Here is a 48,371-nt window from a genome sequence, read left to right as displayed (position 1 = left end):
CAGGGGGTCGACGCGGCTGTCCCCGTCGAACACCTGGAACATCACCGCCGGGTACCGGGTGCCCTCGCGCACCCGGTGGTACGGCGAGTACGCGTGTGCCACCACCGCGGCGGGGGAGCCCGCCGTCGGTCACGGGGGCGGCGCTGTCGTCGGCGGGTGCCTTCGGCGCCTCCGGCGCGGTGGGGGCGGGCGGGGTCGCCGGGGAGCCGGCGCGGGCCGCGGCGGTGTCGGGCAGGGAGATCTGCGGGCTGTCGCCGCTCTCGACCGCCGGGGCGTCGGCGGGACCCTCGAGCACGGTGCCGGCGACGAACAGGGCCGGGGGCAGCTCGATCGTGATGACCGTGCCGCGGCTGCGGCCGGCCTTGAGCGTGACCTTGGCGTCGAGCTTGCGGGCCAGGCGGCCGACGACGAAGAAGCCGAGGCGCTGGGCGCCGACGACCTCGCTGGCGGGCGGGTCGGAGATGCGGGTGTTGGCCTGCGAGATCTCCTCCGGGGACATCCCCAGGCCGTCGTCGGTGACGGTGACGACGACCCCGCGGTCGGTGCTGCCGGTGCTGACCACGACACGGGTGTCGGGGTCGGAGAAGCGGGTCGCGTTCTCCAGCAGCTCGGCGAGCAGGTGCGCGGTCGACAGGGCCATGTGGCCGACCATCGGCGGGTCCACGCGCAGCGCCAGGTCGACGCGCTCGTAGTTCTCGATCTCCGAGGACGCCGTGCGGATCACGTCGGACAGCGGCATCGGGCGGCGCAGGCGGCGACCGGTGTCGATGCCCGCCAGGACGAGCAGCGACTCGGCGTTGCGGCGCATCCGGGTGGCGAGGTGGTCGAGCTTGAAGAGGTTCTCCAGCGTCGCCGGGTTCTCCTCGGAGCGCTCGAGCTGGTCGATGAAGGACAGCTGGCGGGACAGCAGGACCTGGTCGCGGCGGGCGACGTTGACGAACATCGCGGCGATCGAGCCGCGCAGCGCGGCCTGCTCCTGGGCGACGGAGACCGTCGTCCGGTTGACGTCGTTGAACGCGGCGGCCAGGCGGCCGACCTCGTCCTCGGACTGCACGGGGATCTCGGGCAGCTCCAGGCCCGGGCCCTCGCCCGGGGTCTGCATCCGCTCGACCATCTCCGGAAGCGCGCTGCGGATCTCGCCGGCGGCGCGGGTCAGGCCGCGCAGCGGCCGAGTGATGCCGCGGGCGATGTAGAGGGCGAGCAGGACGGGCAGGAGGACGGCGAGCAGCGCGCCGATCGCGACCTGCCAGGCCCGGGTCGTCGCGTCGGACGCGATCGAGCCGGCCTCGGAGTTGGTCATCTCGTTGACCGTGTTCAGGACGCTGTCGAGCTGTGCCTGCTCGGCGTCGGTCGCGGCGCGCCACTGCGCCACGTCGATGTTGTCGATGATGCCGTCGGCGTCCTCGACGGTGCGCTGGCGGGCGAGCTGCAGCGGGTAGGCGGTCGCGGGCAGCCGGACGTCCTGGGTCGCCAGCTGCGGCGCCACGGCGTCGCGCAGCGCGGTCTGCGCAGCGATGAGGGCGGCGTGCCGGTCGCGCATGTCCGGGGTGTAGCCACCGGCGGAGACGCCGGCCAGGCCGAGGTCGGACTCGAGGGCGATGGCCTCGCTGAGCCGCTGGATCTGCGCGTACGAGCGGTTCTGGATCGCGACGTCGCGGTCCTCGGTGAGGTTGGCGATCGCGTCGCCGAGGTACACGTCGGCGGCGATGACCTCGGAGTACGCCTCGGACGCGGAGGTCGGCGTGAGCACGCCGCCGTCGACCTGGCGACGGATGTTGTCGATGCTGTCGTGCGCGGCGACGGCGGCGAGGATGGCGTCGCGGGCGGCCACGTCCAACGTGTCCAGGTTCAGCGAGCTCGAGCCGCCACGGACCTGGGACATCCCCGCGCTGATCTTCGCGCGGACCTCCTCGAGCACCGGGCGCTGCGACTCGTCACCGGCGAGGACGGCCACGGTCAGCGTGCGCTCGGCCTGCAGGCCCTTGACGAGCTCGCGCACCCCCGGGGAGATGTCGGTCATCTGCTCGACCTGGCGAGCGCGAGTGGCGTCCTGCACGGCGCTGTTGGCGATGAACCCCGCCATCAGCACCATGACCAGCACGGGCAGCGTCAGGACGACGAGGATCTTCCCCCTGATGCCCAGCTTGCGCAGCATCCGTGCACCGAGATTGCGCATGGCGACCTTCCACTCGTAGCCGGTGTCCGTACGGACCCCAGGCACCCCGGACACGGGGTACCAGTCCGTACTGCTTCGGCCGGGCCCGGCGGGGCATTGACGACCTGCGGCCGTCACGGGGCCGGTTTCACCCGTTCGGAGTGCCCGCGCACGGGCGCGTCGGCTTGCGCCGCTCACCCGGCGCGTCGTACGGGCGCGCCCCGGCGGGCAGACTGGTCGTCGTGAGGTACCCGGGTCAGGCGGTCGGGACGGCGCGCTGGGCGGCGGTGGTGCTGGCCGGCGGCCGGTCCCGGCGTTTCGGCGCGGACAAGCTGGCTGCCCCGTTCGGGGGGCGGTCGCTGCTGCGGGTGGCGCTGGACGGGGTCCTGGCGGTCGACCCCCCGCCGCTCGCCCCGGTGGTCGTGGTGGGCCCGGCCCGGCCCGACCTGCCCTCCGGGGCGCGGTTCACCCGGGAGGACCCGGTGGGGGCCGGACCGGCGGCGGCCGCCGTCGCCGGCGCGCGGTGCGCCCCGCCGGCCGACGTGGTGGTGCTGCTGCCCGGTGACGCGCCGTTCGCCGCGGAGGCGGTCCCGGCCCTGCTGGCGGCGCTGGCGCCGGTCGCCCACCCGCCGGCGGACGCCGCGGTCGCCGTGGACGGCGCCGGGTTCCGCCAGCACCTGCTGGTCGCCGTCCGCGGTGCCCTGCTCGCCGAGTGCACCGCGGCCCCCGGCGCACCCGCGCGGCGGCTGCTGGACGGCCTGGACGTGGTCGAGGTGCCGGTGACCGGTCGGGGGGTGCTGGACGTCGACGACCCGGCCGCCCTGGAGCGCGCGCTGGCCGCGGACGACGTCCCGCGCTGACCGGCGCCTCCCCGGTCGGCACCGTGGGCGGCCCGCCGACGGGCCGACGCGCTGCGGCGTGCCTACCGTGACGGGATGGGACGACGGGGCGCGCAGGCGGGGCAGTCGGGGCGGTCGCGACAGGGCGCGGCCGGGGGCCAACCCCCGGTCGCGGTGGTCGCCGGTGCCTCCCGGGGGCTGGGGCTGCTCATCGCCCGGGAGCTGGCGGACCGCGGGTACCGGCTGGCCATCTGCTCCCGCGACCCGGTGACCCTCGAACGGGCCCGGGCCGAGATCGCGGGTCGCGGGGCCGACGTCCTGTCGGTCCCGTGCGACGTCACGGACCCCGATGCCGTCGACGGGTTCGTCCGGGCCGTGGAGCGCCGGTTCGGGCGGGTGGACGTGCTGGTGGCGGTCGCCGGGATCATCCAGGTCGGGCCGGTGGCGTCGATGACGCGCGAGCACTTCGCCCGGGCGGTGGACACCATGCTGTGGGGGCCCGTGCACCTGTCCCAGGCGGTGCTGCCGGGGATGCGGCGGCGGGGCAGCGGGCGGATCGCGACCATCACCTCGATCGGCGGCCGGGTCAGCGTGCCGCACCTGCTGCCGTACTCGACCGCGAAGTTCGCCGCCGTCGGGTACAGCGAGGGCCTGCGCGGGGAGCTGGCGGGCACCGGCGTGAAGGTGACGACCGTCGTGCCGGGGCTGATGCGCACCGGGTCGCACCTGCGCGCGCACTTCACCGGCGCCCAGGAGAAGGAGTACGCCTGGTTCGCGCTCGGCGCCTCCCTCCCGCTGGTGTCGATGGACGCCGAGCGCGCTGCACGGCGCATCGTGGACGGCGTCCTGGCGGGCCGCCGCGAGGTCGTGCTCACGCCGATGACGCACGTGGCGATGCGCCTGCACGGGCTGGCGCCGGCGACGACGACGGCGCTGATGGAGCTGATGGGGCGGCTGCTGCCGTCCGCGCCGCAGGCGGGCCGGGGCGGGACGGTCGACGCCCAGGTGCCCGGGGAGCCGCCGGGGACGGTCGAGGGCAGGGACGCCGACCGGTCCCTCGGCTCCCGGACGCTGCGGGCCGTGACCGTCCTGGGCCGGCGCGCCGCACGCCGCAACAACGAGTCCTGACCCGCCCGTCGCGGTGCCCGCCCACCGCGACGGGGCCACGCCCGCCTCGTAGGCTCGCGGCCATGCGCGCCGTGACGATCCGTGAGCCCGGGGACCCCGACGTCCTGACCGTGTCCGACGTGGACGACGTGACCGCCGGGCCGGGCGAGGTCGTCGTGGACGTCGTCGCGACGGCCGTGAACCGCGCCGACGTCATGCAGCGCCGCGGCTTCTACGACCCGCCCCCGGGTACGTCCCCGTACCCGGGGCTGGAGTGCTCGGGCCGGGTCGCGGAGGTGGGCGAGGGCGTCGAGGGCTGGTCGGTCGGCGACGAGGTGTGCGCGCTGCTCACCGGCGGCGGGTACGCCGAGCGGGTCGCCGTCCCGGCCGGGCAGCTGCTGCCCGCCCCGGCGGGGGTCGACCTGGTGGACGCAGCGGGCCTGCCGGAGGTCGTGTGCACGGTGTGGTCGAACGTGTTCATGACGGCGAACCTGCGCGAGGGCGAGCTGCTGCTCGTGCACGGCGGGTCCAGCGGCATCGGGACGATGGCGACCCAGCTCGCCACGGCGTTCGGCGCCCGGGTCGCGGTGACGGCCGGGTCGGCCGAGAAGCTGCAGCGGTGCGCGGCGCTGGGCGCCGACGTCCTCGTCGACTACCGCGAGCAGGACTTCGTCGAGGAGGTGCGGGCCGCCACCGGCGGCCGCGGCGCCGACGTCGTCCTGGACAACATGGGCGCCAAGTACCTGGCCCGGAACGTCGACGTGCTCGCGCCGAACGGCCGGCTGGTGATCATCGGCATGCAGGGCGGCCGCAGGGCCGAGCTCGACATCGCCGCGCTCATGGGCAAGCGCGCCGCGGTGATCGGCACGACCCTGCGGGCCCGGCCCGCGCCGGAGAAGGCCGCGATCGTCGCCGCCGTCCGCGAGCACGTCTGGCCGCTGGTCGAGTCGGGCCGGGTGCGGCCCGTCGTGGACAGCCGCTACCGGCTGGACGACGTCGTCGCCGCGCACGAGCACCTGGAGTCGTCCCGGCACGTCGGCAAGGTGCTGCTCACCGTCCGGGACTGACCCCAGGCGCCCGCCGGGTCAGCCCGCCTGCGGGTACTCCTCCTGGACCGCCAGGTCGGTGTGCCACGACTGCGTCGTCGTGTACGTGACCCAGCCCAGGCCGGTGTAGAGGCGGTCCGCGCCCGTCGGGGAGTCGGCGTCGACCTCCAGGCCCACGGCCTTGCGGCCGCGGCGGGCGGCGTCGGCGATGACGGTGTGCAGCAGCGCCTTGGCGACGCCGCGCCCCCGGGCGTTCTGCAGCACCCCGATGTAGGAGACGTAGCTGCTGTCGGGCTCGCCGTCCTCCCCGCGGCTGACGGTCGCGACGAGCGCGCCGGCGGGTTCGAGGTCGCCCCGCTCGTCGGTGACCTCGGCGAGCCACCAGTGGTCCCAGCGGTGGCCGGCGTCGGCGCGCAGCCGGGTGAGGAACTCGTCGAACGTCTCGGGCTTGGAGTTGAAGTGGTCGGCGAACGCGCCCTCGAGGACGTCGTGGACGGCCCTCAGGTCGTCCTCCTGCGGCATCCCGTCGGCGCCGCGGGCGACGCGGCGGATGACCACGCCGTCGGCGAGCGGCGGGAAGGCGCCGGGCTCGGCCTCGGAGGGGTCGACCGGCCGCTTCATCTGCCACCAGGACCGCACCTGGACCAGTCCCGCGTCCTCGAGCCAGCGCTGCTGGCGGGGGTCGGAGGCGAAGGCCCCGCAGTCGAGCTGCGTGGTGTCGAGGCCGCGCTCGCGGCCGATCCGGACGGCGACCTGCTCGGCCCACTCGTACAGGGCGCCGCCGAGCGCGTCGGCGACGGCGTCGTCCAGGTCGGGGTCGACGGTGACGTCGGCCATCACCCGACCGGCGGCCCGGTCCTGGACGGCGCCCCAGGCGCGCGCCCGGCCGTCGGGGTCGCGCACGAGCACGTGCTCGCGCATCTCGGCGCCGTCGCCGACGACGTCGGCGTGGACGACGTCGGTCGACGCGCCGCTGCCCCCGCGGGCGGCGAGCTCGTGCCGGCGCAGCAGGTCCACGAGGTCGGGGACGTCGGCCTCCCCGGGACGTGACACCACCCACCCGGGGGGTACGGGCACGGGCGACGTGACCTGCGGTGCGGCGGCTGCCGGGTGCTGCGTGTCGGTGGCGGACGAAGACGGCTGGGGTTCCTTCTCGTCGTGGTGCACCGGCCGATTCTCCCAGAGGTGCGTCTGCGGCGTCCCGGGGCGGAGGGCAGGATGGGTGACATGCAGCTTCCCGACGACGAGCAGACCGGCGGTCCCGGACCCGGTGGGTCCCCCGCCCACGACGGTGAGGCCCGCGCCTCCCAGGCCGGCGCAGACCAGACGGTGGTGGTGGTCAGCCCCCAGGGGATGGGCGTGGCCGGCGGGGACGACGACCGCCCGCACCCGGCCGAGATGGTCGAGCAGCCCGCGAAGGTGATGCGGATCGGCAGCATGATCAAGCAGCTGCTCGAGGAGGTGCGCAACGCGCCGCTCGACGAGGCGGGCCGGGCGCGGCTGGCGGAGGTGCACCGGCGCTCGCTGAGCGAGCTGGAGCAGGGCCTGGCGCCGGAGCTCGTGGAGGAGCTGGAGCGGATCACGCTGCCGTTCACCGAGGGCGACGCGCCGTCCGACGCGGAGCTGCGGATCGCGCAGGCCCAGCTCGTGGGCTGGCTGGAGGGGTTGTTCCACGGCATCCAGACGGCGCTGTTCGCCCAGCAGATGGCGGCGCAGGCGCAGCTTCAGTCGATGCGGCGGGGGTTGCCACCGGGAGCGACGCAGGGTCAGCCCGGTCAGCCGGGGCGGCCGGGCGCACCCGGGCAGCAGGACGGCCCGGAGCCGCCGGTCCACCCCACCGGCCAGTACCTCTGACGCGCCGCCGGACGGACCCGGGTAGGGCGGCCGCGCGTGCGCTGGCCCTGGCAGCAGGGCCCCGACCCCCTCGGTGAGGGGGTGTGGCGGCGTGCCCGGGACCGGTTCGACCGGGCCGTCGACCGGTTCCACCAGATGATGGAGCGGGTCCCGCCCGGGGCGGTGCGGGACGACCTGGAGAACACCGGCGCGGCCCTCGCGACCCTGCTGGACGACGTCCAGGCGCTGTGCCTGCGCGCGCAGGAGTCGGCACCCAGCGCGACGACGGACGTCCCGGGCGGGCACTGGGCCGCGGTCCACCGGGCGGTCAGCTCCGCGGCGACGCACGTCGCGCAGGCGGCGGAGGCCGCGGCGATGGCGAGCGTGGCGGCGCGGTCCGGTGACGTGGCCCGCGCCGACGAGGCGGCGCGGGCGGCGCGACGGGCGGCCGACCGCGCCGCCCACGTCGTCGGGGAGGCGGACGGGTGACGCGACGGTCAGTCGTCGGCAGCGGTGCCGTCGGGCATCGACAGCAAGCCCTTCTCCTCTGCCTCGACCCGCCTGGCGTTCGCGATCTTCAAGACGCTCGCGGGTACGGGTCGGCCGGCCTTGGTGAAGCGCCGGACCTTCAACTTCGCGGCGTTCACCTGCGCCGGCGTGACGTTCACCGTCTTCGACACGTCAGTTCCTCTCTCCACCCAGGACCCCGCCAGGGACGGCCCAGCCGCCACTCCCAGTGTCGGTCTCGACGACGTCCACGTCGAGCCCCGCGCGGTTGATCTCATCGGTCGGCTCCTCGAGCAGCGAGTCGAGGACCGCGTCGACCAGGTCCTGGTCGGGCTCCTGCAGAAGGTCCGAGCCGCTCAGCGCCGCGAGCGCCGCGACCCCCAGCCTCGACGTGGCGTCATCGGACGAGGCGGCCTGCTCCGACGCCCACCTGAGCATCCGCATGGTCTCCTCACGGCGACGCCAGACGTCGAGTTCCCGGGCGCCTTAGCGCAGCAGCAGGTGACCCACGAGGCTGCCAGCGAAGGCCAGGAGCGGTGTTGCGAGGCCCACCGCGAAGAGGGCCCAGGTGGGCAAGGTCGTCACCGGGTCAACGTAGCGACGGGCCCCGCGACGTGGTCGGGACTCTCCACAGCCGCTGCCGTCAGAGGTAGCGCATCGGGTCGAAGTCGGCGATCGGGATGACGCGGACGCGCGGCAGGGTGCTGGTGAACGCGCCGACCTCGTCCTCGAGGTCGAACATCCGCAGCCCCTGCGCGGTCATCGCGGTGAACCCGGAGTTGAAGAACTCGCGGAACCCCAGCATCCCGACGCGGCGGTCGCCGCCGAGCAGGCGGGTGACCTGGGGCAGGAAGTCGCCGTCGTGGCTGGCGAGGAGGACGTCACCCGCGCGGTGCTGCAGCGCGTCCATCGTGCGCTGGATGCCGATGTCGACGACCTTCTCGTCGGAGGACCCGGCCAGCGGGATCGGCGTGTAGTCCAGGGCGATGAGCGCCTGCACGAACGCCATGGGCAGGTGCCCGGACGAGGCGTTGAGGAAGAACAGGGCCTTGACGGGCTGATCCCACACCTCGGCGGCGAAGGTCCGCACCCGCTCCCAGCGCGGCCGCTCGTCGGGGTTGGGCCGGCGTCCGAGCACGGAGGAGCCGAGGGTGGCGTCGATGTTCTCGCCGTCCACGAGCAGGTACGTCGTGCCTGCCGTGGGGACCGTCACGGGCTCGTCCATGCTGCGAACCCTAGCCCCGCGGGGCGGTCGCGGGGTCGCCGGCCCGCGGGGTCCACTCGGTGCCGCCACGGCGCTGCTTCGCCCGCTCCATGGCGTGGTCGGCCTCCCGGACGAGCTCCTCGGGGGTGCACCCGTCGACGGCCAGCGCGACGCCGATGCTGACGGTCACCGGGTGGGGGCGGACGGCGGCCTCGACCGCGCGGTGCAGCCGCTCGGCGAGCGTCTCGGTGGCGCTCTCGGCGTCCCCGGTGACGGTGGCGACGACGACGAACTCGTCGCCGCCGTGGCGGAACACGGTGTCGTGGGGCCGGACGGCGCCGGCGAGCCCGGCGGCGACGGAGCGCAGCAGCTGGTCGCCGACCTGGTGGCCGTGCTCCTCGTTGACGGTCCGGAAGTCGTCGAGGTCGCAGAACAGGACGGCGACCCGGCCCCGCCCGGGGACGGTGGCGACGTGCCGCAGGGCGTCGCCGATGACGGACAGGCCGGTGGTGCGGTTGGTCAGGCCGGTGAGGTCGTCCGTGCGGGCGTAGCGCTCGGCGTCCCGTTCGGCGACGACCCGGGACGTGACGTCGTGCTGGATGCCGATGACGTGGGTGAGGACGCCGGCGGCGTCGGTGACCGGGGACAGGTGCACCTCGTTCCACCAGGTGCTGCCGTCGGGTCGCTCGTTGAGCAGGGTGACGGCGCCGGGCTGGCCGCTGGTGACGAGCTCGCGCAGGCGCCGGACGGCGTCGGGGTCGGTGTCCTCGTTCTGCAGGAACCGGCAGTTGCGGCCGAGGATCTCGTGCGCGGCGTACCCGGTGAGCCGCTCGAAGGCGGCGTTGACGTAGACGAGCGGCAGGTCGGGCGCCTGCGCGTCGGCGATGGTGATGCCGTTGGTGGTGGCGGCGACGGCGTGGCTCATCAGGTCCCAGCGGCTCGGGCCGCCGCTGCGGTGCGCCGTGGGCAGGGCACCGCCGGACAGCCGGCGCAGGACGAGGGACGCGGCGCGCAGGACGACGTCCCGGTCGTAGGTGACGACGTAGTCGAAGCGGCGGTCGGCCTCGGCGGTGTCGTCGCCGCAGTCGCGGGCGATGAGGGCGCCGGCGAAGTGGGGGCTGACGACGGCGACGGTCCACTCGTGCACGAACGGGTCGTCCTCGGCGAGGGCCTGCCCGCGGACGCCGGGTGCGGGTTCGTCGTCCATGTCGACGCCGAGGACGGCGACGAGGGTGCTGGCCATCGCGAGCTCGGCGTAGCGGCGGGCGGTGCTGGGCGTGAAGTACCGGGCGCGCTGGAAGCCGCCGACGACGACGGTCGGGCCGTCGCCGGTGAGCGCCTGGCGTTCGAGGTGAAGGCTCATCGCGCCGAGCAGCGGCTTGCGGGCGCGACGGACGGCGGGGGTGCCGGCGACGAGGTCCCACGGGACGGTGGGGCGCTGCGGTCGGGGTGCGGCCCCCCGGGCCCCGGGACCGTCGGGTCCGGTGGTGGCGACGGTGACGACCGGAGCGGTGGGGCGGGGGACGACGACGCTCGGCGGTGAGGGCAGGTCGGCGGGGCGCCCGTAGAGCCACCCCTGGGCGAGGTGGGCGCCCATGGCGCGGGCGAGCTCCTCGTGCTCGGCGGTCTCGATGCCCTCGGCGAGGACGAGCGCGCCGGTGCGGGCGGCCTGGGCGTTGACGGCGTTGACGATCTGGGCGACGTCGACGGTGGTGCGGGCCTGGATGAGCCGCAGGTCGAGCTTGACGACCTCGGGGGCGAGGAACGGCATCATCGCCAGGGACGCGGGGACGGCGCCGACGTCGTCCACGGCGATCCACCAGCCGAGGTCGCGGACGCGCTCGGCGAAGCGCAGCAGCGCGGCGGGGTCCGCGGTCAGCGCGCGCTCGGTGATCTCCAGCACGACGGGGACCTGGGCCCGTTGGAGGCCGCGGACGACCTCGGTGACGCCGGCGGGCGGCCGCATCGACAGGGCGGCGGGTTCGACGTTGATGAACAGGCGGGTGCCGGGGGTGACGCCCGCGTCGATGACCCCGCGCCCGGCGGCGAGGCGGCACGCCCAGTCGAGGTCCTCGAGGCGGCCCTGCTCGGCGGCCCACCCGAACAGGGCGGCGGGCGACTCCATCGGCGTCCCGGCCGCCCCGCGGGCGAGCGCCTCGTACCCGACGACCACACGGTCGTCGAGGTCGACGATCGGCTGGTACACCGAGCGGACGACGGGGAGCCCGTCGAGGCTGGGGGCACGCGTCGCGTCGGGGCTCACGTGGACCTTGTCGGCAGTCAGGGGCGCCGTCGACAGGGACGGGGGCCGGGTGCACCCGTCTGGGTGCGTCGTCCGCTCCGGGATGTCGGGTATCCGTGCTCGCGCGCGCGGGTCCCGGCGCCGACGGGCGAGGTCCGGGCAGCGGGGCGAGACTCGACGGTGACCGGGATCGGGCCGGGTCGGGAGGAGTCGGACCAGTGGGCATCTTCAGCAGGAGCAAGGACGACGACGGGGAGCGCGAGGCGGACGACCGCCCGCACTCGCCGTCCGACGGCGACCGCGGGCGCCGCGGCGCGACCGCGACGGCGGGTGACCGCGACGGCAGCGACGAGGCAGGGGTCGGTGGCGCGCAGCAGCGGTCCGACGCCCGCCGGGAGCAGGCGCCGGACCCGGAGGACGACGGGAAGCCGGACACGCCGAAGGACCTGCGCAAGCCGACCTGGAAGTTCGCGCTCAAGCGGGCCGGCAAGGAGTTCGTCGACGACCAGTGCACCGACCTGGCCGCAGCGCTGACCTACTACGCGGTGCTGTCGATGTTCCCGGCGGTGATCGCGCTGGTGTCGCTGCTCGGGGTGGTCGGCCAGGCCGACCGGACGACGGACTTCGTGCTGGGCATCGTGCGGGACCTGGCGCCGGGTGACGTGGCGGAGACCATCTCCGGCCCGCTGGAGGAGCTGGCCTCCTCGCAGGCCGCGGGCTTCGGGCTGGTCACCGGTCTCGCGGTCGCGCTGTGGTCGGCGTCCAACTACGTCAACGCGTTCAGCCGGGCGATGAACCGGATCTACGAGATCGGCGAGGGGCGGCCGATCTGGAAGCTGCGGCCGCTGATGATCCTGGTGACGCTCGTCGCGCTGGTGCTGGTGGCCGCGGTGGCGCTGTCCCTGGTCCTCAGCGGGCCGCTGGCGGAGTCGGTGGGCAGTGCCGTCGGCCTGTCCTCCGCCGCCGTGACGGTGTGGCAGTGGGCGAAGTGGCCGGTGATGGTCCTCGCGGTCGTCGTGGTCATCGCGCTGCTGTACTGGGCGACGCCGAACATCAAGCAGCCGAAGTTCCGGTGGGTGAGCCCGGGCGCCGTGGTCGCCCTGGTGGTGTGGGCGGTCGCGTCTGCGCTCTTCGCCGTCTACATCGCCAACTTCGGCAACTACAACGCCACGTACGGGGCGCTCGCGGGCGTCATCGTCTTCCTGCTGTGGCTGTGGATCACGAACCTGGCCCTGCTGTTCGGCGCCGAGTTCGACTCCGAGATGGAGCGCGGCCGCGAGCTGCAGGCGGGCCTGGAGGCCGAGGACGAGCTCCAGCTGCCGCCGCGGGACACCCGCAACCTGGAGAAGAAGGCCGAGAAGGAGGAGAAGGACCGCGAGCAGGCCCGGCAGATCCGGCTGGACGCCGTCGAGGCGGAGCAGCACGCGGACGCCGGGCGCCGACGGGACTGACGACTCCGCCCGTCCGGGCCCGTCAGGTGAGGCTGCCCTCACCTGACGGGCCCGGATCGCGTTGCGACGCAGCCGGTTTCGCGTCGGTAAGGGTTGCCTCTCCTTTCTTGATACATTCCAGAAAAGGTGCTTCCATGGGTGCATGAGCACCGCTGACCTCCTGGGCACCCTGGCTCCGAGCCGCCGCCGCACCACCGCCACGGTGCCGCCGCAGCCGGCCGGGACGGCGCCCCGTGAGGAGCGGCCGGCCACCGACCCGCTCACCTCCACCACCGCGACCGCCTCGCGGCTCAACTGGCTGCGCGCCGCCGTCCTCGGCGCCAACGACGGCATCGTGTCCGTCGCCGGCGTCGTCGTCGCGGTCGCGGGCGCCACCACGGCCAGCGGCCCGCTGCTGACGGCGGGTGTGGCCGCACTGCTCGCCGGCGCCGTGTCGATGGCCCTCGGCGAGTACGTCTCCGTCAACAGCCAGCGCGACGCGCAGCGCACCCAGCTCGGCCGGCTGCGCCGCGCGCTGGGCGCCGACCACCGCAGCGAGGTCGAGCACCTGGCGGCCGCCTACCGCGCGAAGGGCCTGAGCAACGAGACCGCCCACCGCGTCGCCGTCGAGCTCACCGAGGCCGACCCGGTCACCGCGCACGCGGAGGCCCGCCTCGGGCTGGACCCCGACGAGCTGGCCAACGCGTGGCACGCCGCCTGGGCGTCCGCCGCCGCGTTCACCCTCGGCGGCCTGCTGCCGCTGCTCGCGATCCTGCTGCCCGCACCCTCCGCCCGGGTCCCCGTCGCGTTCGTCGCCGTCCTGTCCGCCCTCGCCCTCACCGGAGCGGTCAGCGCCCGCCTCGGCGAGGCGCCCGTCGGCCGCGCCGTCCTGCGGGTCGTCGTCGGTGGGGCGCTCGGGCTCGGCGTCACCTACGCGGTGGGGTGGCTGTTCGGCGTGGCGGTCGGCTGACCGTCGGCGTCCACCCGCTGACCTTGCTCAGCGCACGACGAGGGCCGTTACCGGGTTCAACAGGGTGCCGGGGCGCCTGGGGTTGGTGCCGACGCACCGCACCCGCGTCCACCGTCCCTCCTCGACGCTGACATCGGTCCAGGCTCAGCCGAGCTCCTGCAGACCGCCCGGCACGTCGACGTCCACCCAGTACTGGCGCACCTCGAGGCGGTGCTCACCCACCGGCAGGCGCCTGAACCGGGTGCGCGTGAACCCCGTAGTGATCGGCGGCTCGTAGATCCTCTCGCCGACGGATATCCGCAGCATGACGAAGGCCGAGTCCGGAGCGTCGTTGAAGCCCTGCCGACGCAGGCGCGTGTCGAGCACGACACCCTGCCCCGGCCTGAGTCCCGCCCACAGGTGGCTCATCTTCCCTCCCGGTCCTTGCGGCTCTGGGCGGCCTACGGTTCACCGGGCATCCGGTTCCGGCGGGGCACCGACTCGGACGTGACCACCGGCTCGTCGCAGGACGGGAAGCGGCGTCTCCTCCTCGCTGCCACGCGGTACATCGCCTTCACGTGAGGTCCTTCCCGTCATCGAGGCCGGGGGCTTCCCGACGCCGCCTGGCCCACTGCTGCAACGCGTCTGCAGCGAACAGCAGGACCACGATCCCCGCCGTGATCCTGGAGCCGGCCGGCTTCCCCGGCCACACCACAACGCTTGCCGAGAACACGACCGCGACAACGTGGAGCGACGACCACCGCGTCATGTCCATCGTGTCACCAGCAACCAGAACAAGCCGATCGCACCGGCTGCCTGCCACACCAGGTCGAGGTCGCGCGGGAGTGCCCACCGGCTCGTCGGCGTCACCTCAGCGCCGAGGACCCGGACGAGGCACCAGAAGACACCCAACGCGCACCCGCCCTGGATGGCGATGGCGATCTCGTCGAGGGGCGTGCCCCAGGAGTCCAGCAGGAAGAGCCAGTCCAGCAGGAGGAGGACGGCGAGGACGATGCCAGACATGCCCCCCACTGCACCGCGCAGGGCCGCCGCGCCGTAGTTCAGGGCGATGACCCCGTCCCGCGTCGGGTCGACGATCTCCTCCTCGACGACGTCCCGGACCACGGGCATCAACCGGCCGATGAGCCGCAGCTCGACGTACCTCACAGGTCACCACCGGTGGGCGGGACGCCCCTGGACCGGGTCACCTCAGTCCCCTTCGCGCGGGACCGCCGAAGAGCCGCGTCACGCTTTTCGAGCATGGCCGCAACGACCCGGTCGGCTCGCGTCTCGACCCCGATCGCCGCGTTCGCTTTCTGTACGGCGATGGCCAGCGCCGTCCACCCGCCGACCAGCCGGATGGAGATGCCGAAGTACGTGGCCTCGACGTCCGCGACGTCGTGCCACGTCCAGCGACGCCACCCACCCAGGTTCCTGACGCCGACGCCGTCGTCGTCCCACGTGAGCTTCGCCCGCCACAGGGCGACGGTGATCGCCGAGAACACCGCTCCGAAGAAGACGACGGCGGCGTACGCGCCCGCCAGGTCCTCACGACTCGAGGGGGCCTCCCAGTACGCCGGCGCAACGGCCAGACCCACGATCGGCACCATGAGCGCCCCGTAGACGGCCGGGGCGAGGAGCCGCCACAGCAGGTAGGGCCGGGCGACCTGCATCACCAGCCGCCGCAGGGCTGGTCCGACAGCAGCGCCGGGATGGGGGAGGCGCCGGACTCAGCGGGGATTCGCGTCATCGGGCGGTGCCCTGTCGGCGGACGGTCACGGTTCCCTGCGCTTCGCACGCGAGCGTCGTCGCGCGGCCACAGCGACCCCAGCGCCGACAGCGGCAAGAGCCCAGCACGGCACCTCCAGCAGCACCACCTCCGTGACGGTGACCTCATCCACGGCAGAGCCTCCTCGGACAGCACCTGTCGGGGTGCGCACGTGACCGCGCCTAGCGCTCGGCCCGCATCGTCCCAGCCGAGGCCGTCGCCACCGACCATTTCGTCACGGCAGTACCCGGTTGCGCGCGCGAGGCGACCTCCGATGGCGGACCCGGAGGCCAGCTTCGCGAGGAGAGCGTTCAACTCGTCAGGCGACGGATCGCGGCCTTGGCGACTCGGCGGATATCCGCGTCGGGGTCGTGGGCGTACGCCTGCACCAATGCCCGGTGCTCGCGCGACCGCGACAGCCCCAGTCCCTCCAGGGCGACCCACCGGAGCGCCGGCGTGCTCACCAGCAGCTCGGCGATGACTGGTGGGGCTTCCGGTGCCCCGGACCTGGCGGCGACCGTGACCCAGAATGCCCGCAGGTCCTCGGGATGGTGAGCGCTGCTCAGCCCCTCGTCCTCCAACCACGGTCGCACCGCGGCCCAGTGCTCCGGTCGCGGACGACGTTCCACGAGCTGCGGGAGGAAGGTGCCGAAGCCCAGCGCCACCGGGTCCCCGTACGACCGCCCGACGCCCGACGACGTCAGGCGGTCGTACAGCTCGCTCGCCTCAGCCAGGAAGTCGTCGTACAGCACGGCCGGACCCACCGGTCTGATGCCCGCGTACCAGGCGACCCACAGGCGGTGCTCCAGAGGAGTGATCGCCCGCCACCACTGGCGGACGAGCTGGTGGGCGGCGGCGCAGCCGGGGAACACGGCGGGCGTCACACCCCAGTCGGGCACCACGCACCCCTGCCGCTCCAAGCGCTGCGACAGCTCGTCGAGGTCCATGCGCCCCATGCTGTCACTGCGGCAGGTCGCCACGGGCTCGACACCAGGCGCTGACGAACCGTCCGCGGCGCAGGGGGTTTCGGCCACCCGTCCGGTCTGACTAGGGTGGTGCGCGTCACCGCGGGAGCCCGGACGACCGGGCTGAGAGGTCGGCTGTGACGGCCGGCGACCGCTCGAACCTGATCCGGATCATTCCGGCGTAGGGAGGGACCGTCGATGACGGCTGCGCGTACCCAGGACCTGCTCACCACCCCCGGCACCGACGGCACGGACGTACCGCGTCCCGTCGGCAGCCACAAGACCTACCTCGCACCGCCTCCGGGCAGCGCCCGGCCCGACCTGCGGGTCCCCGCCCGCGAGGTCGTCCTCACCACCGGCGACAGCGTCGTCCTGTACGACACCAGCGGCCCGTGGACCGACCCGAACGCGTCCCCGAACGCGCGCACCGGCCTGCCGGCGCTGCGCGCGACGTGGGTCCGCGACCGGGGCGACGTCGAGGTGACCGGCCAGACCGACGGTCGGGACCTGCTGCGCGGCAACGGGTCCGGCGCCGTCACGCAGCTCGCGTACGCCCGCCGGGGCGAGGTCACCGCGGAGATGGAGTTCGTCGCCGTCCGCGAGGGCTGCAGCCCCGAGCACGTGCGCGACCAGGTCGCCCGCGGCCGCGCCGTGATCCCCGCGAACGTCAACCACCCCGAGTCCGAGCCGATGGTCATCGGCCGCGAGTTCCTCGTGAAGGTCAACGCCAACATCGGCAACTCCGCCGTCACCTCCTCCATCGAGGAGGAGGTCGAGAAGATGGTGTGGGCCACCCGCTGGGGCGCCGACACCGTGATGGACCTGTCCACCGGCAAGGACATCCACACCACCCGCGAGTGGGTCATCCGCAACAGCCCCGTGCCCGTCGGCACCGTCCCGATCTACCAGGCGCTCGAGAAGGTCGGCGGCAAGGCCGAGGAGCTGTCCTGGGAGGTGTACCGCGACACCGTGGTCGAGCAGTGCGAGCAGGGCGTCGACTACATGACGGTGCACGCCGGCGTCCTGCAGGCGTACGTGCCGCTGACCGCCCGGCGCCGCACCGGGATCGTGTCCCGCGGCGGCTCGATCATGGCCGCGTGGATGCTCGCGCACGGGCAGGAGAGCTTCCTCTACACGCGGTTCGCCGAGCTGTGCGAGATCCTGCGCGCCTACGACGTGACGTTCTCCCTCGGCGACGGCCTGCGGCCCGGGTCCATCGCCGACGCCAACGACGACGCCCAGCTCTCCGAGCTGCGCACCCTCGGCGAGCTGACCCGCGTCGCCCGCGAGCACGACGTCCAGGTGATGGTCGAGGGCCCCGGCCACGTGCCCATGCACCTGGTCAAGGAGAACGTCGACCTGCAGCAGGACCTGTGCGACGGCGCGCCGTTCTACACGCTCGGCCCGCTCACCACGGACGTCGCACCCGCCTACGACCACATCACCTCGGCGATCGGCGCCGCGATGATCGCCTGGCACGGGACGGCGATGCTCTGCTACGTCACGCCGAAGGAGCACCTCGGCCTGCCGAACCGGGACGACGTCAAGGCCGGCGTCATCGCCTACAAGATCGCCGCGCACGCCGCGGACCTCGCCAAGGGTCACCCCGGAGCGCAGGCGTGGGACGACGCCCTGTCCGACGCGCGGTTCGACTTCCGCTGGACCGACCAGTTCAACCTGTCGCTCGACCCGGTGACCGCACAGGAGTACCACGACGAGACGCTGCCCGCCGAGCCGGCGAAGTCCGCGCACTTCTGCTCCATGTGCGGGCCGCACTTCTGCTCCATGCGGATCTCCCGCGACCTGCGGGCCCAGCACGCCGAGGCGCGCGGCGACGGCGACCGCACCGACGCCACGACGGGCGCCACGGCAGCCGTCGGGCTGCCGACCCCGGCGCTGCGCTCAGACGCCGGCCGGTGAGGTGACGACCACCTCGTCACGGTGCGCCGCGGTGACCGTGACGAGGTGGTCGACCGGGCCGTGCCCCGCACCCAGCCGCCACCCGGCCGCCGACGTCACCGCCGCGTGCAGGTACGTGCGGGCCCGGACCACCGCCTCCAGCAGCGGCGCCCCGCGGGCCAGCCACGCCGCGACCGACGCGCTGAACGTGCACCCCGTCCCGTGGTCGTTGCGGGTCGGCACCCGCGGGCCGTCGAGCAGGTGCACCGACCGCCCGTCCCACAGCACGTCCACGGCCCGCAGCGCCGCCAGCCCCCCGTCACGGCCCGCCGGGTGGCCGCCGGTCACGACGACCGCGCCACCGCCGAGCCGGCCCAGCTCGCGGGCGGCGTCCGCGACGTCGGTGACGTCACCGACGTCCACGCCGAGCAGGACGGCGGCCTCGTGCAGGTTCGGCGTGACCAGGTCCGCGTGCGGCAGGAGCCCCGTGCGGTAGAGCGACTCGGCCCGCCGCTCCAGCAACCGGTCACCGGACGTCGCCACCATCACCGGGTCGACCACCAGGTGCGGCAACCGCCCCCGGGCGGCCAGGTCCGCGACCGCCTCGACGACCTCGGCGGTGGCCAGCATCCCGGTCTTCACCGCCGCGACCGGCAGGTCCGCGAGCACCGACTCGACCTGCTGCACGACGACGTCCACCGGGACCACGTGCACGCCGTCCACCCCGAGGGTGTTCTGCGCGGTCACGGCCGTCAGCGCCGTCGTCCCCAGCACCCCCGCGGCGGCGAACGCGCGCAGGTCCGCCTGGATGCCCGCCCCGCCGCCGGAGTCCGACCCGGCGATGCTCATCGCGACCGGCGGCTCCGGCGCGCCTGCCGCCCTCGTCGTCGACCCGCTCCCCGACCTCGCCACCGACCCGTTCACGGTGCCACCTCGTCCAGCTCACGCAGCAGCGCCCGGACCACCCGGCCCGGGTCGTCCGCACCCATCACCGCACCCATCACCGCGACCCCCGCCGCACCAGCGGCCACCCACCGGGCCGCGTCCGTCACCGTCACCCCACCGAGCGCCAGCACCGGCACCCCCTCCGCCGCGTCGACCAGCGCACGCAGCCCGTCCTCCCCGAGCGGGGGCCCGTACCCGGGTTTGGACGACGAGGCGGCCACCGGGGACGCCGTCACGTAGTCGACGCGCTCCTCCACGGCCCGCCGCACCTCACCCTCGTCGTGGCAGGACCGGCCCAGCACTCGCGGTCGGTTCCGCGGGACCGGGTCATCCGCTGCGAGGTGGCAACCAGTGGCGCCGGGTGCGGTGACCGCCCCACCGACGACCAGCAAGCCCCCGACCGGAGCGAGCACCTGCGCGAGGGACGCCGCGAGCACGCGCCGCTCGCCGTCCGGCAGGTCCTTCTCCCGCAGCAGCACCGCCCGGGCACCGGCCTCCACGGACTGCGTGACGGTCCGCAGGAGTGGTCGGGTGTGTGCCCTGCGGTCCGTGACCACGAGCAGCGGCGGCACCGGCACGCTCGACCAGGCGCCACCGGGCAGGTGCCGGTCACCGTCGTCGTCGGAAGGAACGACCGTCGCGCTCACAGGTCCGCCAGCCCGCTCGTCGGCGAGGACGCCAGCGCGTGCGTGCGCCGTGGCACCCGCCCCGCCAGCAGCGCGGAGCGACCGGCGCGGACGGCGTCCCGCATCGCCGTGGCCATCAGCACCGGGTCCTGCGCCCGGGTCACCGCCGTCGCCAGCAGGACGGCGTCGCACCCGAGCTCCATCGCCAGGGCGGCGTCCGACGCGGTGCCGATGCCGGCGTCCAGGACGACCGGGACGCCGACCTGCTCGCGCAGCATCGCGATGGCGTGCGGGTTGCGGATGCCCAGCCCGCTGCCGATCGGCGCGCCCAGGGGCATCACGGCCGCGCAGCCGACGTCGGCGAGGCGCCGGCCGACGACCGGGTCGTCGCCGGTGTACGCCAGGACGTCGAAGCCGTCGGCGACGAGCTGCTCGGCGGCGTCCAGGGTCTCCAGCGGGTCGGGCAGCAGCGTGGTGTCGTCGCCGACCACCTCCAGCTTCACCCACGTGGCGCCCAGCGCCTCACGCGCCAGCCGGGCCGTCGTCACGGCCTCCCGGGCCGTCCGGCAGCCGGCGGTGTTCGGCAGCAGGCGCACCCCGCAGCGGTCCAGGACCTCCAGCAGCGGTGCGGTGCCCGCGGGGTCGACCCGGCGCAGCGACACGGTGACGACCTCGGTGCCGGACGCGCGGACGGTCCCCTCCAGCAGGTCCAGGCTCGGCAGGCCACCGGTCCCCAGCAGGAGCCGGGACGTCAACGTCGCCGCACCGACCCGCCACGCGTCCGGGGCGGCGTCCGGTGCGGCTGCCGCTGCGTCGGGTGATGCGCCGTCGGGTGCTGCGCCGTCGGGTCGGACGGTGCGGTCCTGCGTCGTGGTCACGTCAACCCCCCGCGAAGGCCGTGACGACCTCCACCTCGTCGTCGGCGCCCACCGGCGTGGAGCCCCACTGCGGTCGCGGCACCACCTCGCCGTTGCGCGCCACGGCCACCCCGCGCCCGTCGCTGCCGGGCAGCAGGAGCCGCACCACCGCGTCGACGGACGACCCGTCCGGCAGGTCGGTGGCGGACCCGTTGACCGTGACCCTCACGCGTGCACCTCCTGGTCGGCCGGACGCCGGGACGGGCGCCGGAACCGGCTGGGGCAGAACGGCAGCGACGCCTCGGGCGCCACCTGCCCGGTGACGGCGGCGACCACCGCCGCCGCGGTCAGCGGCGCGAGCAGCACCCCGTGCCGGTGGTGCCCCGTCGCGTGCACCAGGCCGGGCAGGCGGCTGCGGCCGACGACCGGCAGGTTGTCCGGGGTGGTGGGGCGCGACCGGGCGGTCGCGTCGGCGAGCTCGTACTCGGTGAGCTCCGGGACGACGAGCGTCGCGTCGTGCAGCAGGTCCAGCACCGCGCCCGCGGTGACCCGGGTGTCGAACCCGCGCTCCTCGACCGTGGCGCCGACGACGACACCGTCCTCGCCCGTGGGGACGAGGTACACCGGCCGGCCGTGCACGTGGGCGCGCACCGTCCGGTGCAGCACCCGAGGGCCCCGCAGCCGCAGCACCTGCCCCTTCACCGGCCGCACCGGCACCTCCTCGGGCGGGACGCCGTCCACCTGACCGCTGCGCGCACCCGCGGCCAGCACGGTGGTGCCGGCGGTGAGCTCGCGCCCGTCGGCCAGGCGCACGCCACGCACCCTCCCGTCGCCGTCGGCCGCCAGACCGGCCGCGCGGGCGGGGACGTGCTCGACCCCCGCGGTCAGGCAGGCGGCCAGCAGCACGGCGTGCAGGGCCCGGGCGTCGACGGACCGGTCACCGGTGACGACGACACCCGCGCTGACCCGCGGGCCCAGGGCAGGCTCCAGCGCGCGGCAGCGCCGCGACGTCAGCCGCTGCGACCCCACCCCCGCCGCGGTGTGCAGGCGGAGCTGCTCGTCGAGCAGGGCCACGTCACCGGGGTCCACGGCCACCAGCAGGGCACCGGCCTCCCGTAGCGCCACGGGCTCGCCCGTGACCTCGGCCAGGGCTGCCAGCCACCCCGGGTAGCGCTCCAGGCTGTCGCGGCCCGGGTCGAGCAGGTGCCGCTCGGTCGGCACCAGCTCGCTGGTCGGCGCCAGCATCCCCGCCGCCGCGTGGGTCGCACCCGCGCCCGGGGCGTCGTCCACGACCGTGACGGTCAGCCCGGCGCGCACCGCCTCCCACGCCACGGACGCGCCCACGACCCCGCAGCCGACGACCAGCAGGTCCGGCGCGGCGCTCACGGCCGCCCGCCCGCCGGTTCACCCGCGGGTTCACCGAGCGCGGCCAGCAGCCGGCGGGTCGCGTCGAAGGGGTCGGCCGCCTGCGACACCGCCCCGACGACCGCGACGCCGTGCGCCCCGGCGGCGAGCAGCTCCGGCACGCGCCGCGCCGTCACCCCGCCGATCGCGACGACCGGGACGGGCACCGCCGCGGCGACGGCGGCCACCCCGGGCGCCCCCAGCGGTGCGGGCAGCCCGTCCTTCGTCGTGGTCTCGAACGCCGGACCGACACCCAGGTAGTCGACGCCCGCCTCGACGAGCCGCCGCGCGGTGTCGGGTTCGCGCGCCGTCCCCCCGACGACGGCTCGGCTGCCCACGACCGCACGGACCGCCGCCACGGGCAGGTCGTGGGCGCCGACGTGCACACCGGACGCCCCCAGGGCGGCGGCGACGTCCGCCCGGTCGTCCACGAGGCACAGCGCCCCCGCGTCCAGGCACAGGCCGGCCACCCGCAGCGTCAGGTCGTACAGCTCACGGTCCGTGCCCGTCTTGTGCCGGACCTGCACCACCCGGGCGCCCGCGGCGAGCGCCGCGCGCACCACGTCGACGGTGGGGCATCCCGGACGGGTGTCGGTGACGACGTGCAGGCGGCCCAACGACGGGGTCGTGCCCAGGGCGTGCCGGGGCCGCGCCCCGGTGCGGACGGTCGTCGACGCGTTCACGTGCTCTCCCTACGCCGGCATTACCCGGTCAGGTTCCAGCGGTCGACGCCACCGTCGGCGTCCTCTCAGCCCGGCCTCGCCCGAGCTCCCGCACTGCGTGCGCGTCGAACCCTACGACACCCGCCCGGCGATGACGACCCCCTCGCGGTGGGTGCCGCGCACCCGCCCGCCGGCCGGTCCGGCGACCCGCTCAGAACCGGCGCAGGAGGTCCTCGACGACCTGCGCGACGCCGTCCTCGGCGCACGGCGGGGCGACGTCGTGCGCGGCCGCGATCGCCTCCGGGTGACCGTCGGACATGGCGTACCCGCGGCCCGCCCAGCCCAGCATCTCCAGGTCGTTCGGCATGTCGCCGAACGCGACGACCTCACCCGCGTCGATGCCGTGCTCGGCGGCCAGCTCGGCGAGCGTCGCCGCCTTGCTCACCCCGAGCGCCGACACCTCGACGAGGCAGTCGTTGACGTTGGAGTGCGTCGGCTGCGCCACGCCGTCCAGCGCCGGGCGGACGGCGGCGAGCATCGCGTCGCCCGTGCTGTGCTCCTGCCGGACGAGGACCTTCACCACGGACGGCGCGAGCTCCAGCAGGTGCTCCAGCGGCCCGACCCGCTGGGCGCTCGCCGCGTCCCACCGCACCTGGTAGCCCGGTTCGCGCAGGAAGCCCTCGAGCGTCTCCAGGGCGACGTCGACACCGTCCCCCAGCGCGCGCCGCACGCGGCGGACGACCTCGACCACCCCGTCCGGGGCGAGGGTGCGCGAGCGGACGACCTGCTCGGCCCCCAGGTCGTAGACGATCGCGCCGTTGCCGCAGATCGCCGTCCCCCGGTGCCCGGTGGCCTCGACGACCGGCGCCATCCACCGCGGCGGGCGTCCGGTGACGAACACGACGTGGACGCCGGCGCGGCGGCACGCCTCGAACGCGGCCACGGTCCGCGGGCTGATCGTCCCGTCGCGGCGCACGACCGTGCCGTCCAGGTCGGTCGCGACCATCCGCACGGGCTTCACGGGTCCAGTCTCCCCCACGGGTCGGCCGCGACCTGACCGGCTCCCGCTGCACCCGCCCACTGCGCCGGTGCACCGACCCGGCGAGAGGATGGCGGCGCTACGTAGAGGGGGCCCTCGTCCACACGAGGGCGTCGAGCCGTGGTTCGTAGCGCGCGAAGACCAGATGGTCCGCCCCCTCGTACGACAAGAGCACCGGACGCTGAACGGACTGGCCAAGAAGGCGGAGAAAGGCCATCAGTGCATCAGCGTCCTGTTGTCGCTGCATCTCCCGGACGTCGAAGTCGAACCAGATGCTGTCGTCACCCCAGTTCGGGAAGACGTTTACGAGCACACCCCAGGACGGGCGGACGTGGAGGGTGGACCCCTCCTCGTTGGAGGGAAGCGGCACTGCTCCGCGCTGGCCCTGGAGCAGAGGTGGGTCACCCTGCGTGACGTCCCACCCGGCGCGCGCGAGCGCGTCGAGAAAGGAGGTCCACGCGCCGGGGCCGACGTCCTCGGCTCGCCCGTTGGGCAGGCTGCCGTCCTCCACCGTGAACCGCTGCCAGAGCGTTGGCAGCGACAGCCGAGGCCCGGTCACCGGCGCACGGTACCGGTGGTCGGGCCGGTCCCAGGTCGACTCGGGAGCGTGTGCTCGCCGTGAAGTCAGTGCGGGTGTTCCAGCGCCGCAGTGGCCTGCAGCACGGTCGGCGACCAGCACGTGAACTCCTGGTCGACTCTCGCGCTGCTCCTACCGGGTGACCCGCGGCGTGCGTAGAGTGACGCGGCCAGGTCGGGGGACGACAGCGGCGTCGACAGGAGCACTACGGCATGCGGCAACCCAGTTCTCGGTCCACCCTCCTCGCCGGCACGGCGGCGGCCATGGCGGCGGTGCCGCTGGTGGCCCTGCCCGCGGCGGCCGTGCCCGGGTCGGACTCGACGGTCTTCATCAACGAGATCCACTACGACAACGACGGCACGGACACCGGCGAGCTCGTCGAGGTCGCCGGACCGGCGGGCACGGACCTGTCGGGGTGGAGCGTCGTGCTCTACAACGGCGCCAACGGCGCGGTCTACGACACCGACGCACTCAGCGGGACCCTGACGAACCAGCAGGGCGGCTACGGCACCGTCGCGGTCGAGTACCCGAGCAACGGCGTGCAGAACGGCGCACCGGACGGCGTCGCGCTGGTCGGGCCGGCGGGTCTGGTGCAGTTCCTCAGCTACGAGGGCACCATGACCGCCGCCTCCGGTCCCGCCGCCGGTCAGACGTCCACCGACATCGGCGTCGCCCAGGGCGCCTCGACGCCCGTCGGCTCGTCGCTGTCCCTGACCGGGTCCGGGACGACGTACGGCGACTTCTCGTGGACGGTGACCGACGGTGGCGCGACGCCCGGCGCCGTCAACACCGGGCAGACGCTCGGTGACGGCAGCGGCGGCGACCCGGACCCCGACCCGGACCCCGAGCCGGACCCGGAGTGCGGCGACCCTGCCACGCTGATCCACCAGATCCAGGGCAGCGGGGCGACGTTCGACCCGGCGTTCGGTGGCACGCGGTCCGTCGAGGGCGTCGTCACCGCCGCGAAGCCCGGCCTGTCCGGTTTCTACGTGCAGGAGGAGGACGACGACGCGGACGCCGACGCCACGACGTCCGAGGGCATCTTCGTCTTCGGCTCCGACCTGCTGGACGGGCTGGAGCCCGGGCAGGTCGTCCGGGTCACCGGCACGGTCGGCGAGTACACGACGTCGGGCGGCGCCTCCCAGACGCAGCTGCGGGACGCCGTCCTGGACCAGTGCGCGGACCTCACCGGGACGGTGACGCCGACCGCCGTGACGTTCCCGCTGGCGGACCGATCCGACCTCGAGCACTCCGAGGGCATGCTCGTCGAGCTGACCGACACGCTCGTGATCAGCGAGTACTTCAACTACGACCGGTTCGGTGAGGTCGTCCTCGCCAAGCCGCTCGACGGCCAGGACCGGCTCCACACCCCGACCGCCGTGGTCGACCCGGGTGCGCCGGCGCAGGAGCTCGCCGAGGAGCAGGCCCGGCGGATCATCACGCTGGACGACGACAACAGCTCGCAGAACCCGGCGGTCATCCCGCACCCGGGCAACGGCGAGCCGTTCGGTCCCGACAACTCCTTCCGCGGCGGCGACACCGTCACCGGCGTGCAGGGCGTCATCGACCACACCTTCGGGCTGTACCGGATCCAGCCGACCGAGTACGGGGACTACGCGGCCGTGAACGAGCGGCCCACCAGCGCGCCGGAGGTCGGCGGGTCGGTGACCGTCGCGAGCGCGAACGTCCTGAACTACTTCCTCACGATCGACGACGGCCGCAACGACGTCTGCGGCGCGAACCAGGACCAGGAGTGCCGCGGTGCGGACAGCGCCGCCGAGCTCGAGCGCCAGCGCGCCAAGACGATCGCCCAGCTCGCCGAGCTGGACGCGGACGTGGTCGGGCTGATGGAGATGGAGAACACCCCGGGCGTCGAGCCGGCCGCCGACCTGGTGGCGGGCCTCAACGACGTCCTCGGTGCGGGCACGTACGACTACGTCGACACGGGCGTCATCGGCACCGACGCGATCCGTCTCGGCCTGCTGTACAAGCCGGGCGTCGTCCGTCCGGCCGGGGACTTCGCCGTCCTCGACAGCTCGGTCGACCCGCGGTTCGTCGACACCGCCAACCGGCCGATGCTGACGCAGACGTTCGACGAGGTCGCGACGGGCGCGCGGTTCACCGTGTCGGTCAACCACCTGAAGTCCAAGGGGTCCGCCTGCGCGGGCGACCCGGACACCGGTGACGGGCAGGGCAACTGCAACCAGACGCGCGTGGCGGCCGCGGAGGCGATCGCCGACTTCCTCGCCGGTGACCCGACCGGCAGCGGCGACCCCGACCACCTGGTCATCGGCGACCTGAACTCCTACGACCACGAGGACCCGATCCGGGCCCTGGAGTCCGCGGGGTACACCGACGAGATCGAGCGGTTCGGTGGCGAGTACGCGTACGGGTACGTGTTCGACGGCAAGGTCGGCTACCTCGACCACGCCCTGTCGAGCGCGTCGCTGACGTCGCAGGTGACCGGTGCGGCGGAGTGGCACGTCAACGCCGACGAGCCGGACGCCCTGGACTACAACCTGGACTTCGGGCGTCCGGCCGACTGGTACGAGCCGAACCTGTACCGGGCGTCGGACCACGACCCGGTGCTGGTCGGTCTGGACCTGACGCCCGCGTCCGCCGGGCAGTGCTACGCCGACGACGCGCAGACCGTCGCGTCGTTCGACCAGGGCGCCCGCGTCAACGGGACGGGCGTCCCGCGCGGGTTCAGCGACGCCGACCAGGCGCTGGGGACGTCGGGTCCGCGCAGCCGCCTCGTCAGCCTCGGCCTCGGCGGCGAGCTGGTGCTGGAGTTCTCCCGCCCGGTGCAGAACACCAACGGCGACGCCGCGGACCTGCGGGTCGTCGCCGGTGACGAGCGGGCCAAGGACCGTGCGGACGCCGCGGTGGTGTCGGCGTCCTTCGACGGCGAGACCTGGGTGGAGCTCGGCCGGGTGACCGGGACCACCGAGCTCGACCTCGGGTCCCTGTCCGCGGCCCGCTACGTCCGGGTCGTGGACGACACCACCGGCCCCGGCACCCTGCCCTCGACCGACGGCTTCGACCTGGACGCGGTGGAGGTCCTCACCGGCTGCGTCTGAGCCACCGCTTTGCTCACCCCGCCCTGCTTTGCTCACCGGTTGCTCGGTTTCCCGGTCCGAAACCGAGCAACCGGTGAGCAAGGGGCGGGGTGAGCCGTATCCGGGTCACCAGCGCAGGCGCGGGTCGGTGACGATCTCCTCCAGCGTCTCCAGCGGGATCCGCGGCGTCAGGTCCCCGAGGGCGAAGGCCGTCACCTGCCCGCCGGTCCAGACGTAGTGGACACGGTGGTACTCGGCCAGCGTCACGAGCAACCCACCGTCGGAGGTGCGCTCCTGGACGCACGGCGACTCGTCCATCCCGCTGCTGCCTGACTGCGCCGCCCACCACCGGCAGTAGTCCTGCTCGAGGGGCAGCCCTCCGTCGACCCGGTGGACCTCCAAGCCGAAGCCGTCGGCGTTCTCGTCGACGACCCCGGCTCCCGCCACCGTGGCCGGGTACCCCTCCCTGGGGAAGCCGTCGACCGGGACGTACGTGGGCTCGGGGATGCTCTCCACCGGTCCCAGCTCGTCCGCCACCGGCGGCCAGTAGTAGACGGGCACCTGGCCCACGCTCCACGCGAGCCTCTCTCCGAGCTCGACCCCCGCATCGGCGAGCACCTCCTCGGCCGCGGGGTAGAGGTCCGTCACCGGGCGCTCGGCGACCTGCACGGTCGCCTGGTCCGTGGGCTCGGTCGGGGACGGCCCCGCGGGCGGGGCGGACCGGTCGTCCCCGAGGGTCTGCGTCAGCACCCCGGTGAACGCCACCCCCGCCACGACGACCGCCGCGGCGACCCCGGCGACCACCCGGCGTCGGCGGACCTGCCCGCGCCCGGCGTGCAGGACGCCGTCGAGGTCCGGTCCCTGGGTCGGCGACAGCGCGTCTCCCTGCCGCCGCAGCGCGTCGACCGTGCCCCGCAGCTCCGCGGGGACGTCGTCCCTGAGGTCGCTCACCGGCGCCCACCTCCCTTCGTGCGCTTCGGACGCCGACAGGCCGGGCCGCCGTCCGCGTCGTCCAGCCGCCCGCGCAGCAGCCGCAGCGCGTCGTGCGTGGTGCTCTTCACCGTCCCTGCGCTGATGCCGAGCGCCTCGGCCGTGCCCGCCACGTCGACGTCCTCGAGGAACCGCAGGACGACGACGGCGCGCTGCCGGTCGGTCAGCCCGCGCAGGGCGTCGAGCAGCGGCAGCCGGTCCTCGACCTGGCGGTGCGGGTCGTGGCCCGAGGCGGCTCGGGTCGACGCGGCGACGTCGTCCGGACCGCCGGTGGCGACCTCGCGCCGCCGCGGCGAGCGGGCGGCGTCCAGGTGGCAGCGGACGAGGATCCGCCGCAGGTACGCGCGCGGGTCGTCCGCGGCGCGGACCTTCCGCCAGTGCACGTACGCCCGCACCAGCGCCTCCTGCACCAGGTCGTCGCCGCGGTGCGCGTCCCCCGCGAGCGCGGTCGCCGTCCGCGTCAGCCACGGCATGCTCGCCGCCGCCAGCGCCCGGAAGCGCTCCTCCTCGGCCGCCCTCATGGCCCCACCCTGCCCGTCACACCCTGAGGACGTGCGGGCGGGCCGGTCCGGTTGGGTGCGCCGGCGAACCCGTCAGCCGGCGCGGCGGTCGGGCGCCGCGGGCAGCACCGACTCCAGGACGGCGACCAGACCGTCGTCCCGCACGTGGCCGGTGACCTCGTCGGCCGCCGCGAGCGCCTCCGGCACGGCGTTGCCCATCGCCACCGCGCGGCCGGCCCAGGCGAACATCTCCAGGTCGTTGCGCCCGTCCCCGACGGCGACGGTGCGCGACGGGTCGACGCCGAGGGCGCGCGCGACCTGCGCGAGCGCGCTGGCCTTGCTGACGCCGTCGGGCGCGATGTCGAGCCACGCCGTCCAGCCGACGGCGTAGTTGACGCCGTGCAGGCCGACCTTCTCGGTGAGCTCGAGGAACTCCTCGGGCGTGTGCTCGGGGCTGCGGACGACGACGCGTGTCGCCGGCTCGTGCAGCAGCTCCTCGAACGGGACGACGCGCAGCTCGCCGACGAGCTCGTCGTCGGGGAAGGGGCCGGACAGCCGGAAGCCGGTGCCGGTGTCCTCCACGGCGTACGCGGCGGTCGGCAGGTGCTCGCGCAGCAGCCGCAGCGCCGGCGCCGGGTCGAACGTGACGACCTCGACGACCTCGTAGCCGTTCTCCAGCGACGGGTCGAGCCGGACGGTCACCGCCCCGTTGCTGCACACCGCGTACCCGTCGACGAGGCCGAGGCGGTCGAGGATCGGCAGCGTCGCGACGAGCGAGCGCCCGGTGGAGATGACGACGTGCACACCGCAGTCGGCGACCGCGCGGACGGCGTCGCGCACGGTGTCGGACATGAACTCGTCGAAGTCGATGATCGTGCCGTCGACGTCGAGCGCCACGAGGTCCGCTGTCGGCCTCGTGGCGGCGAGCTGGGCACGGGCCGTCGACGTCACCCACCAACCGTAACCGCCGCGCGTGCGTGGTCCGGACCGTCGACGGGAACCGTCACCCGGTGGCCGCACCCCGTTCACGAATGTCGCAGGTGCCGCAGGAGGCGCCGTCCCGGCGGCTCAGACCGGCTCGATGACTTCGAGGCCACCCAGGTACGACCGCAGCGCGGCCGGGACGACCACGGACCCGTCGCCCTGCTGGTGGTTCTCGAGGATCGCGACGAGCCAGCGCGTCGTGGCGAGCGTCCCGTTGAGGGTGGCGACGGTGCGCGTCCCGTCGTCCGTGCGCTCCCGGACGTTGAGGCGGCGGGCCTGGAAGGTCGTGCAGTTCGACGTCGACGTCAGCTCGCGGTACCGCTGCTGGGACGGCACCCACGCCTCGCAGTCGAACTTGCGGGCGGCGCTCGACCCCAGGTCGCCCGCCGCGGTGTCGATGACCCGGTAGGGGACCTCGACGGCGGCGAGCACGTCCTCCTCCCAGCCGAGCAGCCGCACGTGCTCGGCCTCGGCGTCCTCCGGGCGGCACCAGCTGAACATCTCCACCTTGTGGAACTGGTGGACGCGCATGATGCCGCGGGTGTCCTTGCCGTAGGACCCGGCCTCCCGGCGGTAGCAGGCGGACCAGCCGGCGTACCGCAGCGGGCCCTCGGACAGGTCGACGATCTCGTCGGAGTGGTACCCGGCGAGCGCGACCTCGGAGGTGCCGACGAGGTACAGGTCGTCGGCCTCCAGCCGGTACACCTCGTCGGCGTGCGCGCCGAGGAACCCGGTACCGGCCATCACCTCGGGGCGCACCAGGGTGGGCGTGATCATCGGGGTGAACCCGGCGGCCACGGCCTTGTCCATCGCCAGGTTGAGCAGCGCCAGCTCCAGCCGGGCGCCGATCCCGGTGAGGAAGTAGAACCGCGCCCCGGACACCTTCGCTCCGCGGCCCATGTCGACCGCCCGCAGCAGCTCGGCGAGCTCGAGGTGGTCCCTCGGCTCGAACCCGTCGGCGGCGAAGTCGCGCCGGGCGCCGACCTCCTTGAGGACGACGTAGTCCTCCTCGCCCCCGACCGGGACGCCGGGCACGACGACGTTCGGGATCCGCCAGACCAGCTCGTCGAGCCGGGCCGCGGCCTCGTCGGCGGTGGCCTGCGCCGCCTTGACCCGCTCGGACAGGTCCTTCGCCTGCGCGACGAGGGCCTGCTTGTCCTCGCCCTTGGCCTGGGCGACCCGCTTGCCGAACGACTTCTGCTCGGCGCGCAGCTGCTCGAACGACGACAGCGCGGCCCGGCGCTCCGCGTCCGCCGCGAGGACGGCGTCCACGAGGGACTCGTCCTCACCGCGGGCGCGCTGGCTGGCGCGGACGACGTCCGGGGTGTCACGGAGCAGGCGCAGGTCGATCACCGGGCGAGGGTATCGCCGCGCGCCGCGGCGGGTCGGTGACGCACCCCACGGGCGTCCGGGCGGCGCTGGGCGAGCCGCCTCGCGCGCACCCGGCTACGTTGCGGGCGTGAACGACGCGGGTGTGCTCGAGGTGGCCGGGGTGCTGGCCGCCGTCACGGTGTTCGCGCTGGCGGTGACCTGGGTCCTCGGGCTGTCCGACCCCACGTCCCGGACCGGCACCAGCCGCACCCGCAGGGGCGGTCGGCGCAGGTCGGCACCGGCGCCCGACCCGAGCACCCGCATCGAGGCCGACGAGGCCGACCGGCCGCTGCCGGCCGTGGTCGTGAACCCGACGAAGTTCGACGACCTGGACGCGGCCCGCCGCACCATCACCCGCGCCTGCGAGGACGTCGGCTGGTCCGCCCCGCTGTGGCTGGAGACCACGCCGGACGACCCGGGCGTCGGCCAGGCGCGCGAGGCGGTGCGGCGCGGCGCCGACGTCGTGATGGCCTGCGGTGGGGACGGGACGGTCCGCTGCGTCGGCGAGGCGCTGGCCGGCACCGGCGTCGCGATGGGCCTGCTGCCGGCCGGCACGGGCAACCTGCTCGCACGCAACCTCGACATGGACCTCGACGACCTGGCCGGGGCCACCCGCACCGCGCTGACCGGCGACGACCGGCCCATCGACGTCGGGCGGATCGCGGTCGACGACGGCGAGGAGCAGGTCTTCCTCGTCATGGCCGGCCTCGGCTTCGACGCGCAGGTGATGGCCCACGCGCCGGAGGCGCTGAAGGCGAAGGTCGGCCCCATCGCCTACACCGTGTCGGGGCTGCGCAACCTCAAGGGCGAGCAGAGCCGGGTCCGGATCGGCGTCGACGACGACGAGGAGCTGCGCCGCCGGGTGCGCACCGTCCTCATCGGCAACTGCGGCAAGCTGCTCGGCGGCCTGGTCCTCATGCCGGACGCCGAGGTGGACGACGGGTGGCTGGACGTCGTGTCCATCGCGCCCGAGGGCATCATCGGCTGGGCCGCGGTCGCGGGCCACGTCATCACCCGGCAGCGCAAGGGCCACGGCCGCGTCGAGCACTGGCGGGGCAAGGCCATCACCGTCCAGTCCCTGGAACCGCAGCCGGCGCAGCTCGACGGCGACCCGATCGGCGACGTCCGGTCCCTGCGGGTCCGCGTCGACGAGGCGTCGCTCCTCGTGCGGGTGCCCGCCGGTGACCCGGCGAGCGGGCCGGCGCGGCCCGGGCACGCCTGACGACGGGCGTGGACGCCAGCGCCCGCACCGTCGCGGGAGCGCACCGTGGCTGAGCGCCGGCCCGCGGCCCTGCACGCGCTGCGCCTGGCGGCCGTCCCCGCCGGGGCCTGGCTGGCGGTGCTGCTCGCCGTGGGCTGGCTGGTCGGCGGACCCGGTGGTGACCTGGTCGCCGCGGAGGACGCCGTGGTCCGCGACCTGGAGGCCGGCCGGACCCCGCTCTGGGACGACGTCACGCACGTGGCGTCGTGGACGGCGAACACGGGCACCGTCGTGCTCGGCGGCCTGCTGGTGGGCCTGCTGCTGCGCCTGGCCCTGCGCGACTGGCTGCCGGCGCTGCTGCTGTGGGCCGGCGTCGCCACGCAGTCGGCCCTGTTCCTCACCACCACCCTGGTGGTGCAGCGGGCCCGGCCGGACGTCGAGCAGCTCGACCCGGCACCGCCGACGTCCAGCTTCCCGTCCGGCCACACGGGGGCCGCGACGGCGTTCTGGCTGGGGCTCGCCCTCGTGGTCGTGGAGCGGGTCGGGCGCCGCTGGCTGCGGGTGGTCCTGCTGCTGGGGATGCTGCTGCCCCCGCTCGCGGTGGGCGCGGCGCGGGTCTACCGGGGCATGCACCACCCGAGCGACGTGGTGGTCGGCGTGCTCAACGGCACGGTCGCCGTCCTGGTCGTGCGGTACGCCGTGCTGGCCGGGCACGACGGCCGCCGTCCGCGCCGGGCGCAGGTCCTGCCCCTGAGCGACGCGACGGGTGGCGCCGCGGTCAGCCCACCCGGCCCTCCCGCAGCCGCGCCACCCACGCGTGGGCGTCGGTGAACGCGCGGTCGCTGGTCCCCGGCTGGACGCGGTGCGACCGCCCGTCCGCCGTCGGGTACGACCCGAGGAACTTCACCTGCGAGCAGAACCGGTGCAGCCCCACCAGCGCCTCGGCCATCCGGGCCTCGGCGACGTGCCCCTCCGCGTCGATCGCGAAGCAGTACTGACCGAGGGCGTCGCCCGTGGGGCGCGACTCGATCCGTACCAGGTTGATCCCGCGCACCGCGAACTGCTCCAGCAGCGCCAGCAGGCCGCCGGGGTGGTCGTCCGGCTGGTAGGCGACGATCGACGTCTTGTCGGCACCCGTCGGCGGCGGGGGCGGAGCCGGCCGCGACACCAGCAGGAAGCGCGTCACGGCCGAGGGGTTGTCGCCGATGTCGGCGGCCAGCGTCACCAGCCCGTACGTCTCGGCGGCGATGGGGGCGCACAGCGCCGCCTCGTAGCCGACGTCCGCCGGGTCCGGCGCCTCACCCAACCGCGCTGCAGCGCCGGCCGTCGACAGGCCCGGGACGTAGCCCGCGCCGGGCAGGTTCTCCGCCAGCCAGCCGCGGCACTGGGCGTGCCCGTGCGGGTGGGTGCTGACGTTGCGCACGTCGGCCAGCGTGGTGCCCGGGCGGGCGGCCAGCACGAACGACACCGGGACGACGACCTCGCGCACCACGACGAGGGGCTCCCCGGCGGTCAGCGCGTCGAGCGTGGCGGACACCCCGCCCTCGACGGAGTTCTCGATCGGCACCATCGCCGCGTCCACGTCACCGGAGCGGACGGCGTCCAGGGCCAGCGACTGGTTCGCGAACGGCACCAGCTCGCCGCGCGCGGCCGCCGGCACTTGCCGCAGCGCCATCTCCGTGAACGTGGCCGCCGGCCCGAGGTACCCGAAGCGGCTCGGCGGGACCCCAGGCATCAGCGCGCTCCTCTCGAGCGGTCGGTGGCCGCCGCGACGGCCTCGAGCTCCTCGTCGGACAGCGGGTGCTCGCTGGCGCCCCCGACGAGGGACTTGGCGACGGTGCGGCTCTCCGAGCGGCCGGCGATCGACGTCAGCAGCATGCCGTTGCCGGCGTCGTCGACGAGGGCGGCGGAGAACGACGTGCGGCCGCCGGCGTCCCCGGGCGCGACGAACCGGACGACGGCGACGTGCCGCAGGGACGCCGCGACGTCGGCCCGGGTGCCCTCCAACCGCTCGCGGAGCGCGTCGAGCTGCCGGCGCTGCTCCAGCAGCTCCTCGGACTGGCGGGCGACCACGTCCAGCACGTCGGCCGAGCGCCCGCCACCGCGCAGGACGACGAGCGCGCGACGCACCCGGGTCAGCCGCGCCTGGGCGCCGACGGCGACCGCGAGGCCCGCGAGGGCCAGCAGCAGCGCGAGCGGGCCCAGCCAGGTCGCGGTCGTGGCGTCGTCCAGCACGACCGCAACCTAGCGTGACCGGGCGTCAGCAGAGCAGGTGGATCCAGTCGGCGCGGTCGTTGGCCCACCCCACGCTGGACGCCGACGCGTACCCGTACTCGGTCCACAGGACCGTCGAGGACCCGTCACCGACCCGGGTCCACTGGCCGCGGTTGTTCACCCAGGACGACGCCTGGTTGGCGAACCCGTACGAGCCCAGGCTCTGGCGGTACCCGCAGCTGCGGAACTGCAGCATCCGGCCGCCGTACCAGCTGTGCTCGAACAGGCAGGACCAGCCGCCACCGCAGGACCCGGCCGAGGCGGTGGCACCGCGCTCCTGCGGGTCCGGCAGGGTCAGGACGACGTCCCCACCCTCCCACGCCACCGACCGCGGTCCGACCTGCGTGGCGTCGGGGTGCTCGGCCAGCAGCGCCGCGACCTGGGCCGCGACGTCCGCACCGGACTTGTCCACCGGCTCCAGCGACGGCCCCGCCGACGCCGGCGCCGCCAGCACGCCGGTCGTCAGCAGCGCCGCGGCGGCGACCGCCGCCAGCCGCGGGCGCACCCGGCCCCGGCGACCCCCCGTCACGACCCGTCCCCCGACCCGTCCCCCGTGACCTGCCCTCATCCGTCGTCCTCTCCCACGGCGTCGCCGTCCACCGGCGCCGGTCGGCCTGTGCGCCGACCGTACTGCGAGGGACGTCACTCGTGGCAGGTTCGGTTCCCGTCCCTGCGGCGGGACGGGTCGACGGGGAGTGCGAGCGGACCGGGGGGCGGGTCGTCGCGGCGGTTCCGGCGGCGGACCCGTCGCGTCAGCGGAACGCGGTGTAGGACACGACCGCGGGCACCTCCACGTCCAGCTCGCCGGCGTCCCGCGTCAGCCAGGACTCGATCGACAGCACCTCCCCGCTGCCCGGGTCGAGGACCACCACGGTCCGCGTGGGCAGGCCGCTCACGTCGCTGTCGGCCGCGAGCGCCACCCCGGCACGACCGAGCCGGTCCGTGGTCGAGCCGAGGACCCGCAGGCCCTCGGTCCCGGCCAGCACCTCCACCAGCGCGGCCCGCTGGGCCGCCGTCAACCGCCACTCGCGGTGCAGGTCCCCGACGGCGGTGAGGACGGCGGTCGCGTCGTCACCCGGGCTCCCCTCCGACCCGGGTGGCGACGCGACCGCGAGGTAGGCCCGCAGCGACGCCGCGTCGGCCGGCGGCTCCTGCGGGAAGCGCACCGCGAGGCCGCCGGCCGGCACGGTCTCCGCGCGCAGGGTCGCGCCGGGCGCCACGTCCGGACCGCCCTCCCGGTAGGCCTCCCGGTGCGCCTCCGTGGGGAACCACGGCTCCCCGACCGTCACCCGCACGGTGCCGGACCCGTCGCCGCGCCAGCTCAGCTCGGACTCCTGCGGCAGGACGGCGGACGTCACCTGCTCGCCGGCGACGCGGCTGGACAGCGACCACTCGCGCCACGCGGCCTCGCGCTGGGCGGACTGGGGGCCGGTCGCCTCGCGCGCTCGCTCCGCGACACCGGCGAGGGTCGCCTCCCGGCTGCCCGTGCCCGGCAGCGCGACCCCGTCGGGGTCCGGCGGGACGACGTCCAGCAGCGGCGGGGTCGCGGCCACCGCCGGGGCCCCGCCACCGAGCACCTGCCCGGCGCCGAGGGCCAGGGCGACGGCGAACGCCGCGGCCCCGGCGGCGACCGCCGCCCACCGGGTCCGCCGGCGGGCCGCCACCGGGGCGCCCGCGACGAGCCGGTGCAGCTCGCTCTCCGCCCGGGCGTCCAGCAGGGAGTCGCCCAGCAGCGGGTGGTCGCGGGGCACGGGGTCGGCACGGCGCAGCATCGCCAGCTCGTCGGTCACCGGCTCCTCCTCAGGGTGTGGACCAGGTCGGGGTCGGAGTGCAGGACCTCGCGCAGGCGCTGGCGGGCCCGGTGCAGCCGCATCGCGGCGGCCGACCGGCTGACCGACAGGGCGTCCGCGAGGTGGTCGGTCCCGAGCTGCTCCCACGCGGCGAGCCGCAGGACCTCCTGGTCGGCGGGCGAGAGCCGCTCCATGGCCGAGCGGACCCGCTCCTCGGGGTCCGGGTCGACCGGTTGGTGCAGCTCCTCGGGTGACGGGTGGCTGGCCGCCGTCGCCGGCGCGGGCCAGCGCTCGGCGGACAGCCGTCGCTCCAGCCGGGCACGCCGCGACCGGCCCCGGAGCTCGTTGGCGACGACGTTGCGGGCGACGACGTACAACCACGGCAGCGGCTCGGCGGGCACGGCCCGGCGGCGGCGCCACGCCACGACGAACACCTCGGCGGTGAGGTCGCGGGCGGCGTCGCCGGTGCTCCCGAGGCGTCGCGCGACGTAGCGGGCCACGTCCCAGTAGTGGGCGCGGTACACCGCCTCGAAGCGCTGCTCGGGGGTCACACCCGGCCTGTGTCCGGACCGTCCGACGGATTCACCGGGCCGCTCGTCCTCGTCCACGACCCCATCCTCTCCCCGCGCGGCGTCCGCGCCCCACGTGCCCGGCCGGCGCGGTCCCGGGCGGGCGGGACCGGTCCCCGGCACTACCCTCGGGACGTGCAGCACAGCCACCCCACCGAGCCCGGCCCCGGCTACCTCGACGTCGGGTTCGCCCGGCTCGACACCGACCGGCACGCCCGCACCGGTGACCCCGAGTGCGTGTACGGCCAGGGCAAGACCCCCGAGCAGGTCGCGACGGCGCTGGCGCACCTGCACGCCGCCCACCCGGACCGCGCGGTGATGGCGACCCGGCTCTCGGACGGCGCCCGCGGGGTGCTGCGCGAGCGCCTCCCGCACGTCCACGTCGACGAGCTGGCGCGGGCCGCGTACGTGGGTCCGCTGCCGGCGGCCCGCGGCCTGGTCACGGTCGTCTCGGCCGGCACCGCGGACCTGCCGGTCGCCGCGGAGGCGGCGCTGACCGCGCGCGTGCACGGCGTCGAGGTGGACGAGGTCCACGACGTCGGGGTCGCCGGCATCCACCGGCTGCTGTCCGCGCACGAGCGCCTGGAGCGCGCCGACTGCCTCGTCGTCGTCGCCGGGATGGAGGGCGCGCTGCCCAGCGTCGTCGGGGGCCTGACCGGGGTGCCGCTGGTCGCCGTCCCCACCGCCAGCGGGTACGGCACCGGCGCCGGCGGGTACGCGGCGATGCTGGCGATGCTCAACTCGTGCGCCCCGGGCGTCGTCGTCGTCAACGTCGACAACGGGTACGGCGCCGCCGTGCACGCGGCGCGGGTGGCCCGCCGCGCCTACCACCTCGCCGACGGCGCGGAGCGGACCCGGACCGCGACGGGCGCGGGCGACGCGTGATCGGCTGGTTCGACTGCGCCTCCGGCGCCAGCGGCGACATGCTGCTGGGAGCCGTCGTCGGTGCGGGGGTGGACGTCGCGGTGCTGCAGGACGCGGTGGACGCCGTCGCTCCGGAACCCGTGCGGCTGCGCGCCGAGCGGGTCGAGCGATCCGGGCTGGCCGCCACCCGCGTGCACGTCGAGGGGACGGACTCGACCACCCACCGGACCCTGGCCGACGTCCGGTCGCTGCTCGCCGCCGGTGGCCTCGACCCGGCCGTGCGCGACCGCGCCCTGGCCGTGTTCGAGCGGCTCGCGTCGGCCGAGGCGGGCGTGCACGGGACGACGCCGGACGAGGTCCACTTCCACGAGGTGGGCGCGCTCGACGCGATCGCGGACGTCGTCGGCGCGTGCGCCGGCCTGCACGCCCTCGGCCTGTCGGGGCTGGCCGCGGGCACCGTGGCGGTCGGCGGCGGCACCGTCGCGGCCGCGCACGGCCGGCTGCCCGTCCCCGGTCCCGCCGTCGTGGAGCTGCTGCGCGGCGTCCCCACCCGCGGCGGGCCGGTGGACGTCGAGCTGACCACGCCCACCGGCGCGGCGCTGCTCGCCGAGTGGGTCACCTCCTGGGGTCCGCAGCCCGCGATGGCCGTCGCCGTCCAGGGCGTCGGGGCCGGCGGACGGGACCTGCCCGACCACCCGAACGTGCTGCGGCTGCTGGTCGGCGAACCCCTGGCGCCCGGGCAGGCCGCCGGCGGCACCGGCGCGGGCGGCGCCGACGGCGCGCCGTCCGACCCCGTGGTCGTGGAGACCAACGTCGACGACCTCGACCCCCGGGTGTGGCCGTCCGTCGTCGCCGCCCTGCTGGACGCCGGCGCGTCCGACGCGTGGCTGACCCCCGTCCTGATGAAGAAGGGCCGGCCCGCGCACACGCTCTCCGTGCTCACCGCGCCCGGGCACCTCGACGCCGTCGAGCGGGTCGTCCTCACCCACACCACCGCGATCGGCCTGCGCCGCCACCGGGTCGGCAAGCGGGCCCTCGAGCGCCGCACCGCGACCGTGGACGTCGACGGCCACCCCGTGGACGTCAAGCTCGCCGTGCTCGACGGCGCCGTCGTCAACGCCCAGCCCGAGTACGAGCACGCCGCGAGCGCCGCCCGGGCGCTGGGCCTGCCGGTCAAGGTCGTGCTGTCCCGGGCCGGGGCGCTGGCCACCGAGCTGCTGGGTCGCGAGCTGCTGGGTCGCGAGCTGCTGGGCCCCGAGCTGCTGGGCCCGGCGGCGGACGACGCGACCTGAGCGCGTAACGTCACGCCCGCCATGGACCTCGCCGTCGCGCTCGCCGCCCTGCTCGTCATCGTCCCGGTGGAGCTGCCCGACAAGACGTTCGTCGCGACGCTCGTGCTGTCCACCCGCTACCGGCCGCTGCTGGTGTGGATCGGCGTCGGTGCCGCGTTCGCCGTGCAGACCCTCATCGCCGTCACCGCCGGCGGCCTGCTCGCCCAGCTGCCCCGCGCACCCGTCACCGCCGCGGCGATGCTGCTGTTCCTGGCCGGCGCCGTGCTGCTGTGGCGCTCCGCCCGCGGCGCCGACGAGGCCGAGGCCGAGGCGGAGGAGGAGTTCGCCGGGCGGGTCCGGGCCGGCGCGACCGGCCTGCGGGTCGTCGGGACGAGCTTCCTCGTGCTCTTCCTCGCCGAGTGGGGCGACCTCTCCCAGCTGCTGACCGCCGGCCTGGTCGTCCGGTTCGACGACCCCGTGTCGGTGTTCGCCGGGTCCTGGACGGCGCTGCTGCTGGTGTCCGGCACGGCCGCCCTGCTCGGCCGGGCCCTGCTGCGGCGGATCCGCCTGGCCACCGTGCAGCGGGTCGGCGCGGGCGTGTGCCTGCTGATGGCGGTCGTCACCGGGCTGGAGCTGGCCGGGGTGCCGCTGCCCGTCTGATGCCCGTCTGATGCCCGTCTGATGCCCGTCTGATGCCCGTCCGACCCGCGCCCGTCACCGGTCCTCCACAGGCCGGGCACGCCGCGGCACCGGGTGGCCCACCGGGCGTCACTAGCCTGGGCAGGTGCCCCCGCCCTCCCTGCCTGCCGTGCGCACCGCTGCCCCGCGGCTGGCGCGCCGGTCGCGGGTCGCGCGCCCGGTCGCGGCGACGGTTGCGCTCGCGGTCCTGCTGACCGCGGTCGTCACGGGCCTGCTGACCGGGCCGCCGGCCTCCGCCGCAGGCCCCGGCGGGCGCCTGACGGCGACGTCCGCGCCCGTGCCCGGACCCGTCGTCCTCGTCGGCGTCAACGGCGTGCGGTGGGACGACGTCGACCCGGAGCTGACCCCCGCCCTGTGGTCCCTGCTGCAGGAGGGCTCGGTCGGGACGGTGGCCGTGCGCTCCGTCCGCTCGTCCACGTGCCCCGTCGACGGCTGGCTCGCCGTCAGCGCCGGACGACGGCTCGCCGACGACCTCGCCTCCGGTGCGTGCCAGCGTCCGGTGCCGCCCCTGACCGCCGGCCGGCTCCCGGCCTGGCGCCGGTACGTGACCCAGGCCGAGGAGCAGTCCTTCGACGCCCGCCCCGGCCTGCTCGGCGACGCCCTGGCCCGCGGCGACGTCGACGTCGTCGCCATGGGCCCCGGCGCGGCCGTCGCCACCGCCACCGGCGAGGGCCGGGTGGTCGGTCGCTACCTGCCCCGCCCGACGTCCACGGCGGCGCTCGCCGCCGACCTGGCGGGAGTGCTCGCCGACGCACCGGACCTGCTCGTCGTCGACGCCGGGGAGGTCCGCGACCCCGACGACCTGCCCGCCGACGACCGCGACCGGCTGCGCGGGGCGCGACCCGACCAGGTGGCGCGGGCCGACGCCGTCGTGGCCGAGGTCCTGGCCGCCGTGGGCGACGACGCGACGGTCCTGGTGGGCTCGCTCGCGGACTCCGGCCGCACGCCGCACCTGGGGTACCTGGCCGCGACCGGTCCCACCGCCGAGGGCGACCGCTTCTCCGGCACGCTCCTCGGGTCGCGCTCCACCCGGCAGGACGGCGTCGTCCAGGCCACCGACCTCACCCCGACGCTCGTCTCCCTGCTCGGCCTGCCGACCCCCGGCGGGCTCGTGGGGGCGCCGGTGCAGGAGCTCGACGCGACCGCGGCCACCCCGCAGGAGCTGTACCGCAAGGTGCTCGACCTCGACGAGAGCGCCGCCGCCGTCAAGCGCCTGATCCCCCCGTTCTTCCTCGGCCTGGTCCTCGCCGAGCTGCTCCTGTACGGGCTCGCCGCCCTCGCGCTGAAGGTGCAGTGGGGCGGCCCCGAGGGGCGTCGTCCGGTGCTGCGCTGGCTGCGCCGCGTCGCGACCGTGTTCGCGTGCGTGCCGGCCGCGACGTTCCTGGCCAACCTCGTGCCGTGGTGGCGGGCCGAGAGCGACCTGCTCGCCGTGGTCGCCGTCACCGGGTTCTGGACGCTGCTCATCGCCGCCGTGGCGATGCTCGGCCCGTGGCGCAGCCGCCGGCTCGGGCCGTTCGGTGCGGTCGCGGGGATCACCGCCGGCGTCCTGGCGGTGGACGTCGCGACCGGCTCGCACCTGCAGCTGTCCAGCCTGATGGGGCAGCAGCCGCTGGTGGGGGGACGGTTCTACGGGCTCGGCAACCAGCAGTTCGCGCTGTTCGCGACCGGGTCGCTGCTGCTGGCGACCGCCCTGGCCGACGCCGCCCTGCGCGTGGACCGGCGCCGGGCGGCCGTCGCGATCGTCGCCGGGATCGGCCTGGTCGCCGTGGTCGTCGACGGGACGCCGGGGATCGGCAGCGACTTCGGGGGACCGCCCGCGATGGTCCCGGCTTTCGCCGTCCTCGCGCTGCTCGTCGCCGGCGTCCGGCTGACGTGGCGGCGGCTGCTCGCGGTCGGCGCCGGGACGCTCCTCGTGGTGGCGGCGCTGTCCCTGCTGGACTGGATGCGCCCCGCGCAGAACCGCACCCACCTCGGCCGGTTCGTCGACACGCTGCTCGAGGGCGGGGCGTGGCCGGTCATCGAGCGCAAGCTCGAGCAGAACTGGAACATCCTCACCGGCAGCGAGATCAGCCTGCTCGTGCCGTTCGGGGCGGTGTTCGTCGGCCTGGTCCTGATGCGACCCGTGGCGTGGGGGGCACCGGCCCTGCAGCGCACCTACGAGTACGCGCCCACCCTGCGCCACGGGCTGGTCGCGCTGCTGGTGATGCTCGCGATCGGGTTCGCCGTGAACGACTCGGGCACCGTCGTCCCCGCGATCGGTGGCGTGCTCGCCGTGCCGCTGCTCATCGCGGCCAGCGTGCGGACGCTGGAGCTCGCGGACGCCGAGACGACGGTCACGAGCCCCGGTCCGGACGGGGCGAGGGGGCCCGCCGCGCCCCGACCGGGCGCTGGTCCCGACCCCGCCGGAGGGGCGTCCCCGGACGTGACGAGCGCACCGCGAGGGTGAGGACCGCCGCGCTGACCAGCCACGGCGCGACGTCCGCCCTGAACGCCAGCGTCAGCTGCTCGACCTGCGGGGACAGGCCGACGACGCGGCCCGGGACGTACGCCACGGCCAGCACGGTGGCGCGGGCCAGCACGGCGCCGTCCAGCCAGCCGGTGGTCGCGGTCGCCCCGAGCAGGGCCAGCGGCGCCCACACCAGCACGTCGTACCAGGGCAGGGCGTAGGGCGCGGTGAGCAGCCACGCCGCACCGAGCACCCAGGTGGCCCGCACGGCGCTCGTCGTGGCGGCGTCCGCTCCCGCCGCCGGGACGGACCGGACGGCGCGTGCGAGCAGCACCGCGAGGACGGCGGCGACGACGACGCTGGCCGCGCCGACCAGGGCACGCGTCGGCTCGGTGCCCAGCGACGGGTCCAGGGCGTCGGCGACCGGTCGCCACGGGGTCGCCAGGGACACGTAGCGGCGCGCCCGCTCGAGCTGGTCGTAGACGTGCGCCCCTGCCCACAGGTGCGCCGGGACGAGGACCACCGCGGCGCCGACCAGCCCCAGCCCGACCGTGCGGGCCCACCCCGCGCCGCCGCGCAGCCGGAGGCCCCACACCACGGCCAGCCCGACGAGGGCGAACGGCAGCTTCACGCCCACGGCCGCACCGAGCGCGGCGCCCGCCAGCACCGGGGAGCGCCGCAGCAGCAGGAGGGTGAGCACGACGAGCGCGACGCCGACGGTGTCGAGGTGGCTGCCGAGGACCGCCGGCCCGACGACCAGGGGGTTGAGCGTCCACAGCAGGGCGACCCGCCCGCGCGCCGTCGCGGTGGACCGTCCCGGCGGGCCGCGGCGGGCCAGCGCGTCGAGCGCCCACGCCGTGACCGCCCACGCCGCGACGACGAGCAGGTGCCACGCCCACACGGTCAGCCGCAGCGAGTCGCCGCCGACGTGCGACGCGGCCGCCTGGAGCGTCGTGGCGACGGGGCCGTAGATGCTGCGGGTGCCCGTCCACGGCGGCTCGGACGCCGACGCCACCGGGTCGCGGCCGTCGCGCCACTCGGTCGGCCGGTCGACGTACGGGTCGTCCCCGGCCGCGGCGATCCGGCCGTAGGCGGCGTAGTTGAGGTGGTCGCCCGAGCCGACGGGCGGCACGACCGCGACCGCCGTCCCGACGACGACGGCCGCGACGACCACCGCGCGGCGGTCGAGCACCGCGCCGCGCCGCAGCGCGAGCAGCCCGGTCGCGACCCCCGCCGCACCCGCGACGTAGGCGGCGACCAGGAGCAGCGTCACGACCCCGGAGCCCCACCCGAGGTCGGCCGACCACGCCGGGTGCCCGGCGGCGGGCCCGAGCCCGGGGACGGCGGCCGACTCACCGGCGAGCGCGACGACGAGGAGCAGGGTCAGCGAGACGGCGAGCAGGACCGCGGCGGTGCGGGTCGCCGCGGCCGACGCGTGGGCGGGGGCGAGCGGCGGCGTGGGTGCGTCGTCCACGTGGGTCAGCGGCGGGTCCGGTCCGGCCCCCCGGCCCCGCCCAGGAGCCGGCGAGCCCGGCGCGCCACGAGGGCGCGGGCCACGTCGCGGTACTGGGCGGCGCGGTGCAGCTGGGCGCGCAGGTCGGTGCCGGTGACCCGGTGGTGCAGGTCACAGGGGACCTCGGTGACCCGGTAGCCGCGCTGCAGCAGGTCGATGGTCAGGGCGGTCTCGACGCCCCAGCCGCGGGCCAGTGGCAGCGCCGCCTCGAACGCCTCGCGGGTCAGGCACCGCATCCCCGAGAGCGGCTGGGTGGGCGTCCACCCGGTCGCCTGCACGACGCCCTTGCGGGCCAGGTTCACCACGAGGCCGCGCCCGCCCCCGGGGGTCGCCTGCTTCGGCAGCACCGCGATCGTCATGTCCGCCTCGCCGGCCAGCACCGGTTCGGTGAGCGGCGCGGTGTTCACGGCGGTCTCGCCGAGGTCCGCGTCGACGAAGAGCAGCGCGCGGGGCTCGGGCCGGGCGTGCGCCTGCTCCAGGACGGCGACCGCCGCCGCCCCCGTCTCCATCGCCGCCGCCTTGCCGCGGTTGCGGGGGTGCTCGACGACGACCGCCCCCGCCTCGCGGGCCGCCGCCGCGGTGCCGTCGGTGCTGCCGTCGTCCACGACGACGACCAGGTCGGCGCCCGGGATGGTGCGGGCCGACCCGACGGTCGCGGCGATCCGGTCCGCCTCGTCCTTGGCGGGGACGACGACCGCGACCCCGGCTGCTGTGTGCGTCACCACCGCACCGTATCGACCCGTGGACACCGCCGCGCTGGTCACGGCAGCGGGCGGCCCACCATGATGTGCGGCGTGGACGAGGCGGCGGGCGAGGCGGCGGGCGAGGCGATCGACGAGGTGGCGATCCGGGACGAGTCGATCCGGTTGGGGCAGCTGCTCAAGCTCGCCGGGCTGGCCGAGGACGGCGCCCAGGCCCGGCTCCTCGTCGAGGAGGGTGACGTCCGCGTCGACGGCGAGGTGGAGACGCGGCGCGGCCGGCAGGTCCCCGTCGGGTCGGTGGTGACCGTCTACGAGCGGTCCGTGCGCGTCGTCCGGCCGTGACCGCGGCACCCCAGGACGTCCTCACCGAGGTCGTCCAGGCGTTCACCGACTTCGTGGAGGGCTACGTGGAGGCGACGCAGGAGTTCACGGTCGGCTGGGGGACGCTCGCGCTCATCAACGCGGTGCTGGCCCAGGGCAAGGGCCGGCGCGGGTGGGTGTGGTTCCTGCTGAGCCTGCCGTTCGGCCCGTTCGCGACGCTCGTGCTGGCCCTGCTCGCGACGATCGTCCACGACGACTCCGACCTGGACGACGGACGGGCCGACGGGCGGGCCGACGAGGCGCCGCACGACCCGTACGACGACTCGGAGCACCTGGCCGCGCAACGAGCCGCACGTCCGGCCCTCACGGACGAGCGTCCCCAGGCCTGATCCGGTCGGACGTTGCGCCGGCCCGCCGTCCGGGTGCCGACGCGCGCGTGGGCGGACCGGCCAGCAACTACCCTCGCCTGCCATGACGACCCACGACGACCAGCGCGCCCCGCACCGCGTCACGAGCGAGGTCGGCCGGCTGCGCACGGTGGTGCTGCACCGTCCCGGGACGGAGCTGCAGCGCCTGACGCCCCGCAACAACGACCGGCTGCTGTTCGACGGCATCCCGTGGGTCGCCCGCGCGCAGGAGGAGCACGACGCGTTCGCCGACGCGCTGCGCGAGCGGGACGTGGAGGTCCTCTACGTCAAGGACCTGCTCACCGAGGCGCTGGCCGTCGACGCGGCGCGTCGCGACGCGATCGCCAGCGCCCTGGCCAGCCCCTACCTCGGTGACGCGCTCGCCGGGCGGGTCCGCGGGTACCTCGAGGAGCTGGACGCCGCGACGCTGGCGGCGGTCCTCATGGGCGGCCTGCGCGTCGACGAGCTGAACGAGCGGCGCCCGGTCACCGAGCCCGGTCTGGTGACGACGCTGTCGGCGCCGGAGGACTTCGTCGTCGAGCCGCTGCCGAACCTGCTGTTCACCCGCGACTCCTCCGCGTGGATCGGGGACAAGGTCGCGGTGACGTCGCTGGCGATGCCGGCGCGGGAGCGGGAGACGTCCCTGACCCGGACCATCTACTCCCACCACCCCCGGTTCGCGGGCACCGAGCTGGTCTACGACCACACCCTGGAGCACGTCGAGGGCGGGGATGTCCTCGTCCTCAGCGAGGGTGTCCTGGCCGTCGGCACCGGCGAGCGGACCACCCCCGCCGGGGTCGAGCGGCTCGCGCGCCGCGCCTTCGAGGCGGGCGTCGCGCACACGGTGCTCGCCGTCCCGATCGCGCAGGAGCGCGCGACGATGCACCTGGACACCGTGTGCACGATGGTCGACGCCGACGCGGTCGTCATGTACCCGAACATCGCCCACGACCTGACCGCGCACACGGTCACCCCGGCCGGGGACGACGTCCACGTCACCCCGGACGCCCGGCCGTTCCTGGAGGCCGCCGCGGCCGCGATGGGCATCGACCGGCTGCGGGTCATCGACACCGGCCTCGACCCGGTGACCGCCGAGCGCGAGCAGTGGGACGACGGCAACAACACCCTGGCGGTCGCCCCGGGCGTCGTCGTGGCCTACGAGCGCAACGTGGAGACCAACGCGCGGCTCGAGGACCAGGGGATCGAGGTCGTGCGGCTGAGCGGCTCCGAGCTGGGCTCCGGCCGGGGCGGGCCGCGGTGCATGTCCTGCCCGGTGTCCCGCGACCCGCTCGGGTGATCTGAGCACCGGTACCCAGGATCACGGGGCCAGGGGCTCAACCCGGCCCCGTCGGCGGCCGACGATCCTGACGCCACGGCGGCGCACCCGGCGCCCCGCACCACTGGGGAGAGCATGGGCGAGCCAGCACGCAGGGTCGGGATCGTCGGCGCCACGATGAGCCTGCCGGAGCAGGTGATGACGACCGCGCAGGTCCAGCAGCGGGTCGAGGCCGAGTCCGGGGTGGGCATCCCCCGGCGGGTGATGGAGCACGTCACCGGCATCCGCACCCGCCGGGTCGCCCGCGACGACGAGTACGCGTCGACGTTCGCCGTCGCCGCCGCCCGGCAGGCGCTGGACGCCGGCGGGTACGCGCCGCAGGACGTCGACCTGCTGCTGTTCGCGTCCGCCACCCGCGACGTCACCGAGCCGGCCACCGCGCACGTCGTCCAGCACGAACTGGGCACGACCGGTCACTGCCTGGACGTCTCGAACGCCTGCAACAGCTTCGTCAACGGCATCGACCTGGCCCGGTCGATGGTCCTGGCCGGTCGCGCGCGGCGGGCGCTCGTCGTCACCGGGGAGACCCCGACCCGCTCGATCCGGTGGAAGGTCGGCTCCGTCCGCCAGGCCGTGGAGTCGTTCGCCGGGTACACCTTCGGGGACGGCGGCGCGGCCGTCGTCCTCGAGGAGGTCGAGCGCGGCGGGATCCTGCACGTCGACACGGAGACGCACAGCGAGCACTGGCAGGTCGGCGGCATCTTCGGCGGCGGGTCCCGGCACCCCCGCGACCCCGAGCACACGTACTTCACCGGTGCGGGATCCGAGCTGCGCGAGGTGTTCGAGAAGGTCGGCCCGTCCATCGTCGACCGCACCCTGGCCCGGGCCGGCACCGACTGGGACGGGATCGCGAAGGTCCTCGTGCACCAGGTGACGCGGCCGTACCTGGACCGGTTCGTCGAGGTCACCGGCGCCCCCGCCGACCGGCTCGAGGTCACCGTCGAGGACCTCGGCAACATGGCCAGCGCCACCCTCGGCGTCCAGCTCGCCCGGGTGTGGCCGTCGCTGGTCCCGGGCGACCGGGTGCTGCTCGTCGGCCTCGGCGGCGGCATCAGCGTGACGACCATGCTGTGGGAGCGGTCGTGATCGCCACCGAGGTGCCCGTGGTCGTCGTCCCGGCCTTCGACGAGGAGGAGCGGATCACGGCGACGCTGGCCGCGCTGGCCGCGCAGACGCTGCGGCCGGCGCACGTGGTGGTCGTCGACAACGCGTCCACCGACGGGACGGTGGCGGTCGTCGAGGCGTTCGCCCGGACCGCGCCGTTCGGGGTCACCGTCCTGCACGAGCCGGTGCGGGGTGTCGGCGCCGCCGTCGACACCGGCTTCCGGTGGGCGGTCGAGCAGGGCGCCACCCGCCTGGCGCGCACGGACGCCGACTGCCTGCCGGACCCGGGTTGGCTGGCCGCGGCCCGGGCCGGGTTCGACGACGGCGCGGAGATGGTCTGCGGGCACCTCGTCGCCCGCCGCGACGAGAACGGTCCCCTCGGGCGGGCGGGGTTCGCGTTGATGGTGCGCGCGGCGGCGCTGTTCGGGCGGGTGCGGCCGGCGCACCGCCGGCGGCCGGACGGCTCCCGGTACCTGGCGCCGTACCGGATGCACGCGGGCAACAACATGGCGATCACGGCCGACCTGTACGGGCGCTGCGGGGGGATGCCGCGCCGTCCGTCCCCCACGGACCGGGAGATGCTCAACCGGGCCCGCGCCCACTCGGCGGCGATCGTGCACCGCCGGGACATGGTGGTGGAGAACTCGACCCGGCGGATCGCCGCGTACGGCGTCGTCGGGTCGGCCCGGTGGTACCTCGACCGCGGCCCCGGGGCGCTCACCCCGGACCCGCGATGAGCACGCGTGCCGGTGGCCCGGCGACGACGGGGCTGCTCGCCGACGAGCTGCTCGACGCGCTGCGGCGGGACCCGGGCGCGCCGGCGCTGCTGACCACGGGACGGCGCGGGGCCGGCGTCCGGGTGACCCGCGGCGACCTCGCGGCACGCGCCGACGCGTGCGCCGCGGCCCTGCACGCCC

General features: G+C 75.5%; 48 protein-coding genes, 2 pseudogenes and 1 riboswitch. Of the genes and pseudogenes, 21 read left to right on the top strand and 29 right to left on the bottom strand.

Annotation, left to right across the window (positions count from 1 at the left end; genetic code table 11):
* Positions 1–376 precede the first annotated feature (376 nt).
* Positions 377–2,020 (bottom strand): annotated as a pseudogene (locus tag ACYVQV_RS17125) (sensor histidine kinase); the annotation flags it as partial.
* A gap of 377 nt (positions 2,021–2,397) precedes the next feature.
* On the opposite strand from ACYVQV_RS17125, the gene ACYVQV_RS17120 reads away from it, so the two are divergent.
* From ACYVQV_RS17120 to ACYVQV_RS17110, 3 genes are all read left to right on the top strand, one after another.
* The gene (locus tag ACYVQV_RS17120; RefSeq protein WP_461024529.1) at positions 2,398–3,015 is read left to right on the top strand and encodes an NTP transferase domain-containing protein; all 618 of its coding nucleotides are present in this window, start codon (positions 2,398–2,400) and stop codon (positions 3,013–3,015) included.
* A gap of 75 nt (positions 3,016–3,090) precedes the next feature.
* Positions 3,091–4,122: an SDR family NAD(P)-dependent oxidoreductase gene (locus tag ACYVQV_RS17115; RefSeq protein ID WP_461024528.1), complete on the top strand. Its 1,032-nt coding sequence runs from the start codon at positions 3,091–3,093 to the stop codon at positions 4,120–4,122.
* 62 nt (positions 4,123–4,184) lie between these two features.
* Positions 4,185–5,168, top strand: a complete 984-nt coding sequence (locus ACYVQV_RS17110; protein WP_461024527.1) for an NAD(P)H-quinone oxidoreductase — start codon at positions 4,185–4,187, stop codon at positions 5,166–5,168.
* 18 nt (positions 5,169–5,186) lie between these two features.
* Here the strand turns inward: ACYVQV_RS17110 and ACYVQV_RS17105 are convergent, their stop codons facing one another.
* The gene (locus ACYVQV_RS17105) at positions 5,187–6,314 is read right to left on the bottom strand and encodes a GNAT family N-acetyltransferase (RefSeq protein ID WP_461024526.1); all 1,128 of its coding nucleotides are present in this window, start codon (positions 6,312–6,314) and stop codon (positions 5,187–5,189) included.
* Positions 6,315–6,374: 60 nt separating this feature from the next.
* Between ACYVQV_RS17105 and ACYVQV_RS17100 the strand changes: the two genes are divergently transcribed.
* Together ACYVQV_RS17100 and ACYVQV_RS17095 are read left to right on the top strand one after the other, a co-directional pair.
* The gene (locus ACYVQV_RS17100; RefSeq protein ID WP_461024525.1) at positions 6,375–7,001 is read left to right on the top strand and encodes a bacterial proteasome activator family protein; all 627 of its coding nucleotides are present in this window, start codon (positions 6,375–6,377) and stop codon (positions 6,999–7,001) included.
* A 36-nt stretch (positions 7,002–7,037) separates the two neighbouring features.
* Complete coding sequence (locus ACYVQV_RS17095) at positions 7,038–7,469, top strand: UBA domain-containing protein (protein WP_461024524.1); 432 nt, start codon at positions 7,038–7,040, stop codon at positions 7,467–7,469.
* Positions 7,470–7,477: 8 nt separating this feature from the next.
* Here ACYVQV_RS17095 and ACYVQV_RS17090 read toward each other — a convergent pair whose 3' ends face one another.
* From ACYVQV_RS17090 to ACYVQV_RS17075, 4 genes are all read right to left on the bottom strand, one after another.
* Positions 7,478–7,660: a hypothetical protein gene (locus tag ACYVQV_RS17090; protein WP_461024523.1), complete on the bottom strand. Its 183-nt coding sequence runs from the start codon at positions 7,658–7,660 to the stop codon at positions 7,478–7,480.
* Position 7,661: 1 nt separating this feature from the next.
* On the bottom strand, positions 7,662–7,925 hold the full coding sequence (locus tag ACYVQV_RS17085; protein ID WP_461024522.1) for a hypothetical protein: 264 nt from the start codon (positions 7,923–7,925) through the stop codon (positions 7,662–7,664).
* A 205-nt stretch (positions 7,926–8,130) separates the two neighbouring features.
* Positions 8,131–8,712: an NYN domain-containing protein gene (locus ACYVQV_RS17080; protein WP_461024521.1), complete on the bottom strand. Its 582-nt coding sequence runs from the start codon at positions 8,710–8,712 to the stop codon at positions 8,131–8,133.
* A 10-nt stretch (positions 8,713–8,722) separates the two neighbouring features.
* Positions 8,723–10,954 carry a diguanylate cyclase domain-containing protein gene (locus tag ACYVQV_RS17075; protein ID WP_461024520.1) on the bottom strand — a complete coding sequence of 744 codons (2,232 nt, stop codon included), beginning with the start codon at positions 10,952–10,954 and terminating at the stop codon, positions 8,723–8,725.
* 197 nt (positions 10,955–11,151) lie between these two features.
* Here ACYVQV_RS17075 and ACYVQV_RS17070 point away from each other — a divergent pair, with 197 nt between their 5' ends.
* Both ACYVQV_RS17070 and ACYVQV_RS17065 read left to right on the top strand, forming a co-directional pair.
* Positions 11,152–12,384: a YihY/virulence factor BrkB family protein gene (locus ACYVQV_RS17070; protein ID WP_461024519.1), complete on the top strand. Its 1,233-nt coding sequence runs from the start codon at positions 11,152–11,154 to the stop codon at positions 12,382–12,384.
* A 142-nt stretch (positions 12,385–12,526) separates the two neighbouring features.
* On the top strand, positions 12,527–13,333 hold the full coding sequence (locus ACYVQV_RS17065) for a VIT1/CCC1 transporter family protein (RefSeq protein WP_461024518.1): 807 nt from the start codon (positions 12,527–12,529) through the stop codon (positions 13,331–13,333).
* A 144-nt stretch (positions 13,334–13,477) separates the two neighbouring features.
* On the opposite strand, the gene ACYVQV_RS17060 is transcribed toward ACYVQV_RS17065, so the two are convergent.
* From ACYVQV_RS17060 to ACYVQV_RS17045, 4 genes are all read right to left on the bottom strand, one after another.
* Complete coding sequence (locus ACYVQV_RS17060) at positions 13,478–13,741, bottom strand: hypothetical protein (RefSeq protein WP_461024517.1); 264 nt, start codon at positions 13,739–13,741, stop codon at positions 13,478–13,480.
* 336 nt (positions 13,742–14,077) lie between these two features.
* Positions 14,078–14,479, bottom strand: a complete 402-nt coding sequence (locus ACYVQV_RS17055; RefSeq protein ID WP_461024516.1) for a hypothetical protein — start codon at positions 14,477–14,479, stop codon at positions 14,078–14,080.
* Positions 14,476–14,985 (bottom strand): hypothetical protein, encoded by a 510-nt coding sequence (locus ACYVQV_RS17050; RefSeq protein ID WP_461024515.1) that lies wholly within the window; start codon positions 14,983–14,985, stop codon positions 14,476–14,478. The genes ACYVQV_RS17055 and ACYVQV_RS17050 overlap by 4 nt, the downstream gene beginning before the upstream one ends.
* Positions 14,986–15,391: 406 nt before the next feature.
* Entirely contained in the window at positions 15,392–16,027 is a 636-nt protein-coding gene (locus ACYVQV_RS17045) for a HEAT repeat domain-containing protein (protein ID WP_461024514.1), read from the bottom strand.
* 110 nt (positions 16,028–16,137) lie between these two features.
* Positions 16,138–16,250: riboswitch (TPP riboswitch) on the top strand.
* Here ACYVQV_RS17045 and thiC point away from each other — a divergent pair.
* Entirely contained in the window at positions 16,244–17,965 is a 1,722-nt protein-coding gene (gene thiC, locus ACYVQV_RS17040) for a phosphomethylpyrimidine synthase ThiC (protein WP_461024513.1), read from the top strand. Its footprint overlaps the riboswitch before it by 7 nt.
* Here the strand turns inward: thiC and thiD are convergent.
* The 8 genes from thiD to ACYVQV_RS17000 form a co-directional block, all read right to left on the bottom strand.
* A complete protein-coding gene (thiD, locus tag ACYVQV_RS17035; RefSeq protein ID WP_461024512.1) occupies positions 17,948–18,868 on the bottom strand; it encodes a bifunctional hydroxymethylpyrimidine kinase/phosphomethylpyrimidine kinase in 921 nt (306 codons plus the stop codon). The two genes, thiC and thiD, sit on opposite strands and share 18 nt — an antisense overlap.
* Positions 18,865–19,467, bottom strand: coding sequence for a thiamine phosphate synthase (locus tag ACYVQV_RS17030; protein WP_461024531.1), 603 nt, complete (start codon positions 19,465–19,467; stop codon positions 18,865–18,867). The genes thiD and ACYVQV_RS17030 overlap by 4 nt, the downstream gene beginning before the upstream one ends.
* Positions 19,468–19,532: 65 nt before the next feature.
* Positions 19,533–20,393, bottom strand: a complete 861-nt coding sequence (locus tag ACYVQV_RS17025) for a thiazole synthase (RefSeq protein WP_461024511.1) — start codon at positions 20,391–20,393, stop codon at positions 19,533–19,535.
* 1 nt (position 20,394) lies between these two features.
* Positions 20,395–20,601: a sulfur carrier protein ThiS gene (gene thiS, locus ACYVQV_RS17020; RefSeq protein WP_461024510.1), complete on the bottom strand. Its 207-nt coding sequence runs from the start codon at positions 20,599–20,601 to the stop codon at positions 20,395–20,397.
* Positions 20,598–21,758 (bottom strand): glycine oxidase ThiO, encoded by a 1,161-nt coding sequence (gene thiO / locus ACYVQV_RS17015; RefSeq protein ID WP_461024509.1) that lies wholly within the window; start codon positions 21,756–21,758, stop codon positions 20,598–20,600. The genes thiS and thiO overlap by 4 nt, the downstream gene beginning before the upstream one ends.
* On the bottom strand, positions 21,755–22,411 hold the full coding sequence (gene thiE / locus ACYVQV_RS17010) for a thiamine phosphate synthase (RefSeq protein WP_461024530.1): 657 nt from the start codon (positions 22,409–22,411) through the stop codon (positions 21,755–21,757). The genes thiO and thiE overlap by 4 nt, the downstream gene beginning before the upstream one ends.
* A gap of 238 nt (positions 22,412–22,649) precedes the next feature.
* The gene (locus ACYVQV_RS17005) at positions 22,650–23,459 is read right to left on the bottom strand and encodes an HAD family hydrolase (protein WP_461024508.1); all 810 of its coding nucleotides are present in this window, start codon (positions 23,457–23,459) and stop codon (positions 22,650–22,652) included.
* Between the two features lie 97 nt (positions 23,460–23,556).
* Positions 23,557–24,036 carry a hypothetical protein gene (locus tag ACYVQV_RS17000; protein ID WP_461024507.1) on the bottom strand — a complete coding sequence of 160 codons (480 nt, stop codon included), beginning with the start codon at positions 24,034–24,036 and terminating at the stop codon, positions 23,557–23,559.
* Positions 24,037–24,266: 230 nt separating this feature from the next.
* Between ACYVQV_RS17000 and ACYVQV_RS16995 the strand changes: the two genes are divergently transcribed.
* The gene (locus tag ACYVQV_RS16995) at positions 24,267–27,134 is read left to right on the top strand and encodes an ExeM/NucH family extracellular endonuclease (protein WP_461024506.1); all 2,868 of its coding nucleotides are present in this window, start codon (positions 24,267–24,269) and stop codon (positions 27,132–27,134) included.
* A 105-nt stretch (positions 27,135–27,239) separates the two neighbouring features.
* On the opposite strand, the gene ACYVQV_RS16990 is transcribed toward ACYVQV_RS16995, so the two are convergent.
* From ACYVQV_RS16990 to serS, 4 genes are all read right to left on the bottom strand, one after another.
* The gene (locus ACYVQV_RS16990; protein ID WP_461024505.1) at positions 27,240–28,064 is read right to left on the bottom strand and encodes a hypothetical protein; all 825 of its coding nucleotides are present in this window, start codon (positions 28,062–28,064) and stop codon (positions 27,240–27,242) included.
* Positions 28,061–28,624: a SigE family RNA polymerase sigma factor gene (locus ACYVQV_RS16985; RefSeq protein ID WP_461024504.1), complete on the bottom strand. Its 564-nt coding sequence runs from the start codon at positions 28,622–28,624 to the stop codon at positions 28,061–28,063. The genes ACYVQV_RS16990 and ACYVQV_RS16985 overlap by 4 nt, the downstream gene beginning before the upstream one ends.
* A gap of 72 nt (positions 28,625–28,696) precedes the next feature.
* On the bottom strand, positions 28,697–29,554 hold the full coding sequence (locus ACYVQV_RS16980) for an HAD family hydrolase (RefSeq protein WP_461024503.1): 858 nt from the start codon (positions 29,552–29,554) through the stop codon (positions 28,697–28,699).
* 117 nt (positions 29,555–29,671) lie between these two features.
* On the bottom strand, positions 29,672–30,940 hold the full coding sequence (gene serS, locus ACYVQV_RS16975; RefSeq protein WP_461024502.1) for a serine--tRNA ligase: 1,269 nt from the start codon (positions 30,938–30,940) through the stop codon (positions 29,672–29,674).
* Positions 30,941–31,046: 106 nt separating this feature from the next.
* Between serS and ACYVQV_RS16970 the strand changes: the two genes are divergently transcribed.
* Both ACYVQV_RS16970 and ACYVQV_RS16965 read left to right on the top strand, forming a co-directional pair.
* Positions 31,047–32,180: a diacylglycerol/lipid kinase family protein gene (locus ACYVQV_RS16970; protein ID WP_461024501.1), complete on the top strand. Its 1,134-nt coding sequence runs from the start codon at positions 31,047–31,049 to the stop codon at positions 32,178–32,180.
* Positions 32,181–32,225: 45 nt separating this feature from the next.
* On the top strand, positions 32,226–32,990 hold the full coding sequence (locus tag ACYVQV_RS16965; protein WP_461024500.1) for a phosphatase PAP2 family protein: 765 nt from the start codon (positions 32,226–32,228) through the stop codon (positions 32,988–32,990).
* On the opposite strand, the gene pheA is transcribed toward ACYVQV_RS16965, so the two are convergent.
* From pheA to ACYVQV_RS16940, 5 genes are all read right to left on the bottom strand, one after another.
* The gene (gene pheA, locus ACYVQV_RS16960) at positions 32,938–33,894 is read right to left on the bottom strand and encodes a prephenate dehydratase (protein ID WP_461024499.1); all 957 of its coding nucleotides are present in this window, start codon (positions 33,892–33,894) and stop codon (positions 32,938–32,940) included. The two genes, ACYVQV_RS16965 and pheA, sit on opposite strands and share 53 nt — an antisense overlap.
* Complete coding sequence (locus ACYVQV_RS16955) at positions 33,894–34,394, bottom strand: DUF4446 family protein (protein ID WP_461024498.1); 501 nt, start codon at positions 34,392–34,394, stop codon at positions 33,894–33,896. The genes pheA and ACYVQV_RS16955 overlap by 1 nt, the downstream gene beginning before the upstream one ends.
* Before the next feature lie 25 nt (positions 34,395–34,419).
* Positions 34,420–35,001 carry a peptidase inhibitor family I36 protein gene (locus ACYVQV_RS16950; protein WP_461024497.1) on the bottom strand — a complete coding sequence of 194 codons (582 nt, stop codon included), beginning with the start codon at positions 34,999–35,001 and terminating at the stop codon, positions 34,420–34,422.
* 184 nt (positions 35,002–35,185) lie between these two features.
* The gene (locus ACYVQV_RS16945) at positions 35,186–36,223 is read right to left on the bottom strand and encodes a CU044_5270 family protein (RefSeq protein ID WP_461024496.1); all 1,038 of its coding nucleotides are present in this window, start codon (positions 36,221–36,223) and stop codon (positions 35,186–35,188) included.
* Positions 36,220–36,774: an RNA polymerase sigma factor gene (locus ACYVQV_RS16940; RefSeq protein WP_461024495.1), complete on the bottom strand. Its 555-nt coding sequence runs from the start codon at positions 36,772–36,774 to the stop codon at positions 36,220–36,222. Before ACYVQV_RS16940 ends, ACYVQV_RS16945 begins: the two co-directional genes overlap by 4 nt.
* Positions 36,775–36,927: 153 nt before the next feature.
* Here ACYVQV_RS16940 and larB point away from each other — a divergent pair, with 153 nt between their 5' ends.
* From larB to ACYVQV_RS16920, 4 genes are all read left to right on the top strand, one after another.
* Positions 36,928–37,677 carry a nickel pincer cofactor biosynthesis protein LarB gene (gene larB, locus ACYVQV_RS16935; RefSeq protein WP_461024494.1) on the top strand — a complete coding sequence of 250 codons (750 nt, stop codon included), beginning with the start codon at positions 36,928–36,930 and terminating at the stop codon, positions 37,675–37,677.
* Entirely contained in the window at positions 37,674–38,948 is a 1,275-nt protein-coding gene (gene larC, locus ACYVQV_RS16930) for a nickel pincer cofactor biosynthesis protein LarC (protein WP_461024493.1), read from the top strand. Before larB ends, larC begins: the two co-directional genes overlap by 4 nt.
* 21 nt (positions 38,949–38,969) lie before the next feature.
* Positions 38,970–39,587, top strand: a complete 618-nt coding sequence (locus ACYVQV_RS16925) for a TMEM165/GDT1 family protein (protein ID WP_461024492.1) — start codon at positions 38,970–38,972, stop codon at positions 39,585–39,587.
* A gap of 124 nt (positions 39,588–39,711) precedes the next feature.
* A complete protein-coding gene (locus tag ACYVQV_RS16920; RefSeq protein ID WP_461024491.1) occupies positions 39,712–42,072 on the top strand; it encodes a hypothetical protein in 2,361 nt (786 codons plus the stop codon).
* On the opposite strand, the gene mptB is transcribed toward ACYVQV_RS16920, so the two are convergent.
* Positions 41,960–43,546, bottom strand: coding sequence for a polyprenol phosphomannose-dependent alpha 1,6 mannosyltransferase MptB (mptB, locus tag ACYVQV_RS16915; protein ID WP_461024490.1), 1,587 nt, complete (start codon positions 43,544–43,546; stop codon positions 41,960–41,962). The genes ACYVQV_RS16920 and mptB overlap by 113 nt on opposite strands.
* A gap of 5 nt (positions 43,547–43,551) precedes the next feature.
* The gene (locus ACYVQV_RS16910; protein WP_461024489.1) at positions 43,552–44,307 is read right to left on the bottom strand and encodes a glycosyltransferase family 2 protein; all 756 of its coding nucleotides are present in this window, start codon (positions 44,305–44,307) and stop codon (positions 43,552–43,554) included.
* Positions 44,308–44,379: 72 nt separating this feature from the next.
* On the opposite strand from ACYVQV_RS16910, the gene ACYVQV_RS16905 reads away from it, so the two are divergent.
* The 6 genes and pseudogenes from ACYVQV_RS16905 to ACYVQV_RS16880 all read left to right on the top strand — a co-directional run.
* Positions 44,380–44,628, top strand: coding sequence for an RNA-binding S4 domain-containing protein (locus ACYVQV_RS16905; RefSeq protein WP_461024488.1), 249 nt, complete (start codon positions 44,380–44,382; stop codon positions 44,626–44,628).
* A 53-nt stretch (positions 44,629–44,681) separates the two neighbouring features.
* Positions 44,682–44,852: pseudogene (locus ACYVQV_RS16900) on the top strand (antitermination protein NusB); the annotation flags it as partial.
* A gap of 226 nt (positions 44,853–45,078) precedes the next feature.
* On the top strand, positions 45,079–46,311 hold the full coding sequence (gene arcA / locus ACYVQV_RS16895; RefSeq protein WP_461024487.1) for an arginine deiminase: 1,233 nt from the start codon (positions 45,079–45,081) through the stop codon (positions 46,309–46,311).
* 114 nt (positions 46,312–46,425) lie between these two features.
* Positions 46,426–47,436, top strand: a complete 1,011-nt coding sequence (locus ACYVQV_RS16890; protein ID WP_461024486.1) for a 3-oxoacyl-ACP synthase III family protein — start codon at positions 46,426–46,428, stop codon at positions 47,434–47,436.
* The gene (locus ACYVQV_RS16885; protein WP_461024485.1) at positions 47,433–48,191 is read left to right on the top strand and encodes a glycosyltransferase family 2 protein; all 759 of its coding nucleotides are present in this window, start codon (positions 47,433–47,435) and stop codon (positions 48,189–48,191) included. Before ACYVQV_RS16890 ends, ACYVQV_RS16885 begins: the two co-directional genes overlap by 4 nt.
* On the top strand, positions 48,188–48,371 hold a 184-nt coding region (locus ACYVQV_RS16880), incomplete at its 3' end, for a hypothetical protein (RefSeq protein WP_461024484.1). The genes ACYVQV_RS16885 and ACYVQV_RS16880, both read left to right, overlap by 4 nt.

It is taken from the genome of Thalassiella azotivora (genome assembly GCF_054781695.1).
The sequence above is the reverse complement of the archived record's forward strand: the minus strand, read 5'-3'. Positions and strand labels throughout refer to the sequence as shown.

What these genes read in the sequence shown, in the direction of transcription:
- ACYVQV_RS17115 (WP_461024528.1), top strand. Translation starts at nt 3,091, where the DNA reads ATGGGACGACGGGGCGCGCAGGCGGGGCAGTCGGGGCGGTCGCGACAG.
- ACYVQV_RS17110 (WP_461024527.1), top strand. Translation starts at nt 4,185, where the DNA reads ATGCGCGCCGTGACGATCCGTGAGCCCGGGGACCCCGACGTCCTGACC.
- ACYVQV_RS17100 (WP_461024525.1), top strand. Translation starts at nt 6,375, where the DNA reads ATGCAGCTTCCCGACGACGAGCAGACCGGCGGTCCCGGACCCGGTGGG.
- ACYVQV_RS17085 (WP_461024522.1), bottom strand. Translation starts at nt 7,925, where the DNA reads ATGCTCAGGTGGGCGTCGGAGCAGGCCGCCTCGTCCGATGACGCCACG.
- ACYVQV_RS17080 (WP_461024521.1), bottom strand. Translation starts at nt 8,712, where the DNA reads ATGGACGAGCCCGTGACGGTCCCCACGGCAGGCACGACGTACCTGCTC.
- ACYVQV_RS17065 (WP_461024518.1), top strand. Translation starts at nt 12,527, where the DNA reads ATGAGCACCGCTGACCTCCTGGGCACCCTGGCTCCGAGCCGCCGCCGC.
- ACYVQV_RS17060 (WP_461024517.1), bottom strand. Translation starts at nt 13,741, where the DNA reads ATGAGCCACCTGTGGGCGGGACTCAGGCCGGGGCAGGGTGTCGTGCTC.
- ACYVQV_RS17050 (WP_461024515.1), bottom strand. Translation starts at nt 14,985, where the DNA reads ATGCAGGTCGCCCGGCCCTACCTGCTGTGGCGGCTCCTCGCCCCGGCC.
- ACYVQV_RS17045 (WP_461024514.1), bottom strand. Translation starts at nt 16,027, where the DNA reads ATGGACCTCGACGAGCTGTCGCAGCGCTTGGAGCGGCAGGGGTGCGTG.
- thiC (WP_461024513.1), top strand. Translation starts at nt 16,244, where the DNA reads ATGACGGCTGCGCGTACCCAGGACCTGCTCACCACCCCCGGCACCGAC.
- ACYVQV_RS16995 (WP_461024506.1), top strand. Translation starts at nt 24,267, where the DNA reads ATGCGGCAACCCAGTTCTCGGTCCACCCTCCTCGCCGGCACGGCGGCG.
- ACYVQV_RS16985 (WP_461024504.1), bottom strand. Translation starts at nt 28,624, where the DNA reads ATGAGGGCGGCCGAGGAGGAGCGCTTCCGGGCGCTGGCGGCGGCGAGC.
- pheA (WP_461024499.1), bottom strand. Translation starts at nt 33,894, where the DNA reads ATGCCTGGGGTCCCGCCGAGCCGCTTCGGGTACCTCGGGCCGGCGGCC.
- ACYVQV_RS16950 (WP_461024497.1), bottom strand. Translation starts at nt 35,001, where the DNA reads ATGAGGGCAGGTCACGGGGGACGGGTCGGGGGACGGGTCGTGACGGGG.
- ACYVQV_RS16925 (WP_461024492.1), top strand. Translation starts at nt 38,970, where the DNA reads ATGGACCTCGCCGTCGCGCTCGCCGCCCTGCTCGTCATCGTCCCGGTG.
- arcA (WP_461024487.1), top strand. Translation starts at nt 45,079, where the DNA reads ATGACGACCCACGACGACCAGCGCGCCCCGCACCGCGTCACGAGCGAG.
- ACYVQV_RS16890 (WP_461024486.1), top strand. Translation starts at nt 46,426, where the DNA reads ATGGGCGAGCCAGCACGCAGGGTCGGGATCGTCGGCGCCACGATGAGC.